60 protein-coding genes, 1 pseudogene and 1 riboswitch (1 of these 62 only partly in view) are annotated in these 54,259 nt (G+C 72.1%); of the genes and pseudogenes, 22 read left to right on the top strand and 39 right to left on the bottom strand.

Annotated elements, in window-relative coordinates:
- Positions 1-380: the 5' portion of an aldo/keto reductase gene (locus tag ACZ63E_RS31045; protein WP_465339693.1), read on the bottom strand. Its footprint begins 397 nt before the window's first position; 380 of the gene's 777 nt are visible here — the first part of the coding sequence; the start codon lies at positions 378-380; the stop codon falls past the left edge of the window.
- Positions 381-432: 52 nt separating this feature from the next.
- The gene (locus ACZ63E_RS31050; protein WP_465339695.1) at positions 433-1,242 is read right to left on the bottom strand and encodes a helix-turn-helix domain-containing protein; all 810 of its coding nucleotides are present in this window, start codon (positions 1,240-1,242) and stop codon (positions 433-435) included.
- 172 nt (positions 1,243-1,414) lie between these two features.
- Between ACZ63E_RS31050 and ACZ63E_RS31055 the strand changes: the two genes are divergently transcribed.
- On the top strand, positions 1,415-1,774 hold the full coding sequence (locus tag ACZ63E_RS31055; RefSeq protein WP_465339696.1) for a nuclear transport factor 2 family protein: 360 nt from the start codon (positions 1,415-1,417) through the stop codon (positions 1,772-1,774).
- A gap of 53 nt (positions 1,775-1,827) precedes the next feature.
- Here the strand turns inward: ACZ63E_RS31055 and ACZ63E_RS31060 are convergent, their stop codons facing one another.
- Positions 1,828-2,982 carry an NAD-dependent epimerase/dehydratase family protein gene (locus tag ACZ63E_RS31060; protein WP_465339697.1) on the bottom strand — a complete coding sequence of 385 codons (1,155 nt, stop codon included), beginning with the start codon at positions 2,980-2,982 and terminating at the stop codon, positions 1,828-1,830.
- Between the two features lie 138 nt (positions 2,983-3,120).
- Between ACZ63E_RS31060 and ACZ63E_RS31065 the strand changes: the two genes are divergently transcribed.
- Positions 3,121-3,618 (top strand): GtrA family protein, encoded by a 498-nt coding sequence (locus tag ACZ63E_RS31065; protein ID WP_465339698.1) that lies wholly within the window; start codon positions 3,121-3,123, stop codon positions 3,616-3,618.
- Here ACZ63E_RS31065 and ACZ63E_RS31070 read toward each other — a convergent pair.
- A complete protein-coding gene (locus ACZ63E_RS31070; protein ID WP_465339699.1) occupies positions 3,548-5,722 on the bottom strand; it encodes a glycosyltransferase in 2,175 nt (724 codons plus the stop codon). The two genes, ACZ63E_RS31065 and ACZ63E_RS31070, sit on opposite strands and share 71 nt — an antisense overlap.
- Positions 5,719-6,666 (bottom strand): NAD-dependent epimerase/dehydratase family protein, encoded by a 948-nt coding sequence (locus ACZ63E_RS31075; protein WP_465339700.1) that lies wholly within the window; start codon positions 6,664-6,666, stop codon positions 5,719-5,721. The genes ACZ63E_RS31070 and ACZ63E_RS31075 overlap by 4 nt, the downstream gene beginning before the upstream one ends.
- Before the next feature lie 92 nt (positions 6,667-6,758).
- Between ACZ63E_RS31075 and ACZ63E_RS31080 the strand changes: the two genes are divergently transcribed.
- Complete coding sequence (locus tag ACZ63E_RS31080) at positions 6,759-7,034, top strand: hypothetical protein (protein WP_465339701.1); 276 nt, start codon at positions 6,759-6,761, stop codon at positions 7,032-7,034.
- Between the two features lie 229 nt (positions 7,035-7,263).
- Entirely contained in the window at positions 7,264-7,566 is a 303-nt protein-coding gene (locus ACZ63E_RS31085) for a hypothetical protein (protein ID WP_465339702.1), read from the top strand.
- A gap of 50 nt (positions 7,567-7,616) precedes the next feature.
- Here the strand turns inward: ACZ63E_RS31085 and gcvP are convergent, their stop codons facing one another.
- Positions 7,617-10,496, bottom strand: a complete 2,880-nt coding sequence (gene gcvP / locus ACZ63E_RS31090; protein WP_465339830.1) for an aminomethyl-transferring glycine dehydrogenase — start codon at positions 10,494-10,496, stop codon at positions 7,617-7,619.
- A gap of 321 nt (positions 10,497-10,817) precedes the next feature.
- Positions 10,818-10,916, bottom strand: a riboswitch (glycine riboswitch).
- Positions 10,917-10,958: 42 nt separating this feature from the next.
- A complete protein-coding gene (locus ACZ63E_RS31095) occupies positions 10,959-11,537 on the bottom strand; it encodes a MerR family transcriptional regulator (RefSeq protein ID WP_465305274.1) in 579 nt (192 codons plus the stop codon).
- Between the two features lie 278 nt (positions 11,538-11,815).
- On the opposite strand from ACZ63E_RS31095, the gene ACZ63E_RS31100 reads away from it, so the two are divergent.
- The gene (locus tag ACZ63E_RS31100) at positions 11,816-12,448 is read left to right on the top strand and encodes a TetR/AcrR family transcriptional regulator (RefSeq protein WP_465339703.1); all 633 of its coding nucleotides are present in this window, start codon (positions 11,816-11,818) and stop codon (positions 12,446-12,448) included.
- Here ACZ63E_RS31100 and trxA read toward each other — a convergent pair.
- The 8 genes from trxA to ACZ63E_RS31140 all read right to left on the bottom strand — a co-directional run bounded on the left by trxA (position 12,429) and on the right by ACZ63E_RS31140 (position 16,602).
- Positions 12,429-12,764 (bottom strand): thioredoxin, encoded by a 336-nt coding sequence (gene trxA / locus ACZ63E_RS31105; RefSeq protein WP_465305278.1) that lies wholly within the window; start codon positions 12,762-12,764, stop codon positions 12,429-12,431. The genes ACZ63E_RS31100 and trxA overlap by 20 nt on opposite strands.
- A gap of 11 nt (positions 12,765-12,775) precedes the next feature.
- The gene (locus ACZ63E_RS31110) at positions 12,776-13,171 is read right to left on the bottom strand and encodes a MerR family transcriptional regulator (protein WP_465305280.1); all 396 of its coding nucleotides are present in this window, start codon (positions 13,169-13,171) and stop codon (positions 12,776-12,778) included.
- A 41-nt stretch (positions 13,172-13,212) separates the two neighbouring features.
- Entirely contained in the window at positions 13,213-13,686 is a 474-nt protein-coding gene (locus tag ACZ63E_RS31115; RefSeq protein WP_009078856.1) for a bifunctional nuclease family protein, read from the bottom strand.
- Between the two features lie 215 nt (positions 13,687-13,901).
- Complete coding sequence (gene ftsR / locus ACZ63E_RS31120) at positions 13,902-14,648, bottom strand: transcriptional regulator FtsR (RefSeq protein WP_465305282.1); 747 nt, start codon at positions 14,646-14,648, stop codon at positions 13,902-13,904.
- The gene (gene garA, locus ACZ63E_RS31125; RefSeq protein WP_284750621.1) at positions 14,645-15,115 is read right to left on the bottom strand and encodes a glycogen accumulation regulator GarA; all 471 of its coding nucleotides are present in this window, start codon (positions 15,113-15,115) and stop codon (positions 14,645-14,647) included. The genes ftsR and garA overlap by 4 nt, the downstream gene beginning before the upstream one ends.
- A 137-nt stretch (positions 15,116-15,252) precedes the next feature.
- Positions 15,253-15,639 carry a glycine cleavage system protein GcvH gene (gene gcvH, locus ACZ63E_RS31130; protein ID WP_465305284.1) on the bottom strand — a complete coding sequence of 129 codons (387 nt, stop codon included), beginning with the start codon at positions 15,637-15,639 and terminating at the stop codon, positions 15,253-15,255.
- A 99-nt stretch (positions 15,640-15,738) separates the two neighbouring features.
- The gene (locus ACZ63E_RS31135; RefSeq protein ID WP_465339704.1) at positions 15,739-16,359 is read right to left on the bottom strand and encodes a CDP-alcohol phosphatidyltransferase family protein; all 621 of its coding nucleotides are present in this window, start codon (positions 16,357-16,359) and stop codon (positions 15,739-15,741) included.
- A gap of 21 nt (positions 16,360-16,380) precedes the next feature.
- Complete coding sequence (locus ACZ63E_RS31140; protein WP_465305288.1) at positions 16,381-16,602, bottom strand: hypothetical protein; 222 nt, start codon at positions 16,600-16,602, stop codon at positions 16,381-16,383.
- Positions 16,603-16,882: 280 nt separating this feature from the next.
- On the opposite strand from ACZ63E_RS31140, the gene ACZ63E_RS31145 reads away from it, so the two are divergent.
- Positions 16,883-17,431 carry a hypothetical protein gene (locus ACZ63E_RS31145; protein ID WP_465339705.1) on the top strand — a complete coding sequence of 183 codons (549 nt, stop codon included), beginning with the start codon at positions 16,883-16,885 and terminating at the stop codon, positions 17,429-17,431.
- Between the two features lie 31 nt (positions 17,432-17,462).
- On the top strand, positions 17,463-17,855 hold the full coding sequence (locus ACZ63E_RS31150) for a hypothetical protein (protein ID WP_465339706.1): 393 nt from the start codon (positions 17,463-17,465) through the stop codon (positions 17,853-17,855).
- A 56-nt stretch (positions 17,856-17,911) separates the two neighbouring features.
- On the opposite strand, the pseudogene ACZ63E_RS31155 reads toward ACZ63E_RS31150, so the two are convergent.
- Positions 17,912-18,884 (bottom strand): annotated as a pseudogene (locus ACZ63E_RS31155) (helix-turn-helix transcriptional regulator).
- Between the two features lie 88 nt (positions 18,885-18,972).
- On the opposite strand from ACZ63E_RS31155, the gene ACZ63E_RS31160 reads away from it, so the two are divergent.
- Positions 18,973-19,368 (top strand): RidA family protein, encoded by a 396-nt coding sequence (locus tag ACZ63E_RS31160; protein WP_465339831.1) that lies wholly within the window; start codon positions 18,973-18,975, stop codon positions 19,366-19,368.
- 16 nt (positions 19,369-19,384) lie between these two features.
- On the opposite strand, the gene ACZ63E_RS31165 is transcribed toward ACZ63E_RS31160, so the two are convergent.
- The gene (locus ACZ63E_RS31165) at positions 19,385-21,088 is read right to left on the bottom strand and encodes an AMP-binding protein (RefSeq protein ID WP_465339707.1); all 1,704 of its coding nucleotides are present in this window, start codon (positions 21,086-21,088) and stop codon (positions 19,385-19,387) included.
- A gap of 12 nt (positions 21,089-21,100) precedes the next feature.
- Positions 21,101-21,943 (bottom strand): crotonase/enoyl-CoA hydratase family protein, encoded by an 843-nt coding sequence (locus ACZ63E_RS31170; RefSeq protein WP_465339708.1) that lies wholly within the window; start codon positions 21,941-21,943, stop codon positions 21,101-21,103.
- A 136-nt stretch (positions 21,944-22,079) separates the two neighbouring features.
- On the opposite strand from ACZ63E_RS31170, the gene ACZ63E_RS31175 reads away from it, so the two are divergent.
- A complete protein-coding gene (locus ACZ63E_RS31175) occupies positions 22,080-22,958 on the top strand; it encodes an alpha/beta fold hydrolase (RefSeq protein WP_465339709.1) in 879 nt (292 codons plus the stop codon).
- Positions 22,959-23,049: 91 nt separating this feature from the next.
- On the opposite strand, the gene cobA is transcribed toward ACZ63E_RS31175, so the two are convergent.
- The 7 genes from cobA to rpmB form a co-directional block, all read right to left on the bottom strand.
- Entirely contained in the window at positions 23,050-24,282 is a 1,233-nt protein-coding gene (gene cobA, locus ACZ63E_RS31180) for a uroporphyrinogen-III C-methyltransferase (RefSeq protein WP_465339710.1), read from the bottom strand.
- Between the two features lie 47 nt (positions 24,283-24,329).
- Positions 24,330-26,171, bottom strand: a complete 1,842-nt coding sequence (locus ACZ63E_RS31185; protein ID WP_465339711.1) for a vWA domain-containing protein — start codon at positions 26,169-26,171, stop codon at positions 24,330-24,332.
- Complete coding sequence (locus ACZ63E_RS31190) at positions 26,168-27,220, bottom strand: ATP-binding protein (RefSeq protein ID WP_465339713.1); 1,053 nt, start codon at positions 27,218-27,220, stop codon at positions 26,168-26,170. Before ACZ63E_RS31190 ends, ACZ63E_RS31185 begins: the two co-directional genes overlap by 4 nt.
- A gap of 88 nt (positions 27,221-27,308) precedes the next feature.
- Positions 27,309-27,563 (bottom strand): 30S ribosomal protein S18, encoded by a 255-nt coding sequence (gene rpsR / locus ACZ63E_RS31195; protein ID WP_465339714.1) that lies wholly within the window; start codon positions 27,561-27,563, stop codon positions 27,309-27,311.
- Complete coding sequence (gene rpsN, locus ACZ63E_RS31200; protein ID WP_465339715.1) at positions 27,560-27,865, bottom strand: 30S ribosomal protein S14; 306 nt, start codon at positions 27,863-27,865, stop codon at positions 27,560-27,562. The genes rpsR and rpsN overlap by 4 nt, the downstream gene beginning before the upstream one ends.
- Positions 27,865-28,032 (bottom strand): 50S ribosomal protein L33, encoded by a 168-nt coding sequence (gene rpmG / locus ACZ63E_RS31205; protein ID WP_344864371.1) that lies wholly within the window; start codon positions 28,030-28,032, stop codon positions 27,865-27,867. Before rpmG ends, rpsN begins: the two co-directional genes overlap by 1 nt.
- A complete protein-coding gene (gene rpmB, locus ACZ63E_RS31210; RefSeq protein WP_465305309.1) occupies positions 28,032-28,268 on the bottom strand; it encodes a 50S ribosomal protein L28 in 237 nt (78 codons plus the stop codon). The genes rpmG and rpmB overlap by 1 nt, the downstream gene beginning before the upstream one ends.
- Before the next feature lie 78 nt (positions 28,269-28,346).
- Here rpmB and mrf point away from each other — a divergent pair, with 78 nt between their 5' ends.
- From mrf to ACZ63E_RS31230, 4 genes are read left to right on the top strand one after another with little or no spacing between them, the layout of a single operon-like run.
- Positions 28,347-29,597: a ribosome hibernation factor-recruiting GTPase MRF gene (gene mrf / locus ACZ63E_RS31215; RefSeq protein ID WP_465339717.1), complete on the top strand. Its 1,251-nt coding sequence runs from the start codon at positions 28,347-28,349 to the stop codon at positions 29,595-29,597.
- On the top strand, positions 29,594-29,848 hold the full coding sequence (locus ACZ63E_RS31220; RefSeq protein WP_465339718.1) for a type B 50S ribosomal protein L31: 255 nt from the start codon (positions 29,594-29,596) through the stop codon (positions 29,846-29,848). The genes mrf and ACZ63E_RS31220 overlap by 4 nt, the downstream gene beginning before the upstream one ends.
- A complete protein-coding gene (gene rpmF, locus ACZ63E_RS31225) occupies positions 29,848-29,997 on the top strand; it encodes a 50S ribosomal protein L32 (protein ID WP_465339719.1) in 150 nt (49 codons plus the stop codon). Before ACZ63E_RS31220 ends, rpmF begins: the two co-directional genes overlap by 1 nt.
- Positions 29,994-31,043, top strand: a complete 1,050-nt coding sequence (locus ACZ63E_RS31230; protein ID WP_465339720.1) for a GTP-binding protein — start codon at positions 29,994-29,996, stop codon at positions 31,041-31,043. The genes rpmF and ACZ63E_RS31230 overlap by 4 nt, the downstream gene beginning before the upstream one ends.
- Here the strand turns inward: ACZ63E_RS31230 and ACZ63E_RS31235 are convergent.
- Positions 31,040-31,336 carry a hypothetical protein gene (locus tag ACZ63E_RS31235; protein ID WP_465305318.1) on the bottom strand — a complete coding sequence of 99 codons (297 nt, stop codon included), beginning with the start codon at positions 31,334-31,336 and terminating at the stop codon, positions 31,040-31,042. The two genes, ACZ63E_RS31230 and ACZ63E_RS31235, sit on opposite strands and share 4 nt — an antisense overlap.
- 142 nt (positions 31,337-31,478) lie before the next feature.
- Between ACZ63E_RS31235 and ACZ63E_RS31240 the strand changes: the two genes are divergently transcribed.
- Genes ACZ63E_RS31240 through ACZ63E_RS31255 form a run of 4 tightly spaced genes read left to right on the top strand, consistent with a single transcriptional unit; the run spans position 31,479 to position 34,622 of the window.
- Positions 31,479-31,913 (top strand): MarR family winged helix-turn-helix transcriptional regulator, encoded by a 435-nt coding sequence (locus ACZ63E_RS31240; RefSeq protein ID WP_465339721.1) that lies wholly within the window; start codon positions 31,479-31,481, stop codon positions 31,911-31,913.
- A 2-nt stretch (positions 31,914-31,915) separates the two neighbouring features.
- A complete protein-coding gene (locus ACZ63E_RS31245; protein ID WP_465339722.1) occupies positions 31,916-33,598 on the top strand; it encodes an MFS transporter in 1,683 nt (560 codons plus the stop codon).
- The gene (locus ACZ63E_RS31250; protein WP_465339723.1) at positions 33,598-34,338 is read left to right on the top strand and encodes a dienelactone hydrolase family protein; all 741 of its coding nucleotides are present in this window, start codon (positions 33,598-33,600) and stop codon (positions 34,336-34,338) included. The genes ACZ63E_RS31245 and ACZ63E_RS31250 overlap by 1 nt, the downstream gene beginning before the upstream one ends.
- Positions 34,339-34,349: 11 nt before the next feature.
- Positions 34,350-34,622 (top strand): DUF6295 family protein, encoded by a 273-nt coding sequence (locus tag ACZ63E_RS31255; protein WP_465339724.1) that lies wholly within the window; start codon positions 34,350-34,352, stop codon positions 34,620-34,622.
- A gap of 1 nt (position 34,623) precedes the next feature.
- On the opposite strand, the gene ACZ63E_RS31260 is transcribed toward ACZ63E_RS31255, so the two are convergent.
- The 6 genes from ACZ63E_RS31260 to ACZ63E_RS31285 all read right to left on the bottom strand — a co-directional run bounded on the left by ACZ63E_RS31260 (position 34,624) and on the right by ACZ63E_RS31285 (position 42,399).
- The gene (locus tag ACZ63E_RS31260) at positions 34,624-36,039 is read right to left on the bottom strand and encodes a pyridoxal phosphate-dependent decarboxylase family protein (protein WP_465339725.1); all 1,416 of its coding nucleotides are present in this window, start codon (positions 36,037-36,039) and stop codon (positions 34,624-34,626) included.
- Entirely contained in the window at positions 36,026-37,339 is a 1,314-nt protein-coding gene (locus ACZ63E_RS31265) for an MFS transporter (protein WP_465339726.1), read from the bottom strand. The genes ACZ63E_RS31260 and ACZ63E_RS31265 overlap by 14 nt, the downstream gene beginning before the upstream one ends.
- A gap of 34 nt (positions 37,340-37,373) precedes the next feature.
- Positions 37,374-38,321: a sphingomyelin phosphodiesterase gene (locus ACZ63E_RS31270; RefSeq protein ID WP_465339727.1), complete on the bottom strand. Its 948-nt coding sequence runs from the start codon at positions 38,319-38,321 to the stop codon at positions 37,374-37,376.
- Positions 38,322-38,331: 10 nt separating this feature from the next.
- The gene (locus tag ACZ63E_RS31275; protein WP_465339728.1) at positions 38,332-40,332 is read right to left on the bottom strand and encodes a neutral/alkaline ceramidase; all 2,001 of its coding nucleotides are present in this window, start codon (positions 40,330-40,332) and stop codon (positions 38,332-38,334) included.
- A 90-nt stretch (positions 40,333-40,422) separates the two neighbouring features.
- Positions 40,423-41,448: an LLM class F420-dependent oxidoreductase gene (locus ACZ63E_RS31280; protein ID WP_465339729.1), complete on the bottom strand. Its 1,026-nt coding sequence runs from the start codon at positions 41,446-41,448 to the stop codon at positions 40,423-40,425.
- 21 nt (positions 41,449-41,469) lie between these two features.
- Positions 41,470-42,399, bottom strand: coding sequence for an oxygenase MpaB family protein (locus ACZ63E_RS31285; protein ID WP_465339730.1), 930 nt, complete (start codon positions 42,397-42,399; stop codon positions 41,470-41,472).
- A gap of 87 nt (positions 42,400-42,486) precedes the next feature.
- Between ACZ63E_RS31285 and ACZ63E_RS31290 the strand changes: the two genes are divergently transcribed.
- From ACZ63E_RS31290 to ACZ63E_RS31310, 5 genes are all read left to right on the top strand, one after another.
- Positions 42,487-43,077 carry a TetR/AcrR family transcriptional regulator gene (locus ACZ63E_RS31290; RefSeq protein WP_465339731.1) on the top strand — a complete coding sequence of 197 codons (591 nt, stop codon included), beginning with the start codon at positions 42,487-42,489 and terminating at the stop codon, positions 43,075-43,077.
- Between the two features lie 51 nt (positions 43,078-43,128).
- Complete coding sequence (locus ACZ63E_RS31295; protein ID WP_465339732.1) at positions 43,129-43,914, top strand: IclR family transcriptional regulator; 786 nt, start codon at positions 43,129-43,131, stop codon at positions 43,912-43,914.
- A 107-nt stretch (positions 43,915-44,021) separates the two neighbouring features.
- Positions 44,022-45,845 carry a glycosyl transferase gene (locus ACZ63E_RS31300; RefSeq protein ID WP_465339733.1) on the top strand — a complete coding sequence of 608 codons (1,824 nt, stop codon included), beginning with the start codon at positions 44,022-44,024 and terminating at the stop codon, positions 45,843-45,845.
- A gap of 18 nt (positions 45,846-45,863) precedes the next feature.
- Entirely contained in the window at positions 45,864-46,712 is an 849-nt protein-coding gene (locus ACZ63E_RS31305; protein ID WP_465339734.1) for a DUF4397 domain-containing protein, read from the top strand.
- Positions 46,702-47,304 (top strand): class F sortase, encoded by a 603-nt coding sequence (locus tag ACZ63E_RS31310; RefSeq protein WP_465339735.1) that lies wholly within the window; start codon positions 46,702-46,704, stop codon positions 47,302-47,304. The genes ACZ63E_RS31305 and ACZ63E_RS31310 overlap by 11 nt, the downstream gene beginning before the upstream one ends.
- Here the strand turns inward: ACZ63E_RS31310 and ACZ63E_RS31315 are convergent.
- From ACZ63E_RS31315 to ACZ63E_RS31345, 7 genes are all read right to left on the bottom strand, one after another.
- Positions 47,301-48,404, bottom strand: a complete 1,104-nt coding sequence (locus ACZ63E_RS31315) for an LLM class flavin-dependent oxidoreductase (protein ID WP_465339736.1) — start codon at positions 48,402-48,404, stop codon at positions 47,301-47,303. The two genes, ACZ63E_RS31310 and ACZ63E_RS31315, sit on opposite strands and share 4 nt — an antisense overlap.
- Entirely contained in the window at positions 48,401-49,405 is a 1,005-nt protein-coding gene (locus ACZ63E_RS31320) for an ABC transporter substrate-binding protein (protein ID WP_465339737.1), read from the bottom strand. Before ACZ63E_RS31320 ends, ACZ63E_RS31315 begins: the two co-directional genes overlap by 4 nt.
- On the bottom strand, positions 49,398-50,102 hold the full coding sequence (locus ACZ63E_RS31325; protein WP_465339738.1) for an ABC transporter ATP-binding protein: 705 nt from the start codon (positions 50,100-50,102) through the stop codon (positions 49,398-49,400). Before ACZ63E_RS31325 ends, ACZ63E_RS31320 begins: the two co-directional genes overlap by 8 nt.
- Positions 50,087-50,905 (bottom strand): ABC transporter permease, encoded by an 819-nt coding sequence (locus ACZ63E_RS31330; protein ID WP_465339739.1) that lies wholly within the window; start codon positions 50,903-50,905, stop codon positions 50,087-50,089. The genes ACZ63E_RS31325 and ACZ63E_RS31330 overlap by 16 nt, the downstream gene beginning before the upstream one ends.
- A gap of 113 nt (positions 50,906-51,018) precedes the next feature.
- Positions 51,019-53,055, bottom strand: a complete 2,037-nt coding sequence (locus tag ACZ63E_RS31335; protein WP_465339740.1) for an acetate--CoA ligase family protein — start codon at positions 53,053-53,055, stop codon at positions 51,019-51,021.
- Positions 53,052-53,864 carry an acyl-CoA dehydrogenase family protein gene (locus ACZ63E_RS31340; RefSeq protein ID WP_465339741.1) on the bottom strand — a complete coding sequence of 271 codons (813 nt, stop codon included), beginning with the start codon at positions 53,862-53,864 and terminating at the stop codon, positions 53,052-53,054. Before ACZ63E_RS31340 ends, ACZ63E_RS31335 begins: the two co-directional genes overlap by 4 nt.
- Positions 53,865-53,966: 102 nt before the next feature.
- The gene (locus ACZ63E_RS31345; RefSeq protein ID WP_465339742.1) at positions 53,967-54,203 is read right to left on the bottom strand and encodes an acyl-CoA dehydrogenase family protein; all 237 of its coding nucleotides are present in this window, start codon (positions 54,201-54,203) and stop codon (positions 53,967-53,969) included.
- Positions 54,204-54,259 lie beyond the last annotated feature (56 nt).

Below are 54,259 nucleotides of genomic sequence, written 5' to 3' on the forward strand. Positions count from 1 at the left end.
CGGACGCGGCCGTCGGCGCGCAGCCGGCTCAACGCGCGCCACGTGTCGGTGAACGAGCCCTGCGTGCCGTCCAGCAGGCACAGGTCGGCCTGGTCGACCTGGAGCGCGGCCAGCGCCTCGTCGGCGGCTCGGCGCGCGGTGTCGTAACCCCGGGCGGGCACCTTGACGCTGAGGAAGAGCTCCTCGCGCGGCACGTCGGCCGCGGCGAGGGCCGTGCCCACCGCCGGCGCGGTCTCGGGTGAGGTGTCGATGCCGCGGTAGCCGGTGTCGAGGGCGATGCGGACGGCCCGGCCGGTTTCGGCCGGCGTCAGCCCCGCGACGCCGAACAGCAGCTGCGGGATGCGGACTCCGTCGGACAGGGCGAGCGAAGGAACGGCCATCTACCGCTGAACCTCACTTCGGGTGCTGCTGCGCGGGGCTTCCGGAACCCCATCATTCCACCCGGGCGGCCCGCTCGCGCAGATAACCGGCCGTCGCCGGGTCGGCCGGGAAGAACGACTCGATCACCAGCTCCGCGACGGTGATGTCCAGCGGGGTGCCGAAGGTGGACACCGTGCTGAAGAACGTCAGGTCGACGCCCTCGTGACGGAACTTCAGCGGCACGAAGATGTCACCCGGTCCAGGGACCTCTACCTCGGGCACCGGCTGGTCGCACGGGTAGCCGCGCAGCTCCTCCAAGAGGTCGGCGAGCCCGGGGTCGGCGGTCTGGTCCACCTGGCGCCGCAGCCGGCCGAGGAGGTGGGCCCGCCACTCCCCCAGGTTCACCACGTGCGGGGCCATGCCGTCCGGGTGCAGGGTCGCGCGCAGCACGTTGGTGGTCAGCTCGGGCGGGATCCCGGCGACGAACAGGCCGGTGGCGGCGTTCGCGTCGACCAGGTTCCAGTTCCGGTCGACGACGGCGGCCGGGTACGGCTCGTGGCCGGCGAGCAGCAGCCGCACGGCTTGCCGGACTGAGCTCATCTCGGGGTCCCCCAAGGCGTTCTCGGTGTAGGCCGGCGCGTACCCGGCGGCCAGCAGCAGCCGGTTGCGCTCCCGCAGCGGCACGTCGAGGTGCTCGCCGAGCCGCAGCACCATGTCCCGGCTCGGCTGGGAGCGACCGGTTTCCACGAAGCTGAGGTGGCGGGTGGAGATGTCCGCCGAGATCGAGAGGTCGAGCTGGCTGATCCGCCGGCGGTCGCGCCATTCCCGCAGCAGCTCCCCGACCGGCCGCTGCCGCGCGGCCGCCTGCACCGTAGTCGTCACCCGGGCGACGCTACGGCGATCACCGGGCCGCTGCCATTACTTCCGGGGTAATGCCCGCGGCGGCCCGCGCGCATTACCTCCCGCGTAATCGACGGGCGGCCGCGGCCGCGCCACAGTCGTGCTCAGCACCGGGACGACAGAAGCCGTTGTCCCCCAACCGAAGGAGCACCCCATGACCGACGTCCGCACCGTCGTGGAGCAGTACATCGCCGTGTGGAACGAGACCGACGACGCCAAGCGCCGGGAACTCATCGCCGGCCTCTTCACCGAGGGCGCCGGGTACACCGACCCGCTCGGGGCCGTCACCGGGCACGACGGCATCGACCAGTTCGTCGCCGGCGCGCAGCAGCAGTTCGCCGGGCTCACCTTCAGCCTGCCCGCCGACCCGGACGCCCACCACGACCTCGCGCGGTTCCACTGGCACCTCGGCACGCCGGGCGCCGAGCCGGTCGCCATCGGGTTCGACGTCGTCGAGCTCGAGGACGGCCGGATCACGAAGGTGCACGGCTTCCTCGACAAGCTGCCGGGCTGAAAGAACGGCGTGCGGGCTCCCGGGCAGGGGAACCCGCACGCCTCCCCGCGGTGTCAGCTCTTGAGCGCGCCCCGCCAGCGCACGGTCGGGCGCAGCTTGTCCGGGTTCACCCGGTGCTTGTTGGCGCCCACGATGTCGAACATCGACTCGATCAGCGTGTCCGACAGCAGGTGCGGCTCCAGCCCCAGCCCGACCAGCCCGGTGTGCTTCACGTTGTAGTAGTGCTCCGGCGCCTCGGTGCGCGGGTTCTCCAGCTGCTCGATCTGCACCGGGCCGGGGAACCGTTCGGCGACGAGGTCCGCGATCGCGGCCACCGACATGCTCTCGGTCATCTGGTTGAAGACGCGGAACTCCCCCGCCTCGGCCGGGTTCTCCACGGCGAGCCGGATGCACTCCACGGTGTCGCGGATGTCGATCAGGCCGCGGGTCTGGGCGCCCTTGCCGTACACGGTCAGCGGCTGGCCCAGCACCGCCTGGATGACGAACCGGTTCAGCACCGTGCCGAACACCGCGTCGTAGTCGAAGCGGGTCGCCAGGCGCGGGTCGAGCGCCGTCTGCGGGGTCTGCTGGCCGTACACGACACCCTGGTTGAGGTCCGTCGCCCGCAGCCCCCAGGCGCGGCAGGTGAATTCGATGTTGTGCGAATCGTGGACCTTGGTCAGGTGGTAGAACGACCCGGGCCGCTTCGGGAACAGCACCCGGTCCGCGCGCCCGTTGTGCTCGAGGTCCAGCCAGCCTTCTTCGATGTCGACGTTCGGCGTGCCGTATTCGCCCATCGTGCCCAGCTTGACCAGGTGGATCGCCGGGTTGATCTCCGCGATCGCGTACAGCAGGTTCAGGTTCCCGATCACGTTGTTGTGCTGGGTGTACACCGCGTGCTCGCGGTCGATCATGGAGTACGGCGCCGACCGCTGCTCCGCGTAGTGGACGACGGTGTCGGGCGCGAAGTCGCGCACCGCGCCGAACAGGAACTCCGCGTCCAGCAGGTCGCCCTCGTAGCTGGTGATCTCCCGGCCGGAAACCTCTTGCCAGGCCGCGATCCGGTCGGCCAGGGACTCGATCGGGACGAGGCTTTCGACGCCCAGCTCGACGTCGTACCCACGGCGGGCGAAATTGTCGAGAACGGCTACCTCGTGGCCTTTGTCCGATAAGTGCAGCGCGGTCGGCCAGCCCAGATATCCGTCACCGCCGAGAACCAGCACACGCATTGTGCCGCCTTTCCTGCTCGTTTACGCCCCCCGACGCTATCGATCACCTGCTGATGAAGACCTGGCAATAGGCTGTGAATCTCCTATGCGTAGGGGACCCGGACGGCGGCACGCCGAGCCCGCGGGGAGGATGGGGGCATGACGACCGTAACCAACGGCGTGCGGCCTCGCACAACGGAGAAGACCCGCCGCCGTGGCTGGGCCCGGCTGGCGCGCGCCGCGGCGACGTCGGTCGCAGCGACGGTCCTCAGCCAGGTCGTGCTGCTCGCGGTCCTCGCCACCGGCGGCGCGGCGGCCCTGGCGAGCACGCTGGCCTGGGCGGCCGGCGCGGTGCTGAACTTCGTGGTCACCCGCCGCTGGGTGTGGGGCCGCACCGGACGCCCGCGCGTCCGCCGCGAACTGCTGCCCTACCTGGTCGTGATCGGCCTCGGCGGGCTGGCGTCCATCGGCCTGACGACGCTGGCGGGCTCGCTGCTGACGCCGCTGGACCTGCCGCACTTCTGGTGGGTCGTGCTCGTCGACGGCGCGTACGTGGCGAGCTACGCGCTGGTGTTCGTCGTCAAGTTCACCCTGCTCGACCGGCTCGTGTTCGGCCGCGGCGCAGCACGTACCCCCGCCACCACGTCCCCGTCATGACCCGGGCGTAGTTCGCGCCGTAGACGAGGCTGCCGCCCTTCTTGCTCTTGCCCGCCTTGCGCAGGCGCATGCTCATCGGCAGCTCGACGACGCGGGAGCCGCGCGCGGTCACCCCGAGCATCAGCTCCGACGACTGGTACTGCGGCTCGTTGAGCGGCACCGCGCAGGCCAGCTCGGCCCGCATCGCGCGGAAACCGAACGACGTGTCGGTGATCCGCCGCGCCGTCAGCACCGACGCCAGGACCGCGAACACGCGCACGCCGAGCCACCGGACGCGGCTGTCGGCCTCTTCGTGCCCGAGCCTCCGCGACCCGGTGACGAAGTCCGCGGTGCCGTCGACGACCGGGCTGACCAGGGCTTCGAGCTCGCTGTTGTCGTACTGGCCGTCGGCGTCGGTCGTCACGACGTACTCGGCGCCGGCCTCGGCCGCGAGGTGGTAACCGAGCCGCAGTGCCGCGCCCTGGCCGCGGTTGCGGGGCGCGACGCAGACGTACGCGCCGTGTTCCTCGGCGATCTCGGCGGTGTTGTCGGTGCCGCCGTCGACCACCACGAGGACGTCCACACGCATGCCGAGACACTGGTCCGGCATCTTCTCCAGGACCTCGCCGATCCCGCCGGCCTCGTTGTAGGCCGCGATGACGACGGTCAGCGGGGCCGCCTTCAGGTCCGGGTGCCGGCCGCGGAAGTCGTCGAGCGCGCCGGTGTCGACGTCGTCGGGGAACGCGGCGAGGCGTTTCCGGCTGGCCGAGGTCAGCGTGGTGAAGCCGAGCGCGCCGGCCAGCGGGAGCAGGACCAGCGCGGGGATCTGGTAGCGCCAGGAGAACTGGAAGACCGCCGAGGCGAAGAGCAGGACCAGCCCGCTCGACGCCGCGAGCAGCGCGCCCGCCCGCGCCTTGTCCAGGGGCTTCTTGCGGCGGAACACCGTCAGCAGCCCCAGCAGCGCGCCGATGCCGAGCACCGCGCCCGGGACGTACCCGCCGCCGAGCTGGTAGTCGCGAAGGACCTTGGCCAGCGGCTGGTCGACGCTCGCCGTGACCCCGTCGTTCTGCTGCGTGACGAGGTCGATCAGCGACTGGTCGGCCCACTGCGGGTAGCTCAGCTGGAACTGCCACCGGTCGAGCGGGACGTCGGTCGGGTCCTGCTCACGCGTCCAAGCGAAGCTCTTGGAGAAGTCGTTCAAGATCGCCGCGGCGACGTCGCCGGGCTGTTCCTTGAGCACGTCGATCGCGAACTCGTGCGCCAGCGCGGCCTTGTCCGCGCCGGGCGGCAGCGGGCCCGGCCAGTTGGGGTCGAGGTCGGCGTGGGTGTAGTTGTCCACCAGCCTCGTCTCGCGCGGTTCGGCCGGGCAGAACACCCGCAGCGTCGGGTCGAGGTGGAGGTTCGCGCAGTCGGCGACGGCGGCGGTGCGGCCGTAGAGCATGTTCCCCGACGGCCCGGTCAAGCCCCACTTGCCGGTCTCCGAGTGCACGCGCGCCGCGTAGGGCGCCAGCACGACCAAGAGCCCGAACACACCCACGCCGGCCCGGCGCCAGCCCGCCCAGTGCCGCCACGCTCCCCCGGCGACGACCAGGTAGACCAGCAGCGGCAGGGCCAGCGAGATGCCGATCAGCCGTGTCAGCACGGCGAACCCGACGAGCAGGCCCGCCAGCCCGGCCCGCTTCCAGCCCGGGGCGCCCTTGCCGAGCAGCAGCCACAGCAGCCCGAGCAGGACCGCCTCGAAGACGACCTCGGACATGATGTTCTGCTCGATCTGCAGCTGGTAGGCGTCCAGCAGCACCGGCGCCGCGGCGAGCGCGCCGACCCAGGGGCGGCCGCCGAGGCGCAGCACCAGCGCGTAGACGCCGATCGCGATCAGCACACCTCCGACGTGCTGCACCGCCGCGACCCAGGCGAGTCCGCCCACCGCCAGCAGCGGACGCAGCACGAGGTCGTAGCCGATCGGGTCGAGCTGGTCGGCGCGCAGCGCGTGCAGGTTGTCGATGTAGCGGAACGAGTCGATGAACAGCAGCGCGGGCCGGTAGGCGAGCCAGGTCAGCACCCGGAGCGCGATCGCCGGGACGAGGAACAGGAGCAGCAGCCAGTGCCGCCGGAGGAACGCTCTCACGGGGTCGCGTTTGGACGGTCGAGGTTCGAGAAGTACTTCCACGCCGTGGCCAACCCGTCGACGAGCGAGACCGACGGCTCGTAGCCGATCGTCTCCGCGCTGGCCGAGACGTCCACGACCACGGCGGGCATCTCCCCCGCCGGGGCCTCGACGTGCTCGACCGGCAGCTCGGCGCCGGTCACCTCGCGCACGGCCTCGACCATCTCCAGCACCGACACCGACCGCCCGGCGCCGACGATCGCGCGGCCCGAGTGGCCGCTGTCGAGGGCCAGCAGGATCGCGCGGACGACGTCGTCGACGTGCACGAGGTCGCGGCGCTGGCGGCCGTCACCGTAGATCTTGACCCCGGCGCCGGTCAGCGCGGCCCGCATCATCCGCGGCACGAAACTGTCCTTGTGGGACATTCCCGGGCCGTAGACGTTGGTGAACCGCAACGCACACGTGGTCATCCCGTACGCGCCGGCGTAGCCCGAGAGCAGCATCTCGCACGCCGCCTTGGTCGCGCCGTAGGGCGTCAGCGGCCACAGCGGCAGGTCCGGCGTGATGGTCGCGGTGCCGACGTTCCCGATCACGGCGTTGGTCGAGGCGAGCAGGAACTTCGGCACCTCCCGGCGCCGGGCGAGCTCCAGCAGCTCCTGGGTGACCAGGACGTTGTCCGCGAAGGTGTCTTCGGGCAGCTCGACCGACTTCAGCACCGACGTCAGCGCGGCGAGGTGCACGATGCCGGCGGTCTCCCGCGTCACGGCTTCCTCGCGGACGGCCGCGTCGCGCAGGTCGCCGGTCACGACGCGGACGCCGTCGAGGTCCTCGGGGAACGGGACCCGGTCGACGACGGTGACCGGGACGCTCCGGTCGCGAAGGGCGCGCACGACGGCCCGGCCGATGAAGCCGCTGCCGCCGGTCACGACCACGGACGTCCGATCAGGACCGTGCGCACTCGCCATGGGCGTCAACCTACCCGCCGTCCCTGTGCGGACGCCGTGGGCCCGCGTACGCAGAAGTGCGTATGGCCGGCGGCCCCGCCGGGTTGGTGTCCGTGAGCGGTCAGACCGTCCAAGGGGAGATGTTCTTCTGCCGAGTCAACGGCACCGCGTTCCGCGGGGTCACGCAGTCCGGCTCGTTCCGGCCCTACACGGTGCTCAAGCTGGGCGCGAACTGCCCGAACGGCTCCCAGGAGTTCTCGCGCCGGTTCGACAACGAAGACGACGGCAGCACGAACTTCTCCAGCGCACCGGCCGGGATCAGCAGCATCGCGCAGTCGATGGTGAGCGCCGGCGCGAACACCACACTGAACGTCCGGATCGCCCGGTAACGTCGGAGTTCGTATCTCCCTCGGCCCGCCCGGGTCTTTCTCCACCGGGCGAGCCGAGGGGGATCGGGAGTGAGCAGTGAACTGACGGCGCGGCACCTGCACCGCGCCCTCGAGGTGGCACGGGAGTTCAGGGCCGGCGGCCGGGCTGACCGGGCTCGCCCGGCTCGTCGGCTGCGACTTCGCGTCGTGCACCAGCGCGGAGCACACGACCCGGCGGCTGACCGGCGCCGTGACCGACCGGCCGGAGCACAACCTGCTGCGCCACGCCGGGTTCCGGGCCCAGGTGCACCAGCACCCGGCGTTCGCGGCCCACCGCGACGGGCGGCTGCCGCTGGGGACGTCAGCGGCGTTGAGCGACCTGGCGGACCTGCGGACGCTGCGCGCGTTGCCGCTGTACACCGACTACTCCCGCCCGCGGGGCACGGTCGACCAGCTGCTGCGCATCGTCCAGGTCGACGACCGGCACGGCCGCATCCTGACCTTGAGCCGTTCCCGGCCGGGGTTCTCGGCGCGGGACCGGGCCTGGGGTTGACCAGCCGGACGGAGCTGATGGTACGCCTGGCGGCTCCGGCGTGACCGCGCTCAGGCGAAGGCTTCCGGGGGCGGACAGGAGCAGACCAGGTTCCGGTCCCCCGCCGCGCCGTCGATGCGGCGGACCGGCGGCCAGATCTTGGCCGCCGCGGCGCCCGCCGGGAACACCGCCGTCTCCCGGCTGTACGGCCGTTCCCACTCGCCCGCCACGCAGCGCGCGGTGTGCGGCGCGTGCCGCAGCGGCGAGCAGGCCAGCGGCCACTCCCCCGAGGCGACGCGGTCGATCTCGCCGCGGATGGCGATCATCGCCGCGCAGAACCGGTCCAGCTCGGCGAGGTCCTCGCTCTCCGTCGGCTCCACCATCAGCGTGCCGGCGACCGGGAACGACATCGTCGGCGCGTGCAGCCCGTAGTCCGCCAGGCGCTTCGCGACGTCGTCCACCGTCACGCCGGTGGCCTTCGTCAGCGGCCGCAGGTCGAGGATGCATTCGTGCGCGACCAGGCCCGAGTGGCCCGCGTACAGGACCGGGTAGTGCTCACCGAGGCGCTTCGCGACGTAGTTGGCGTTCGCCACCGCGACCAGCGTCGCCCGGCGCAGGCCTTCCGCGCCCATCATCCGGACGTAGGCCCACGAGATCGGCAGGATCGACGCGCTGCCCCAGGGCGCCGCGCTGACCGGGCCGACCCCGGTCGCCGGGCCGGCGGCCGGCTGCAGCGGGTGGTTCGGCAGGAACGGCGCCAGGTGCGCGCGGACCCCGATCGGGCCGACCCCGGGGCCGCCACCGCCGTGCGGAACGCAGAAAGTCTTGTGCAGGTTGAGGTGCGAGACGTCGGCGCCGAACCGGCCGTACTGGGCGACGCCGATCAGGGCGTTGAGGTTGGCGCCGTCGACGTACACCTGCCCGCCCGCGTCGTGCACCGCCGCGCAGACCTCGCCGACGGTGTCCTCGTAGACCCCGTGCGTCGACGGGTAGGTGAGCATGATCGCGGCCAGGTCGCCGCGGTGGGCGTCCACAGTGGACTTCAGGTGCGCGAGGTCGATGTTGCCCTCGTCGTCGCAGCGGACGACGACCACCCGCATGCCCGCCATCACGGCGCTCGCCGCGTTCGTGCCGTGCGCGCTGGCCGGGATCAGGCAGACGTCGCGGGTGCGCTCACCGCGGGAGCGGTGGTACGCCCGGATCGCCAGCAGGCCCGCGAACTCGCCCTGGCTGCCGGCGTTGGGCTGCAGGGAAACCGTGTCGTAGCCGGTGATCCGCGCCAGCCAGGCGCCGAGGTCGGCGACGACGGTCAGCAGCCCGGCCGCGTCCTCGGCCGGCGCGAACGGGTGCAGCCCGGCGAACTCGGGCCAGGTGACCGGCTCCATCTCCGCGGTGGCGTTGAGCTTCATCGTGCACGAGCCGAGCGGGATCATGCTCCGGTCGAGCGCGATGTCCTTGTCGGACAGCTCCCGCAGGTAGCGCAGCAGCGCGGTTTCCGAGCGGTGCGCGTGGAACACCGGGTGGGTCAGGAACGCGCTGGTGCGCCGCAGCGGCGCCGGGAGCGCGTCCGCGGTGTCCGCGTCGAGGCCGTCCACATCGGACACCGAGACGCCGAACACCTTCCACACGCAGGAAAGCCGCTCACGTGTCGTGGTCTCGTCGCAGGCGACGCCGACGTGGTCGTCGTCGGCCCGCCGCAGGTTCACCCCGAGGTCGCGGGCCGCCGCGACCACCGCGTCCGCCCGGCCGGGCACCGCCGCGAGGACCGTGTCGAAGAACTCGCCGTGCACCACCTCGACGCCGCCCTCGCACAGCCCGGCCGCGAGCACGGTCGCCATCCGGTGCGCCCGCAGCGCGATCCCGCGCAGCCCGTCGGGTCCGTGGTGCACCGCGTACATCGACGCCATGACCGCGAGCAGGACCTGCGCGGTGCAGATGTTCGACGTCGCCTTCTCCCGGCGGATGTGCTGCTCGCGCGTCTGGAGGGCGAGCCGGTACGCGGGTGCGCCGTCCGCGTCCTTCGAGACGCCGACCAGCCGGCCGGGCAGCTGTCGCTCGAGGCCCTGGCGCACCGCCAGGTACGCGGCGTGCGGGCCGCCGAAGCCCATCGGGACGCCGAAGCGTTGCGTCGAGCCGACCGCGACGTCGGCGCCGAGCTCACCCGGCGGACGCAGCAGGGTCAGCGCGAGCGGATCCGCGGCGACGACCACCGCGGCGCCGTGCTTCTTCGCGTCGGCGATCGTCAGGTCGAGCTCGCGCACCGCGCCGGACGCCCCGGGGTAGGACAGCAGCACCCCGAAGAAGTCACCGCCGAGCCCCAAGCCGGTGAGCCCCCGCGAGAGATCTTCGACGACCAGCTCGATGCCCAGCGGCTCCGCGCGGGTCCGGAGCACGGCGAGCGTCTGCGGCAGGGTGTCCTCGTCGACGACGAAGCGGTTCGACGCGGACTTGCCCGCCCGGCGCACGAGCGTCATCGCCTCGGCGGCCGCGGTGGCTTCGTCGAGCAGGGACGCGTTCGCGACCGGCAGCCCGGTCAGGTCGGCGACCATGGTCTGGAAGTTGAGCAGTGCTTCGAGCCGTCCCTGCGAGATTTCCGGCTGGTAAGGCGTGTAGGCGGTGTACCAGGCGGGGTTCTCGAGCACGTTCCGCCGGATGACGGGCGGGGTGACGGTGTCGTGGTAACCGAGGCCGATCATCTGGGCCATCGGCCGGTTCCGGGAGGCCAGCTCCCGGAGCTCGGCAAGCGCCTGGGCTTCGGTGGCCGCCGGCGGAAGGACGAGCGGCTCGGCGGACTCCCGCAGCGACGACGGCACGGCCCGCTCGGCGAGCTCGTCCAGCGAGGCGACGCCGATGACGTCGAGGATGTGGCGCAGCTCGTCCGGCCCGGGCCCGATGTGCCGGTCGGCGAAGGGAACCCCTTGTTCGAGGGAGGCGAGCGACAAGTCCACGATGGCCTCCTCCGAACGGCAGCGTCCACCCAACCCGACTCTAAACGCGAAGGTGACCACGGCGGGGGTCCGGGGGCGGAGCCCGCCGGGCGGGGTGTGGGGGTTGCACCCCCACAAGACACCGCGGAGGGTTGAGGCGAGCGCCCTCCGCGAGCACGGTTCACCCAAACCCGCAGCACGGCTCATCCGAACCCCGAGGAAACCCTCCCCACTCTGTCCGTACCCGTGTCGGGCGCCTGAGAGTTTCGCCCGCAGGTTGAGCCGGGCTTGCACCGTCGGCGGGGCCATCAGGCTGTGTCCTGACGACCCGCTTTCCAGAGGCGTCTCGTCCGCGCGGTCCAGGGTGCCTGAGAGGTTCCGGGGAGGACTTGCTCCTTCGGCGCCGAGCTCAAGGTGTGGCTCGGACTCTCCCGCGCGGATTCGTCGACCGCAGGGGGAACCTTACTCGCCTCCCCGCGGCGATGATCACCCGGTCTTGCGTGCGTTGCGGCGCTGGGTGAGCTCGTCCGGTTCGTGCGTCTCGACCACACCGCCGTCGGCGCGCTCGGCCGGGAACTCGTGGATCGTGCCGCTGATCTCCTGCATCGCCCCGCTGACCGCGATGCCGAACACACCCTGGCCGCCCTGGAGCAGATCGACGATCTCCTCCGGCGAGGTGCACTCGTAGACCGTGGTGCCGTCGGAGAACAGCGTCACCTTGGCGAGGTCGCGGACCCCGCGGACCCGCAGGTGGTCGACCGCCACCCGGATGTTCTGCAGGGAGACCCCGGTGTCCAGCAGCCGCTTGACGACCTTGAGCACCAGGATGTCCTTGAACGAGTACAGCCGCTGCGAGCCGGAGCCGTGCGCCGTGCGGATGCTCGGCGCCACCAGCTTCGTGCGCGCCCAGTAGTCCAGCTGGCGGTAGGTGATGCCGGCGATCTGGCACGCCGCCGGACCCCGGTAGCCCACCAGCTCGTCGGGCAGCGAGTCGTCGGGGAACAGCTCACCCTGCTCACCAGTCGCGACCTCGACAGGCTGCTTCTCGGAACCAGCCTCGACCACGCAAGCCTCCCCTCGCCCGACCGGACGGCCGGCGAATGACAGCCGGGGAGTCCCAGGAGCGGGACCCACCGGAGATCAACCGCCACGGTCCGGCCCCAGACCGTGAATCACACCGTGGCGATTTACCTCCTCCGACGGTAAGCGCCAGGAGAACACCGGTCAACGCGACGCGCGGCAAGCCTCAACGACCGGATGAGCCTTTGAGCCGTTCGCCGTACCCCCGGCGCGGTGGTTCAAACCTCTTGCGCCGATTTACTCAGCCAAGTACATTTTTACTCATGCAAGTAAACACCGACCTCATGGCCGAAATGGGCCTCAGCGTCACGGAGGCGGCGCGCCGCGCGCAGATCATCGGCGCGACCATCGGCGTCATCGCCGACCTCGGGTACCGGAAGGCGACGTTCGCCAAGATCAAGGAGCGCGCCGGGCTCAGCAGCACCCGGATGATCTCCTACCACTTCACGAACAAGGCCGGCCTGATGCAGGCCGTGCTGAGCACCGTCGTCGAGACGAAGAACGAGTTCCTCGAGGAGCGCACCGGCGGCGGGGTCGACCCGGCCGACCGGCCCGGCTACCTGCGGGCGCACATCGAGACGTCGATCGCGTTCCTGCGCGCGTACCCGGAGTGCGTCCGGGTGCTGGCGGAGATGTCCGCCAACGCCGACGACGCCGAAGGCTGGGTGATGACGAAGGTCCTGGTCGACGACATGCGGGTGCACGGCCTGGCCCGCCAGCTCAAGCAGGGCCAGGCGGAAGGCGCTTTCGGCGTCTTCACGCCCGAGGTGATGGCGATGTCGGTCGCGCAGGCCGTCGACGGGGTCGCCGCGGCCTACGCGGCGGACCCGTCGCTGGACCTGGAGCAGTACGGCCGCGAGGTGGCGGACACCTTCGTCAAAGCGACGGCGCCTTGAGCGCCCGGTCGAGCCGCTCTTCGATGCGGGCCTTCGGGAACGCGCCGACGATCGTCTCGACCGGCTCGCCGCCCGAGAACAGGATCATCGTCGGCAGGGACATGACCTGGTAGGACCGGGTCGTTTCCGGGTTCTCGTCGGCGTTGATCTTGCGGACGGCGAGCTCCCCGGCCCGCTCAGTGGCCAGCTGCGCCAGCACCGGGCCGACCATCCGGCACGGGCCGCACCAGGTGGCCCAGAACTCGACCAGCACGGGGACGTCGCTGCCGAGGACCTCGGGGAACGTGGTGTCGGTGACTTCGGCGACTTCGGACATGACAGGCTCCTTCACGGGCGCGGGGATTCGGGCACGACGCACGGATCGGGCGCTTGGCGGGCCAAGGCGCCGGCGAGCTTGGTGGCCAGTTCGGCGCGGATCCCGCCGAGCCGGGCCAGCAGGGCGTCGGCTTCTTCGAGCTTGCGGCGGTAGACCTCGATCGAGCTCGCGCAGGCGTCGCCGGTCTCGTGGCCGCTGCGCAGGCAGTCGACGAACGGGCGGGTCTCGTCGAGGGTCAGGCCGACCGTCTGCAGGGTCTGGATCTCCCGGACCAGCTGCAGGTCGTCCTCGGTGTACTCGCGATAGCCGTTCGCCGAGCGGCGGGCCGCGATGAGGCCCTGGTCCTCGTAAAAGCGCAGCGCACGGGTGGTGACACCCGTGCGCTGCGCAAGCTCTCCGATCCGCATGCCCCTGACGCTAAACGTTGACGTCCGCGTCAAGGCAAGGTTCAGGTGTCCGCACCCCGGAAGTCCTCAGGGGACACGGAGTCGAGGAACTCGCGGAACTTCTCGACCTCGTCCTCCTGCTCGTCCGGGATGATCAGGCCGGCCTCCTCCAGCACCGCGTCCACGGCGTGGATGGGGACGCCGATCCGCAGGGCCAGCGCGACCGAGTCGCTCGGCCGGGCCGACACCCGGATGTCACCGTCGAAGACGAGCTCGGCGAAGAACGTGCCTTCCTTGAGGTCGGTGATGACGACCTGCTCCAGCTCCCGGCCGAGCGCTCCGATGACCTCTTTCAACAGGTCATGCGTGAGCGGGCGGGCGGGGCGGACGCCCTGCTGCTCCAAGGCGATGGCGGTGGCTTCGACCGAGCCGATCCAGATCGGCAGGTACCGTTCGCCCTCGGTCTCCCGCAGCAACAAGATCGGCTGATTCGCGGGCAGCTCGACCCGCACACCGACGACGCGCATTTCGCTCATCGGGCTTCGCCTCCCTCTCGTGCACACGGGCTTCAGCGTGGGAACGGCTTGCGCCGCCACTGCCGACGCTACCCGTCATCCGTGCGCTGTGCTCGCTGTCCGGACTCTCTCGGTTCGCCTGCCGCAAACCCTGGGTCTCACGGTACGGCATGAAGGTCCGAACATTCAGTCATTGACATGGGACCGCAAAGAGGATCTCACCGCCCCGTTACGGATCAACACCCGGAGACGCCACGGATTCCGGCCTTGACGAGGAGCGTGTGCAGGGTCACGGACAGTGCCGCGAGCTCCCGGACGACTTCGTCGGCCCGTTGTTTGGCCTCCGGGTCACGGTGCCGATACACCGGTGTCACGATCTGCTCCAGCAACCCGACCTCGCGGTCGGCCGCGGCGCGGAAGGCACGCAGGTGTCTCGGCTCGATACCGAATTCGGTCATCGCCTTCACCGTCCGCGCGACCAGGACCGCGTCGGGGTCGAAGAACCCCGCGGGACCTGGCCGGACCAGGCCGTACTGCCGCAGCTCCGCCAGCGCGGCCGCGTCGATGCCGGCCTGCTCCAGGAGGTCCTCCTCGGTGAGGCGGAGCTCCCGGCCCGCGGCGAAGTCGGCCGCCTCGGGCAGGCCGACGTTCTCCGCCGGCGCGTCGATCGGGACCAGCCGGCGCGGCGGGCGGGGCAGGGCCGCGACGGGCCCGGCTCCCGAGTCCGCCGCGTCCAGCTGCTCCTTGATGACCTTCAACGGGAGGTAGTGGTCCCGCTGGGCGGCCAGGACGAACCGGAGGCGCTCCACGTCCGCCGCGGCGAACTGCCGGTACCCCGAAGGCGTCCGGCCCGGCTGGACCAGGCCTTCCGCTTCGAGGAACCGGATCTTGGAGATGGTGACATCGGGGAAGTCACCGCGCAGCTGCGCCAGTACGGCCCCGATGCTCAGCCCGGAGCTCTGTGGCCGCCCGGCCGCCGTCACTGTGCCCCCTGGCCCCCGTGCCCCGGGCCGGTCAGGAAGACCAGGCGGAACTTCCCGATCTGGACCTCGTCGCCGCCCGCGAGGACGGCCTGGTCGACCGGCTCCCGGTTGACGTAGGTGCCGTTGAGGCTGCCGACGTCGATGACGACGAACTCGCCGCCCTCACGCCGGAACTCGGCGTGCCGGCGGGAGACCGTGACGTCGTCCAGGAAGATGTCGCTGTCCGGGTGCCGTCCGGCGCTGGTGGTGTCGCGGTCGAGCAGGAACCGCGAACCCGCGTTGGGCCCGCGCTTCACGACCAGCAGCGCCGAACCCGCCGGCAGGGCGTCGACCCCCTGGACCGGCGCCTCCGCGGCGGGGGCGGACTCGTGGCCTTCGGCTTCGGCCAGGAAGTCGGCCCGGAAGACAGAGGTCCGCTCCGGAGACTGCTCCGGGGGAACGCCGCCGGGCCCGTCGTTCGTGCTCACCTGAGCTCTCCTCCACACATGCTGTGTTGCCTAGTACTCAAGAACGTGTAGCTGCCAACGTACCGTGCCTGATCGATTCTCCGAGCCCCGGCTCCCCGAACCGGCGCAGTGCCGGTCCGGCGGCTCGTCGACGGCGTTCAGCCCTTGGTCAGGGCGTCGTACGCCTCGGCTTCGAGCAGGGCTTCGAGCCCCGCCGGGTCGTCGAGCCGGATCTCGATCAGCCAGCCCTCGCCGTAGGGGTCGCTGTTGATCAGCTCGGGCGAGTCGGCGACACCGTCGTTGACCGCGACGACTTCGCCGTCGACCGGCGCGAACAGCTCGGAAACGCTCTTGGTCGACTCGACCTCGCCGAAGACGTCCCCGGCGCTCACCTGACGCCCGACCTCGGGCAGGTCGACGAAGACGACGTCGCCGAGCTGGTCCTGCGCGTACTCGGTGATGCCGATCCTGACGAGGGTGTCCTCGCCGCGGGTGGCGACCCACTCGTGTTCCTCGGTGTAACGAAGCTCTTCAGGAGCGGACACCGCCGGTCCCCTTTCATGCCCTCACTGGCGAAACGTGCTGGGCGAAGTCTTACACCCACACGGCCCAGCCGCCGGGCACGACCCGGGAAAGCGGCGCGCTCAGTCTTCGCGCGCGCCGCGCAGCGCGTTGCGCACCTGCACGACGTAGAGCACGCCGGACCAGACGTAGAGGACGCCGCCCCAGATGGTGAAGGCGTAGCCGATCGGCCGGGCGATCGCGGCGACGTCCGAGCCACCCTGCGCGAGCAGCAGGAACGGGAAGGCGTACATCAGCACGAAGGTCGCGCCCTTGCCGATGTAGGTGACCTCCGGCGGGGCGAAGCCGCGGCGGCGCAGCGTCAGGACGCAGAGGCCGAGCACGGCTTCGCGGACCACCAGCGGGACCACGACCCACCAGGGGATGATGTCGCGGACCAGGAACGCGATGAGCGTCGCGAGGATGTAGAGCCGGTCGGCCGCCGGGTCGAGCAGCTGGCCCAGCCGCGACATCTGGTTGAGCCAGCGGGCCAGCTTGCCGTCGAGCCAGTCGGTGAGGGCGCTGAACACCAGCAGCGCCAGCGCCCAGCCGTCCTCCTCCGGGCCGAGCAGCAGCCAGAGGAACACCGGCACGCCGGCCAGCCGCAGGAGCGACAGCATGTTGGGGACGTTGAACGCCTGCCTCAGCAGGGACGGCTCGGGGACGTCCGCCGGAGCGGCTGGTTCGGGGGCGGCTGTGCTCACCTGGTCAGCCTAGAGCTTGCTTCAGCACGCGCGGCGGTGGCTCCAGCCGCGCCGGCGCAGTTCGGCGCTGCTCAGCGCCTCGGGGCGGCCGCGGTAGTCGGTGCCCATCCAGCGGGCGCGGCCGGGGCGCGCCTCGAGGACGTACGGGCGGCCGCAGCACCAGACGACGGTGCTGGGGACGGTCGGCGGGTTGGCGGGGTCGTCGGTGCTGGTTTCGGGGCTGGTCACAGCGTCGGCGTTCATCGCTCTCACGGGCTCGGGACGGAAGGTCGGGGACGGGGAAGCTCTTCGGCCTCCACCAAGACCTTCGGCACGCGAGGCCGGATCGTTAACGGGAACGGCCGGAATTACACCGATCGATTCCGGATGGCAGTGTGAGGTTTCGGAGCGTGAACGGAATGTTAACTGTCCATTGTGGACATCGATTCGACGGCCACCGGACCGGGCCGCCACCCGGCTGGAGTAATCTCCGGCACACCCGTGGGCGAGTCGGTCCACGGCGCTGGAACCCGGAGGGGCCAGAATGTCCGGACCAGCACAGGCGCGGGGAGGAACGATCGCGGTGCCCCACCCGACCACCACGAGGACGTGGCGGCCGTTGCTCGCGGCGTGCCTCGCCGTCCCGGCCCTCGCGGCGTGTTCGGCCGAGCAGGCCGCCCAGGCGCCGGCGTCGTCCACGCCTCCGGTGACCTCGGCTTCCGCGCCGACGTCCACCGGCACGCCTCCCCCGCCGCCCGCCGAGGGCAGCTCGTCCGCGCCCGCGCCGGTGTCGAAGCCGTCCGGCGCGCCGCCGTCGGTGCCCGGGTCGTGCGGCACCGTGACCGCGGCCAGCGGGTTGACGCTCTACGTGTTCGACAGCGGCTCCGCCGGCGTCAGCTGCGTCGCGGCGACGAAGCTGGTCGGCGACTTCCACCGCAAGATCGCCGGGCGCCAGGGCGCCGGTTCGAACGACGCGGTGAACGAGACCGTCGACGGCTGGCTGTGCACCTCCGGGCCGCCCGCCGCACAGGGCGGCACCACCTGCACCAAGGGCGAGCAGACGGTGTTCGCCGCCGTCGTGCCGTCCGAGTGAACCCCGTCCCGTTTTAGTTCCTGAAGGGCCCATGAAGACTCTCGCGTACCCCTTGCTGCTCGTCGCCGCGTCCGCCGCACTGGCCGCTTGCGCCGGCGCGGACCCGGCGCCCACGGCGCCCCAGTCCGCCGTACCCGCCGCAGCCGCGGCGGCGGGGTCCACGGCCCCGGGCGTCCCGTGCGGCGACGTCCCGGGCGCGGGCGGCGCGAAGACGGCGGTGACCGCTCACGGCCAGGTCGACTGCGCCGCGGCGACGAAGCTGCTGAAGGACTACTTCGCGAAGTTGACTCCGGCGGAGGCGAGCTCACCGGACGGGCCGGGGCCGGTGGTCCTGGACGAGTGGACGTGCGGGAGTGGCGCGAACGACCCGGTGACGGCGTGCTCGACCGAGGACGGCCGTCAGGTCGAGGGAACTCGCGCCTGACCGCACCCAAGGCGGCCTTCGGTGCGTTGAGCGCACCCAAGGCCGCCTTGGGGCGCTCAGCGCGAGTCTTCATAACGCGCCGCGATCGCGGCCGCGCGGTCGCGCAGAGCCGCGCGTAGCGAGGCTGGAGTCAGAGCTTCCGCGTCCGCGCCGAGCTGCCACAGCGCCCACTCGGCGTGCCGCAGGTCCTGAAACGTCGCCTCGAGCCGCACCCACCCCTCCGCGTCCGGTTCCGCCGCGCGGACAGCCACCGCCATACCCAGCAGCTCCTCCCGACGCCCCGGCCGCACCCGCACGAGCACCGGGAGATGGTCGGTGGACAGGAACCGTGCGCACCGATCACGCCAAATCCGGTCCAGATCGACCCGGTCCGCGCGCTCGGCGGGCTCCGACAGCTCCGACGCCGCCGACACACGAGAGAGCCGGTAAGTGCGGTCGGCACCCCGATCTCGTGGCGAGCAGGTACCCGCGGTCGCGGACCGTGACCAGGCCGATCGGGTCCACCGTGCGCCACTGCGGCTCCTGGTTCGCCGCCGCGTACCGGATGCGCAGCTTGTGCCCGGCGAACACCGCGCGCCGGATCTCGGCGACCACCCCGCCGGGCAGTTCCTCGGCGGCCGGGCGGCGGGAGAGCAGGTCGGTCTCCGGCTCGACGAGGATGCGCCGGGCCGCGTCGCTCGCCGTCGCGCGGTGGCCGTCCGGGAGCGCGTCGACCACCTTGCGCATCGCCGACGCGAGCGCCGAGCCGAGGCCGAACACCTGCTCGCCGCGCCCCGATCCGGCGGTCAGCAGCGCCAGGGCCTCCTCGTGGTTGAGCCCGGTGAGCTCGGTCCGGAACCCGGGCAGCAGCGCGAACCCGCCGTGCCGCCCGCGCTCGGCGTAGACCGGGACACCCGCCGCGGACAGCGCTTCGATGTCGCGGAGCACGGTCCGGGTGGACACCTCCAGCTCGCGGGCGAGCGTCTCCGCGCTCAGCCGGCCGCGCTGCCGCAGCAGCAGCACCAGCGAGACCAGCCGGTCGGCGCGCATGCCGGAACCTTAGCGAATACACGACAGAGGATGTCGTGATTCACCGCGAAGCTCGGGCTCTCGACAACAAGAAGGAGCCGAAGTGGCAGTGGAACGAACGGCGGTCAACCCGTGGCCGTGGTCGGTGGAGCTGGGGTTCAACCAGGGCGAGGTCGTCTCCGGGCACACCCGGACGCTGTACTGCTCCGGGCAGACGGCGATGAACGCCGACGGGAAGCCGGAGCACGACGGTGACATCGCCGGGCAGCTGGCACTGAGCCTGGACAACCTGGAGGCCGTCCTCGCCGAGGCGGGGATGGCGCTGGCGAACCTCGTGCGGCTGACCGTCTACACCACCGACGTCGACCTGCTGTTCCCGCACTACGGAGTGCTGGCGGCGCGCCTGGGCGCCGCCGGGGTCGCCCCGCCGACCACCATGCTCGGCGTGACGCGGCTGGCGATCCCCGGCCGGCTCGTCGAGCTGGAGGGGACCGCCGTCGCCTGAGCGGAGCGCCGCGAGGTCAGGACTTCAGGTCCGGGAAGTCCTCCTCGCGGAACTCCGTGCCCTCCCCGCGCGCCGGGTCGTTCTCACGGCCGCGCAGCTCGACGCGGCGGATCTTGCCCGAGATCGTCTTCGGCAGCTCCGCGAACTCCAGCCGCCGGATCCGCTTGTACGGCGCCAGGTGCTCGCGGCAGTACGCGAGGATCGCCTTCGCCGTCTCGGGTGTCGGCTCGTGGCCGGCCGCCAGCACGACGTACGCCTTGGGCACCGCGAGCCGGATCGGGTCCGGCGCCGGGACGACCGCCGCCTCCGCGACCGCCTCGTGCTCGATCAGCACGCTCTCCAGCTCGAACGGCGAGATCCGGTAGTCCGACGCCTTGAAGACGTCGTCCGTGCGCCCGACGTAGGTGATGTAGCCGCGTTCGTCGATCGAACCGACGTCCCCGGTGTGGTAGAAGCCGTTGGCGAACGCCGCCGAAGTGCGCTCGTCGTCGTCCGCGTAGCCGGTCATCAGGCCGACCGGGCGGTGGTCGAGGTCGAGGCAGATCTCGCCCTCCGCCGCCCGCTCGCCGCTGACCGGGTCGACCAGCGCCACGACGAACCCGGGCAGCGGCCGGCCCATCGAGCCGGGCAGGACGTCCTGGCCGGGTGTGTTGGCGATCTGGACGCTGCTTTCGGTCTGGCCGAAGCCGTCGCGGATGGTGACGCCCCACGACTGCCGGACCTGCTCGATCACCTCGGGGTTGAGCGGCTCCCCCGCGCCGACGACCTTCTTCGGCGGGGTCTTCAACGCCGTCAGGTCGGCCTGGATCAGCATCCGCCACACCGTCGGCGGCGCGCAGAAGCTGGTGATCCCGCACCGGTCCATCTGGGCCATCAGCGCGTTCGCGTCGAAGCGGTTGTAGTTGAAGAGGAACACCGTCGCCTCGGCGTTCCACGGCGCGAAGACGTTGCTCCACGCGTGTTTCGCCCAGCCGGGCGAGGAGATGTTCAGGTGGACGTCACCCGGTTCCAGCCCGATCCAGTACATCGTGGACAGATGGCCCACCGGGTAGGAGACCTGCGTGTGCTGCACCAGTTTCGGCTTCGCCGTCGTGCCCGAGGTGAAGTACAGCAGCATCGGGTCGGCCGCCCGGGTCGGGCCGTCCGGGGCGAACTCCGGCGACTGCGCGAACGCGGCCGAGTACTGCTGCCAGCCCTCGACCGGCTCCCCGACCGCGATCCGCGTGTAGTCACCCTCGACGCCGTCGAACTTCGGCGCGTCGACCGACCGGACGACGACGTGCTTCGCCGCGCCGCGCTCGACGCGGTCGGTGAGGTCGGCCGGGCCGAGCAGGGTGGACGCCGGGATGATCACGGCGCCGAGCTTGATCGCGGCGAGGATCGTCTCCCACAGCTCACCCTGGTTGCCCAGCATGAGGATCAGCCGGTCGCCGCGGCGGACACCGAGGCCGCGCAGCCAGTTCGCCACCTGGTTGGACCGGCCGGACATCTCCGGGTAGGTCCAGCGGTTCTCGGCGCCGTCCTCCTCGACGATCCACAGCGCGTACCGCTCGGCGTTGTCCGGGTCGTGCGCGACGACGTCGAACCAGTCGATCGCCCAGTTGAACTCGTCGAACTCCGGCCAGGCGAAGTCCCGGTACGCCGTGTCGTAGTCCTCGCGGTGGGTCTGCAGGTAGTCCCGCGCGACGCGGAACGCGTGGTGGACTTCCGAAGCGGTCACGCTGCCTCCTTGCTATTCGCCCGTGAACTCCGGCGCGCGCCGCTCCATGAAAGCCTGGACCGCCTCGCCGAGGTCCTTGCTGGGCAGGAACGCCGAGTTCCACGCCGCGACGTACCGGAGGCCGTCGGCGACCTGGCGCTCGGTGTTCGTCGCCAGTACCTGCTTCGTACCCTGCACCACGAGCGGCGGGTTCGCAGCGATCTCGCCGGCGAGTTCCCGCGCGGCGGCCAGCAGCGCGTCCTGGTCGGCGTAGACGTCGTTGACGAGCCCGATCTTCTCCGCGCGGGCCGCGGTGATGTCCTTGCCGGTCAGCGCGAGCTCGCGCAGGTGCCCTTCGCCGACGATGCTCGCGAGCCGCTGGAGGCTACCCAGGTCGGCCACAATGGCGACGCGCACCTCGCGGACGCTGAACTTGGCGTCGGCGCTGGCCAGGCGGATGTCCGCGGCGGCGACCACGTCGACCCCGCCGCCGATGCACCAGCCGGAAACGGCCGCGACGACCGGTTTGCGGCATTCCGCGATCGAGCTGACGGCCGCCTGCAGCGTCTTGACCTGGTCGAGGAAGGCCGTGCGCGGCCCGGCGAGGCTGTCACCGCCGAGCATCGGGGCCCAGTCGCCCATCATCGCCGGCAGGTCGAGGCCGTAGGAGAAGTGCGACCCGCTGCCGGTCAGCACGACGGCCCTGACCTGCGGGTCGGCGTCGAGCGCGCGGAACACCAGCGGCAGCTCGCGCCAGAAGTCCGGGCCCATCGCGTTGCCCTTGGACGGGCCGAGCAGGGTCACTTCGGCCACGTGGCCGTCGACGTCGACCTTCAGGGAGACGAGGTCGGGCAGACTGTCAGCAGTAGCGGTCATGGGGTCATCTTGACCCATGCCCGCGGCGAGCCGCCATTGGCACGTTGTCAACTGACGCGCGAGTCACTGTGCCAACGTGGTCACGGGATGTTTTCCTGGACGTAAGGTGACCACGACGCGGGGAGGACGGTGGGACATGAGCCCGGCCAGCAGCGCGACCCTGATCGAACCGGAGCCCCCGGCCCCGGCCGCCCGGCGCGAGTCCCGCCCGATCGAGCTGACCGGGTCGTTCGACCACGACGGCCACCGGCTCTGGTACACCGAGTTCGGCAGCGGCGAGAAGGTCGTCGTGCTCACCCACGGCATCATGCTGACCCGCCGGATGCACGCGCCGCTCGCGCGCCGGCTGGCCCGCGCGGGGTTCCGGGTGGTTACGCTCGACCTGCTCGGCCACGGCGACTCGGACCGCCCGACCGAGTCGTGGCTGTACTCGATGCCGTCCTTCGCCGAGCAGACCCTGGCGTTGCTGGACCACCTCGAGGTGGAGTCGGCGGTGATCGGCGGGACGTCCCTCGGGGCGAACGTCTCGCTGGAAGTCGCTGTGTCGGCGCCGTCGCGCGCTCGCGGCCTGATCGTCGAGATGCCGGTGCTGGACAACGCGATCGTCGCGGGTCTGTTCACGTTCGCCCCGCTGCTGATGGCGGCCCGCTTCCTGCCGGTGACGGTGCAGGCGGTGGCGCTGGCGGCTTCCCTGGTGCCGCACGGGAACCAGTGGGTCGACGTCGTCACGGACACGCTCTCCCAGCGCCCGGCCCCGATGGCGGCGTTGCTGCACGGGGTGCTGTTCGGCCGCATCGCGCCGCCGAAGTCGGTGCGCCGCAAGATCTCGACGCGCGCACTGGTGATCGGCCACCAGGGTGACCCGATCCACCCGTTCGGCGACGCGGACACCCTGGCGGTGGACATGCCGGCGGCGGAGTTCGTCCAAGCCCGCAGCCCGGTGGAGCTCAGGCTGGACCCGACCCGGCTGTCCGACGCGATCCGGGACTTCGCCGCGAGCTGCTACGAAGACTGAACGGGCATCACGCGTGATTGAAGGGGCATCACGCGTGACTGGCGGGGCATCGGGTGTGATGCCCCGCTGATCACGCGTGATGCCCGCCGGATCACGCGTGATTCCCCTGAACGGGGGCCAGACCGGCCACCGGGCCGATCACGATGATCGCCGGGGGGCGGACGCCGGAAGCCGCCGCGTCGGTGACCACCGTGTCCAAAGTGGACCGGAGGACCCGCTGGGTGCGCATCGTGCCGTCCTCGACGATCGCGACCGGGGTGTCGGACGGGCGGCCGCCGTCCAGGAGGGCCTTCGCGAACTGCGGGAGCCGCTCCACCCCCATCATCAGCACGATCGTGCCGCGCAGGCGTGCCAGGAGCTCCCAGTCGACCAGTGAGCGGTCGTCGCCGGGCGCCACGTGACCCGAAACCACCACCACCTCGTGCGCGACGCCGCGGTGGGTCACCGGGACGTCCGCCACCGCCGGGACCGCGAACGCGCTCGTGATGCCCGGGACCATCGTCACCGGGACCCCCGCCTCGGCGCAGGCGAGCACCTCTTCGAAGCCGCGGCCGAACAGGTACGGGTCGCCGCCCTTGAGGCGGACGACGAACTTGCCCTCCTTGGCGCGCTCGATCAGCGTCTGGTTGATGACGTCCTGGCTGGCCGCGCGGCCGTACGGGATCTTGGCCGCGTCGACGACCTCGACCTCCGGCGCGAGCTCGTCCAGCAGCTCGCGGGGCGCCAACCGGTCGACGACCACGACGTCCGCGCGCGAGAGCAGGCGGCGGCCGCGGACCGTGATCAGCTCCGGGTCGCCGGGGCCGCCGCCGACCAGCGCGACGCCGGGCAGGCTGCCCTCGGGGTGCGGCCGGCGGCCGTCCTCGATCGTGCCGTTGTGCAGGCCGTCGAGCATCGAGTCACGCACCGCCGCCGAGCGCAGCGGCTCGCCGCCGGACAGGACGCCGAACAGCAGGCCGCCGTGGCGGCCGGACGCCGGGGTCACCGCGGACCCCGACTCGCCCTCGTCGGCGCGGACGCAGAACACCCGCTCGCGCTCGGCCTCGGCGCAGATTTCCGCGTTCACCGCGGGATCGTTCGTGCAGGCCAGCGCGTACCAAGCGGCGCGAAGGTCACCGGCGGTGTAGCGACGCTCGTGCCAGACCAGCTCCCCCGCGTCCACCATCCCCTGCACCGACGGCGTCGTGTGCGGCGACACCAGTTCGACGCGGGCGCCGGCGCTGATCAGCCGGGGCAGCCGTCGCTGGGCGACCGAGCCGCCGCCGAACATCACGACACGGCGGCCGGACAGCTGGAGGCCGGAGAGGTAGTGCGGGTCGTCCATGGCCGGGAGTTTATTGACGGTTCACCCGCGCGCCAGCCCAGCGTGGGTCACGCCACGCGGAAGACCGGCCCGCGCGCCACGAACGGCAGCCGCGCGCCCCGCGGCACCAGGTACGCGTGTTCCCGACGCGGCCGGACGTGGTCGCACTGCGCGTCGGTGATGATCAGGATCGGGCCGTCGGCCGGGAAGTCCGGGGCGCGCTGCAGCAGGTCGACGCCGGGCTGCAGGATCGTGCCGCCCCGGCCGCGGACCTTGACGCGGCCCGCGATGTCCTCCACCGCCAGGTACCCGGCGTCGTAGGCGACCGCGTCGCAGAACACCACCCGCGCCGCCGGGACGTCGCGGGCCAGCGCATACGACGCGATCGCGCCCAGCGCCTTGCCCAGCAGCTCGGCGTTCATGGAGCCGGACGTGTCGAGCACGACGCCGAACGTCGCGCGCCGGTCGAGGCGCTCCGGGCGCACTCGGCCCGGGCGCGGGATGTCCGGCGTCGCCGACTGGCGGCGTGATGCCCGCGCGTAGCTGCGCACCGGCAGCTCCACCCGGACGTGCTCGTCGAACCAGCGCGCCAGCCGCGCGTCCCAGGGCAGCGGCGGGTGGTCCAGCGCGCGGATCTCCTGCTCAAGCCCGAGCGGCAGCAGCCCACGGCCCTGCGCGTGGTGGTACTCCAGGCCCTGGGTGAGCGCCCGGCGGTAGAACTCGTCGAGGTCGACCCCGCCGACGCGGTCACCTTCGCGCCACGGCACCGGCCGCGCGTCCCGACGCGACGACCGGCGCTGGGCCGCGTCGGGCTCGGACAGCCAGTCGCCGAGGACGTCACCCGCGTCCCGGGAGCCGAGGGTGAGGAGCTTGCGGGCGCGGCGGATGTCCGTGGTCAGCGTGTCGTACACCGACTCCGCGGACATCCCGGTGAGCTGCTGGTCGTGCAGGCTGCCGTCGGGCAGCTCGCCGACGCCCATCGCGACCAGCCAGCCGTTGATGACGTAGTCGCAGGCGACGTTCCACAGGTACGGGTCGCGGCCGAGCGCCCGCCGGTCGTGCCGCAACGCGGCATGCAGCATCTCGTGCGCCAGCACGAACCGCCACTCCTCGGCGGTCAGCGCCGCGCCCGGGTTGACGTAGATCTCGCCGTGCCCGGCGTCGACCGCGGCCAGGGAGATGTCCCAGGCGCGGACGACCTCGGCGTCGGCGACCAGGGTGAACCCGGCGGCCATCCCGCCGAGCAGCGGGAACGACGAGACGAACCACGACAGCGCGCGGTCCCATTCCCCCACGGCCCGGCGGTGCCGCGTCTGCCCGCGCGCGTCGGCGGCGCGTTCCATCGCTTCGGTGGCCGACGCGATCAGCCCGCGGGCGAACCGCTCGGTCCACGGTTCCGGCTTCCCGCGGTAGGCCAGCTCCCAGCGCGACAGCGGCGGACCGAGCACCAGGCACGGCCGGCCGGCGCCCAGGCCGGTGAACCGCTCCGGCACCCCCGTCTCCCGCCACGCCCTGGTCAGCGCCTCTTCGTCGGTGCCGGGCAGGTCCGGCGGCTCCAGGATCGGGCTGCCGACCCGGACGGCCTCGGCGAACCGGTGCACGGCCACGCAGCACGCGGCGCCGTAGGCCTCGTCGATGACCGGCTCGTCGTCGAGGTGGCCGAGGCCCAGATGCAGCAGCAGGTGCGCGAACACCCACGCCCACTCGGCGGGTTCGGCGTCGCGCGCCCGGTTGACCGTGAGCACACCGCGGTCGTTGACCACGCCCCAGCCGCCGACGCTCTCCGCGCTCAGGCTCGCGCCGCGGGCGAGGTGCCCGAGGACCGTGTGCGAGCGAGCCTCGGCCCAGCCGTCCTCGATCGCCTTGGTCCGGCGTTCCCGGCGCTTCGCTTCGGCGCGAGCGGTGCTCATGCGCGGGCCGCGACCAGCCGCGGCAGGTCACGGGCGGCTTCGACCAGGAACCACGACGGCAGCCGCGCGTTGCCCGCCTCGTCGTCGGCGATGACCAGCTGCGCCATCTCCAGCGAGAGCTCGGCCAGCTCGACGAGCAGGCTCTTCGCGCGGAAGGCGAACTGGCGGACGGCCGCCGACGCGTGCCGCTTGTCCGCCGGCAGGTCCTTGACCAGCCGCGCGCGGAACGTCTCGGCGAGGAAGTAGAGCAGGTCGCGGTCGGTCGGCCAGCGGGCGTCGCCCTTGAGGATCGCCTCCAGGCCGAACGCGTGCCGCGCCACCTTGAGGTACGCGCGGAACGCGCCCGCGTGCGCCGGCGTGAGTGTGGCGTACGCGAGCAGCGCGATCGTCTCGTCGCCGGCCGGGTCGCCGTAGGAGTGCAGGAGGTCCGAGAGCATGTGCCAGGACCGCGGCGTCGAGAACGGCTCTTCGGTCTTCGGCGGCGGGCTCCACAGGTGGTCCGGCCGCTGGGTCAGGTACTCGACCACCCACGGGTGGATCCCGTGGCCGGCGGCCCACCCGAGCCAGTCGTCCGCCGCCGCCCGCAGGTGGACGTGGACCAGGCGGTTCACCAGCGCGGACGCCATCGGGCGGGCCAGCGCCTGGTCGGTGGCGCGGTTGCCGGCGCCGATCACGACCGACCCGGCCGGCAGCTCGTACGAGCCGATGCGGCGGTCGAGGATGAGCGAGTAGAACGCCTTCTGGACGTCGGGCGCGGCGGCGTTCAGCTCGTCGAGGAACAGGCAGTACGGCTCGTCGCGCGCGATCTGCTCGGGCGGGCAGAACCGGCTGCGGCCGTCGACGATCTGGGGGACGCCGATCAGGTCCTCCGGTGCGAGCTGCGTGCCGAGCAGCGAGACGCATTCGAGCCCGAGCGACGCCGCGAAATCCCTTACCAGGGAAGACTTCCCGATGCCGGGCGCGCCCCAGAGGAACACTGGCCGGACGACGGCGGTGTTCAGCAGGACGTCGGGCAGCTGGGCGGGCGTGACCGTGAGCTGGGCGTGCAAGCGTGGACCTCCTGAGTCAGGACATCCCGGTGCGACGCCCCCTTTCGTGCGCCCATGATCGCGCGCCCGCCCAGCGAGCGCACCCGATTTAGCCGGCGCGCCCCGAGGCCGGGTACGGCAGGAGCGCCATCTCACGCGCGTTCTTGATCGCCGTGGCGACCTGTTTCTGTTGCTGCGGCGTCAATCCCGTCACGCGCCGGGCGCGGATCTTGCCGCGGTCGGAGATGAACTTCCGCAGCAGGTCGACGTCCTTCCAGTCGACGTGCGTGATCTTGTTGGCGCGCAGCAGGTTCACCCGGCGCTTGCCGGGCCGGTCGCGGTTCGGCTTCGGCATCCGGCTCACCAGCTCGACTTCGTGACGCCGGGCAGTTCGCCGTTGTGCGCGGCCTGGCGCATCTTCACCCGCGACAGCCCGAACTTCCGCAGGTACCCGCGCGGGCGTCCGTCGGCAGCGTCCCGGTTGCGGATCCGGGTCGGGCTCGCGTCACGCGGCAGCTTCTGCAGCGCGACGACCGCCTCGCCCTTCTCCGCCGGCGAAGCCGAGGGCGAGGCGATGACGGCCTTGAGCGCACGACGGCGTTCGACGTACCGCGCGGCGACCACCTTCCGCTGCTCGTTCTTCGCGATCTTGGACTTCTTCGCCATCAGCGCTCTTCCTTGAACTCGACGTGCTTGCGCGCGACCGGGTCGTACTTGCGCAGGACCATCCGGTCGGGGTCGTTCCGCCGGTTCTTCTTCGTGACGTACGTGTAGCCCGTGCCCGCGGTGGACCGCAGCTTGATGACCGGGCGGATGTCGGTGCTCTTCGCCATTACAGCTTCACTCCCCTTGCCTTCAGTTCGGCGACCACGGATTCGATACCGCGTTTGTCGATCGTCTTCATGCCCTTGGCGGAGACGCGCAGCCGCACCCAGCGGCCCTCGCTCGGCACGAAGTAACGGCGGTTCTGCAAGTTCGGCTCCCAGCGCCGCGAGGTGCGGCGGTGCGAGTGCGAGACCTGCTTGCCGTAGCCCGGCTTGCGGCCGGTGACCTGGCAGACAGCGGACACGAACCCTCCCGAGTTGATATCGGTTTTCGTTTTCATCTACTCTACGCACCGTACCCCGCCCGTATTCCTGGAGCACCCGTGACCCCTGAACCCCGCGTCCCGCTCGTCCTCGTGAGCGGGCTCTCCCCCGGCGCGAACGCCGAGCTCGCCGAGCTGCTGCGGGTCGCCGAGCCCGGCACCGCCGTCGTCCACCACGACCTGCGCGACATCCACTCCGGCGTCGTCCGCCGCCGGCTGCGGCTCGACCAGCGTGATCAGCTGACCGTCCTCGAGCTGGCGCACGGCTGCGTGTCCTGCACGCTGCGCGAGGACCTCCTCCCGCTGCTGCGCCACCTCGCGCGGATGCCGCAGGTGCGCCGGATCGTCGTCCGGCTCGACGAGGCCATGGAGCCCGAGCCGGTCAGCTGGGCGATCCGCAACGTCCTGGTCGGCGACCACCCGGTGCACGACGACGTCGACCTGCGGGCCGTGCTCACCGTCGTGGACTGCGCGACTTTCCTCGCCGACGCGACCGGCGACGACGTCCTGGCCGAGCGGAACCTGCAGGCCAGCCCGGAGGACGAGCGCACGGTCGCCCAGGTGGCGCTCTCACAGGCCGAGTTCGCCGACGTCCTGGTCCTGGCCGGCGCGGCCGTCGACGCGTGGAGCGCCGCGAAGGCGTCCGCGGTCCTCGACCGGGTCGCGCCGTCCGTCCCACGGGTCGAGCTGGGCCGGATCGACGGGCACAGCGTGCTCGACGCCGTCCCGTCCGGCGCCCGCCGCGGTGAGATCACCGACATGCACGGCGCGCTGCTGCGCGGCCAGCCGCCGCTGCACGTCGACTGCGGCATCGGCCTCGTCACCTTCACCGCCGAGCGGCCGTTCCACCCCGAACGGCTGCACGACGCCCTCGACGTGCTGCTCGACGGCGTCGTCCGCACCCGCGGGCGGGCGTGGGTGGCCAGCCAGCCCGACGTCGCGTTCTGGATCGAGTCGGCCGGCGGCGGGCTCGGCATCGGGCACGCCGGGCCGTGGCTCGCCGCTCCCGACGGTCCGGCGTGGGCGGACGTCTCCCCCGAGCGCCGCACCCTGGCGTCCCTGCGCTGGCACCCGGTGCACGGCGACCGCGCGCAGGAGCTCGTCGTGGTGACGGACCAGACAACGCCCGACGAGATCGACGCGGCCCTGCGCGGCGCTCTACTGAGTGACGACGAACTGGCCGCCGGCCCGGCGGAGTGGCACCGCTACCCCGACCCGTTCGGCGACTGGCACGAAGAGCCGTGCGAGGACACCGAACCCGACCCGGCGCGGCACGACGCGACCGCGGCGAACCGAAAGGAAGACCGATGAAGAACGGCATCCACCCCGACTACCACCCCGTCGTGTTCAAGGACTCGTCCACCGGCGACGCGTTCCTGACGCGCTCCACCATCACGTCCGAGAAGACCGTCGAGTGGTCCGACGGGCGGACCTACCCGCTGGTCATGGTCGACATCAGTTCCTGGTCGCACCCGTTCTGGACCGGCACCCAGCGCATCATGGACAGCGCCGGCCAGGTCGAGAAGTTCCACCGCCGCTACGGGAAGCGGGGGACGCGCTGATGGCCGTCCCGAAGCGCAGGAAGTCGCGCAGCAACACCCGGTCCCGGCGGTCGCAGTGGAAGGCCGCGGTGCCGGACCTGGTCCCGATCAAGGTCGACGGCGAGGTCCGGTTGGTGCCCCGCCGGCTGATGCGCCACTTCCACTCGTGACGGTTCCGGTCACCGTCCTGTCCGGCTTCCTCGGCGCGGGCAAGACGACGCTGCTCAACCACATCCTCGCGAACCGCGAGGGGACGCGGGTGGCGGTGATCGTCAACGACATGAGCGAGGTCAACATCGACGCGGGCCTCGTGCGCTCACAGGAGCGCCTGGTCGAGCTGACCAACGGGTGCATCTGCTGCACCCTGCGGGAAGACCTGCTCGAGGAGGTGTCGCGGCTGTGCGCCGAGGGGCGGTTCGACCACGTGCTGATCGAGTCGAGCGGCATCTCCGAGCCGATGCCGGTGGCGGCGACGTTCTCCTTCCTGGAGTCCGTCGCCCGCCTCGACACGATGGTGACGGTGGTCGACGCGGCGAGCTTCTCGCGTGAGCTGGCGGCCGGCGACTCCCTCGTGGAGCGCCGGCTCGACCAGTACGCCGGCGACGAGCGGACCGTCAGCGACCTGCTGATGGACCAGGTCGAGTTCGCCGACGTCCTGCTGCTGAACAAGACGGACCTGGTCCCGGACACCGACCGCCTGGTGGCGACGCTGCGGCGGCTCAACCCGGCCGCGGACGTCGTCACCGGCAGCTTCGGGAAGGTCCCGCTGGAGCGCGTGTTCGGCACCGGCCGCTACGACCCGGTGCGGGCGCAGGAGGCGCCGGGCTGGGTGGCCGAGCTGAACGGCGACCACGTGCCGGAGACCGAGGAGTACGGCATCTCCAGCGTGGTCTTCCGCGCCTCGAGCGCGTTCGACCCGGTGGCGCTGTGGGACCTCGTCGCGCGGCGCCTGGATTCGGGCGAGTTCGGGACCGTGCTGCGGTCCAAGGGGTTCTTCGCGCTGGCGTCGCGCCCGGGTGTGACCGGGCTGTGGTCGCAGGCGGGCGCCGTGGCGCGCTTCGAGCCCCAGGGGGTGGCGGACGAGCCGCGGCAGGAGCTGGTGTTCATCGGCGTCGAGCTGGCGGGCGACGCCCTGCTCGGCGCGCTGCGGGAGTGCCTCGGCGAGGCCACCGGGCCGGACCCCTTCCCGGAATGGGGCCCGGTCCACACCCACTAGTGGTCGTCGTAGTGGTCCTCGTGGGCCGCGTGGCGGTGGCCGTCGTGCAGGTAGTCGACGTGCTCGCCGTGGGGCACCGCCACGTGGCCGCACCCGTCGCCGTGGGTGTGGTCGTGCCCGGTGTGCGGCACGTGGCCGGTCATCTCGCACTCGTCGAAGTGGTCGTCGTGCGCCCGGTGCAGGTGCCCGTCGTGGGCGTAGTCGACGTGGTCGCCGTGCGGGACCGCGGCGTGGCCGCAGCCTTCGCGGTGGACGTGGTCGTGGCCGGCGTGCACGGCGTGCGGCATGGTCATCGGATCGCCTCCCGGAGTCTGTCCACTTCGGACGCTAACACCGGGTGTCCGGGACCGGCCGGGCGAAAGCTCCCGCCTCACCCGTTAGCGGCCGTTCCGTCCGAGTTGATCAACTCAGGTTTATCAGTCTAGGTTGACGATCGTGACGGATGAGGAGCTGCTCCAGGTGAGCACCGACCTGCGCGTCGCTCTCGGCCGGCTGGTCCGGCGGCTGCGCCAGGGGTACGTCGTCGGCGAGCTGACCCTGCCCGAGCGCTCGGTGCTGTCCCGGCTCGACCGGGAGGGACCGGCCACGCCGGGCTGCCTGGCCGACCTCGAACGGGTGAAACCGCAGGCCATGGGAGTCACCCTGGCCGGGCTGGTCGACCGCGGCCTGGTCGAGCGGCACAAGGACGACTCCGACGGGCGCAAGGTGCTGATGTCGGTCACCGACGCGGGGGTCCGGCTGCTGACCGACCGGCGCTCGCGGACCACCGAGAAGATGGCGACCGCGCTGGCGGAGAAGTTCACCCCGGCCGAACAGCGCAGGCTGGCCGCGGCCGTCCCGCTGATCGAGCGGCTGGCGGACGAGCTGTGACCGTGACCGAAACCCCCGGCCGGTACAAGTGGGTCGCGCTGTCGAACACCACGCTCGGTGTCCTGATGTCGGCGCTCGACGGCTCCATCGTCATCATCTCGCTGCCGGCGATCTTCCGCGGCATCGGGCTCGACCCGCTGGCCCCGGGCAACATCGGCTACCTGCTCTGGATGATCCTCGGTTACCTGCTGGTGCAGGCCGTGCTGGTGGTGACGCTCGGGCGGCTCGGCGACATGTTCGGCCGGGTCAAGATGTACAACCTCGGCTTCGTCGTCTTCAGCGTCGCTTCGGTGGCCTTGTCGTTCGACCCGTTCCACGCCGGCGGCGGCGCGTTGTGGCTGATCGGCTGGCGGGTCGTGCAGGCCGTCGGCGGGTCGATGCTCACGGCGAACTCGGCCGCGATCCTGACCGACGCCTTCCCCACCGAACAACGCGGGATGGCGCTGGGGGTCAACCAGATCACCGCGCTGGCCGGGCAGTTCCTCGGCCTGGTCGTCGGCGGGCTGCTGGCCGAGATCGACTGGCGCGCGGTGTTCTGGGTGAGCGTCCCGTTCGGGCTGCTCGGCACGATCTGGTCGATCCGCAGCCTGCGCGAGGTCGGCACGCCGAAGCGGGCGAAGGTCGACTGGGGCGGCAACATCACCTTCGCGGCCGGAACCGCCGTGCTGCTCGCCGCGATCACGTACGGCATCCAGCCCTACGGCGGCGCCGCGACCGGCTGGGGCAGCCCGTGGGTGCTCGGCGGCATCGGCGCCGGGGTGCTGCTGCTCCTGCTGTTCGGCGTCATCGAAACCCGTGTCGCCGCGCCGATGTTCCAGCTTTCCCTGTTCAAGATCCGCGCGTTCGCCGCGGGCAACATCGCCGCGTTGCTGACCTCGGTCGCCCGGGGTGGCATGCAGTTCATGCTCATCATCTGGCTGCAGGGGATCTGGCTGCCCCTGCACGGCTACGACTACGAGCGGACGCCGCTCTGGGCCGGCGTCTACATGCTGCCGCTGACGGTGGGCTTCCTCATCGCCGGGCCGATCTCCGGGTACCTCTCCGACCGCTTCGGCGCGCGGCTGTTCTCCACCGGCGGGCTGCTGCTGGTCGCGGCGGCGTTCCTCGGCCTGCTCGCGCTGCCGGTGGACTTCCCGTACCCGCTGTTCGCCGCCCTGCTCGTGGTCAGCGGGATCGGCCAGGGCATGTTCTCCGCGCCCAACACGTCGGCCATCATGAGCAGCGTGCCGACCGAACAGCGCGGGGTCGCCTCCGGCATGCGGGCGACGTTCCAGAACTCCGGGACGTCGTTGTCGATCGGCGTGTTCTTCTCGCTGATGATCGCCGGGCTGGCGTCCTCGCTGCCGCAGACGCTCACCAGCGGCCTGCAGGCCCACGGCGTCCCGGCCGGGGTCGCCGACGGCGTCGCCCAGCTGCCGCCGGTGAGCACGCTGTTCGCGGCGTTCCTCGGCAGCAACCCGGTCGGGCACCTGCTCGGCCCGGGTGTCCTTTCCGGACTCTCCCCCGCCGACCGGGCCACGCTGACCGGGGGCGAGTTCTTCCCGCAGCTGGTCTCCGGACCGTTCCACCACGGCCTGGTGGTCGTGTTCACCGCGGCCGCGGTGATGGCCGTGGTCGCCGCGGTGGCATCCGCCTCCCGCGGCGCGCGTTACTTCCACACTCCCGAGGGATCGAAGGAGAATTGATGATGGACGAGATCGTCGCCGGGACCGTCACCATCACCGGCCACGGCGGTGACGAGCTCGAGGCCTATCGGGCCAAGCCGACCGGCCCGGGCCCGCGCGGCAGCGTGGTGGTGATCCACCACATGCCCGGCTACGACGCCTCGACCAAGGAGATGGTGCGCCGCTTCGCCGTCGAGGGGTACAACGCGCTCTGCCCGAACCTCTACACCCGCGAAGCCCCGGGCGCGGACCCGGACGACGCGGCCGCGACGGTCCGCGCGGCCGGCGGTGTCCCGGACGACCGGCTCGTCGGCGACGTCAAGGGTGCGGTCGAGTACCTTCGCGGGCTCGAAGACGCGAACGGCCGGGTCGGGGTCATCGGGCACTGCTCGGGCGGGCGTCAGGCGTTCCTCTCCGGCTGTTCGCTCGACATCGACGCGGCGGTGGACTGCTACGGCGCGTTTGTCGTCGCCGACCCGCCCGAGGCCATGAAGCAGATGAAGCCGTTGCTGGGCCTGGCGCCGCAGCTGTCGTGCCCGCTGCTGGGCATCTTCGGCGCGGACGACCAGTTCCCGAGCCCGGACGAGGTCGCGGTGCTCGCGGCGGAGCTGGAGAAGCTGGGCAAGGAGCACGAGTTCCACACCTACGCCGGGGCGGGCCACGCGTTCTTCGCCGTCGACCGCCCGAGCTACCGCCCCGAAGCCGCGAAGGACGGCTGGGAACGCATCCTCGACTTCTACTCCCGCACGCTCAGCGCCTGAGAGGACTCGCCATGTGCACCTACCTGACCGAGAAGTTCGAGCTCGAAGGCAGCGGCAAGGGCGCCCGCGGCTGGTTCCGCCTCAACGAGGGCACCGTGTACGTCGATCACCCGGTCCACGCGCCGTACGCGCACACGGTGAACATCGACTTCCGCAACCCGGGAATGGGCGCTTCGGCGCGCGTCGCGCTGGAGCTGACGGAGGAGGACGCGCTCGCGCTGGCGGACGCGATCCACGCCGCCGTCAAGTCGGCGCCGGACGGGCTGGCTTCGCGGAACCAGTGATTCAGGGCGTGTAGAGCGCGCCCAGGAACTCCAGCAACAGCCGCTCCCGCAACGGCCCTGACGCCGTTGCGAGGAGCGCGTTGATCGGCGCCATCCGCTCCGGCAAGCCCGACGCGCCCCCCAGACCCGCCGCCGCCAGCAAGCCCGCGAACTGCTCCGACGTCAGCGTCGCCGGGTCCAGCGCCGCGACGAACTCCGCCACCGCCGGGTCGATCACCACCGGACCAGCCCTGCTGGCCGCGTCGACCGAAGCGGCCAAGTCGGCGAGGAACTCCTTCTCGCTGCCGTGGTTGGCCGCGGTCACGGTGAGGTGCAGGTTCACCGGCGACGACAGATGAGCGAACTGCGGCTGGACGTACCAGCCCCGCGCTTTCATCTCGTCCGCCACCGTGAACAGGTCGAAGCCGTCGTCGCCGGTGAACGCGATCAGCGTCGACACCGGGTCGCCGAGGATCCGCAGGCCCGGCAGCTCCGTGATGCCCGCGCGGATCCGGGAAACCGCTTCCCGCGTCGACGCGGCCAACGCCAGGTAACCCTCCGACCCGAGGTGCCGCACCACCGCCCACGCGGCCGCCAGCGGACCACCCGAGCGGGTGCTCTGGATCGTCGTGTTCAGCATCGTGTACCCCGGCCACGCCGCGCTCGCGAAGTGGTGCGAGCGCCGCAGCTCCGCCGACGCGTGCAGCAGCACCGACGTCCCCTTCGGGCAGTACGCGTACTTGTGCAGGTCCACGGAGATGCTCGTGACCCCCGGAACCCGGAAGTCGAACGGCGCGACGTCGGCCCCGAGCCGCGCGAAGTACGGCAGCACCCAGCCGCCGATGCACGCGTCGACGTGCATCCGGACGCCGCGGTCGAGAGCCGCCGCCGCGATCTCGGGGATCGGGTCGAGGACGCCGTGCGCGTACGACGGCGCGCTCGCCACCACCAGGACCGTCGAATCGTCGATCGCCGCCGCCATCGCCGCCGGGTCCGCGCGGAAGGTCACCGGGTCGACCGGGACGTCGATCCGCCGCAGCCCGAACAGGTGCGCCGCCTTGTGGAACGCCGCGTGCGCGGTGGTCGGCAGCACGATCGACGGCGCCGCGACCGAAGGGTTCGCGTCCCGGGCGGCCAAGACCGCCAGCAGGCACGACTCGGTGCCGCCCGAGGTCACCGAGCCGACCACGCCGGGCACGTCACCGAGCAACGCGGCGGCTTCGGCGACGAGGTCGTTCTCGAGCTTCAGCAGGCTCGGGAACGCCGTCGGGTCGAGGCCGTTCGCCGACGACGCCAGCGCGTGCGCCGCCGCGCCGAGGGAGTCCACTTCGGACAGTCCGCTGTCGTAGACGTACGCCAAAGTCCGGCCGCCGTGCGTCGGCAGGTCACCGGCGCGCAGCTCCCGCAGCGCCGCGAGGACGACCTCAGGCGGGTTCATGGCGCGGCTCCAGGACCTTCCGCCGCAGCAGCGGCAGGGCCAGCGCGATGAGCACCCCCGGGACGATCGAAGCCCCGACGAGGATCGCCACGATCGCGCTGTGCGGCTGGGCCGCCGTCGCGTCGGTGCTGGACACGTACCCGCCGAACGCGAGGATGAGCGCCCACAGCCCGCCGCCGAAGGCCAGGCCGAGCGTCTCCCCCGCGGTCCACACGCCGGCCGCGATCCCGGCGCGCGTCTCGCCGGTGCGTTCCTCCTCGGCCGTGATCAGGTCGGGCAGGATCGCCAGCGGGAACACCGAGATCCCCGCGTACCCGACGCCGCACAGCGCCACGAAGAGGAACGTGAGGGCCAGCGGGATCTCCTGGGCGAACACCAGCCCGAGCAGGCCGACCGCGAACGCCGCGGTCGCCAGGCGGAAGCCGTTCAGCTTGCCGACCCGGTCGCCCAGCCGCGGCCACAGCGGCATGGTGACCAGCGCCGGGCCGACGAAGATGACGAACAGGATCGTGCCGTAGCTGTCGCTGCCGAGGATGCGCTGGGCGAAGAACGGGATCGCGGCGAGCACGGTGCCGATGCCCAGCGCCTGGATGAAGTAGGACCCGAGCAGCCAGCGGAACGGCCGCCAGCCGGCGAGCGTGCTGACGAGCTCCTTCAGGCTCACGGTGTTCGGCCGCAGCGAGCCGACCGGCGCGTCCTTGAGGCCGAAGTACACCAGCAGGGTCGCGGCCAGCACGATCAACCCGATCACCACGGCCATGATCCGGTAGCCGGCGACGCCTTCGATCGCGGCGGTGATCGCCGGGGCGCCGCCGCCGCAGATCAGGATCGTCACGGCCAGCACGCCGATGCGGACGCTGGTGAGCTTCGTGCGCTCGGTCGCGTCTTCGGTCAGTTCGGCGGGCAGTGCGTTGAACGGCACCTGGAACAGCGCGTACGCCGTGGCGCAGGCGGCGAACATGACCGCCACGTACAGCGCGTCCGGCAGCGGGCCGCCCAGCCCGGGGTGGGCGAACATCGCCGCGAACAGGATCGCGACGCCGACGCCGCCGATCAGCAGGAATCGCCGCCTGCTGCCGGTCTTGATCAGGTTCGCGTCGGAGAGCCGCCCCGCGATCGGGTTGAAGAAGAAGTCCCAGGCCTTGGGCACGAACACGATCGCCGCGGCCCAGCCGGCGGGCACGGCCATCGTGTCGGTCAGGTACTTCACCAGCACCAGGCCGGGGACCGTGCCGAAGGACCCGGTGACGAACGAGCCGAGCGAATAGCGGAACCTCGTCCGGCCGGACAGCGTCGTCATGGTCCTCCTCGCAGAGCGGATGCCGATGCTGCGATCAGTAGTGGATCTCGGCCCGCACCGGGTAGTGGTCGGAGGGAATCGTGCCACCGTCGTAATGCACCAGCCGTACCGGGCCGACCTCGGCGCGTCGCACCGAGCCGACGTAGTCCAGCGTGTCGCGGTAGTCCGCCGGGACGGACTTCGCCGCGGCCGGGTTGGTCACCGCGTCGAAGGTGTACTCCCCCGGCTCGGTCGTGCGCAGGGTGCCGCCGAGCGCCGCCGCGCCCTGCTCGGCCTGGGTGCGGCCCGCGGCGTCACGGCGGTTCCGCCCGGCCCAGTACTCGATGTTGAGGTCGCCGGCGACGGCCACCGCGTCGCCCGCCGGGACGCGGGCGGCGGTGAGGGCGCGCAGCTCGCCGAGCTGGGCCATGCGGGTCTCGTGCGCCTTCGGGAGCGTCTCGGGTCCTTCGTCGGCCTGCAGGTGCGTGCCGGCCAGCCAGAGCGCCTTGCCGTGGGCGAAGATCCGCACCAGCGCGGCGCCCTTGTTGGCCAGGTAGTCGGCCGTGCCGGAGTAGGAGGCGCGGTAGACGAGCTGGTGTTTCTCCGTGATCGGGTACTTGCTCAGCACGGTGACACCGCCGTTGACGACGATCGGCGAGTTCGAGCAGTTGCCGCTCACCGACGTCCAGCCCGGCGACGTCGAGCAGGACTGCCCGACCAGCGGCGTCTGGAACGGGTAGGCGTCGACGAGCCGGTCGCGCAGGTCCTCGGCCTGGGCGCTGAAGGCCTCTTCGAGGACGACCACGTCGGTGTCCTGGGTCCGGATCACGCTCTCCGCCGCGCGGGCCCGGGCTTCCTTGTCGGAGGTGTTCGGGTTGGCGATCCACGGCAGCTGCCAGAGGTTGAAGCTGAGCACGCTCACCGAGGCGTCCGCGGCCTGAGCCGGGGCCGCGAAGGTGGTCAGGGCGGTGACGAGAGCGGCGAGAATGGCGGTCCTGCGCACGCGGGTCCTTTCAGGAGACGACGAAGGCGCGGGAGGTCCCGCTGAGCTGGGCGATGGCGCCGGTGAGGCCGTGCTTCCACGCTCCGAAGTGGACAACGCGGTACTTCCCGACCGGGGTGTTGTCCGGGATGTCCCAGGTGACCTCGGCGCGGGACTCGCTCACGAACGTCCGGGTCCAGCGGAACTTGGTGGCCCAGTCACCGTCGTCGGCGTACCGCACCCAACGGCCGTCGACGTACTGCTGGACCTCCAGGAACGTGCCGTCGCGGCGCAGGTCGTTCTTCGGGTGGCCGGTTACGAACGCGACCGACACCTGCTCACCCCGCCGGTAGCTGCTCTTCGCGTCGGTGACGACGTCGCCGAAGCTCTTCAGCAGCGGCGCGCTGTCGAACACGACGCCGGGCTGGAAGTTGACGAGCTTGCCGCGGAGGTCGCGCGGGACTGGCCCGTGCGGCATCGAAGTCCCCGCCTTCATCGCGGCGGCGAGCTTCCCGAACTCCTGCTGGTACGCGGGCAGGGTGTAGCGGCCGAAGAGCGTCGACGCGCCTTCGTACTGCTGTGAGTCGTACTCCTCCGGTGTCGTGACGTACTGGCTGTAGGCGTTGGAGTAGCCCTGCATCAGGACGTTCTCGAGCGGCACGCCCAGCGCCTCGGCGACGGTCTTCCGGATCCGCAGCCCGGCGACGATCGTGTACTCCGCCGGCCCGGCGACCAGGTGCAGCTGCCCGATCCGGACGATCTGCAGCGGCAGCACCTCCGGCGCCCACGGGTACGGCTTCATGGCGCCGAACGGCACCGCGACGACCTTCGGCGCCTGCGCGTCCGCGAGAGCCTGCGGGATCGGCGCGTCGATGCCGCCGAGCCAGTCGATGAACGGGTTCTTGACGCCTTCGGGCAGCGGCAGGCCCGGGCCGTCCTCGGTGCTGCCGGCCAGCATCGAGACGCCGATCGCGGCGGTGCACGTCCGGTGGGCGCGGCCGTCCGGGGTGTACTTCGGGTCGACGTCGACGCCCGCCATGTCCACGTACGTCAGCCGGTGGTCGACCCCGCCGGTGATCGTTTCGGTCGCCGCGTCGAACGCGCGTTTCGCCGCCTGGAACTGCAGTTCGCCGATGCGCCGGGTGTTCTGGAACTCCGTCTCGGGCGTGCCGGGCTCGAGGTTCAGGTTCGGCGTCATGTCGCCGGAGTTGGTCTGGGCGAACGCGGCGACGAACCCGGGCGGACCGTCGAGGTAGCGGACGCCGGCGTGGTCGTGCTCCCACGCGTAGGCGGCGTAACCCTTGTTGTCGCTGCTGATCAGGTGGTTGCCGTTGCTCATGGACGTGCCGTGGGTGGCGAACCAGGTGATCGCGCCGACGTCCTGCCCGCCTTGGCGGAACCGCAGCACGGTGACCGCGGGGTCGATCGAGAGCGGGAAGTGGTCCTTGTCGGGGTTCAGCTCGAAGGCGACCCGGGACCGGTTGGCGCTGGCCTCGGTCAGCTCGGTGCGGCCGAGGGCGAGCTCGCCGGGCTTGAGGTTGGCGTGGGCCCGGCTGATGGCGTCGACGATCCCGGCGACCACGGCGTCGTAGGTCTGCTGCTGGAAGCCGAGGATCGAGAGGTCGTAGGCGGCGTAGTGCGAGTCGCCGCCGCAGGCCGAGTGCGTGTGGGTGGCGTTGAGCAGGACATTCTGCTCGGTGTAGCGGTCGCCGTACTTCCGGACCAGCTCGCGCAGGACGCCCTGGTGCACGGACTGGAACAGCGCACCCAGCTCGGCGGTCACGAAGACGATCCGCTTCGCGCCGTCGTCGACGATGTAGGCGCGGGCCCGCGTGCGCAGGTGGATGCCGGCGGTCTGCTGCTGCGGCATGGAGTAGCCCATCATGCCGTTCTCGGCGGCGGGCCCGGTGACGTCGCCGATCCCGACGCCCACCCGGAGCGGCGTGGCCGCTTCGGCGGTTCTCCCGCCGAGCGCGGCGGCGAACGGGAGCGCGGTGGCTCCGGCCAGGACGGTACGACGACTCACCCGCATACGGTCTCCCGACTAACGTGAACGACTTTCGCGTTAGTCGGGGACCGTACGGGAGTCCCGCCGGCCGGGCAACCCGGCAAAAATGCCGGGTCAGCCCAGCGCGTCGGCGATCTTCGTGAGCGTCGCCGCGTCTCCGCGCAGGAGCAGCTGCGTGACGACGGTTTCTTCCCAGGCCTGCAACTCTTCCCGGATCTTCGCCGCCGGGCCGATCAGCGACGTGTCCTCCACCAGCGACGTCGGGATCGCCGCGGTCGCCTCGTCCTTGCGGCCCGCCAGGTACAGCTCCTGCACCTTGTCCGCCACGTCCTCGTACCCCAGCCGGGCGAAGACGTCGTGGTGGAAGTTGACGCTCTTCGCGCCCATCCCGCCGATGTAGAGCGCCAGCGACGGCTTGATCCACGAAGCCGCCTCCTCGACGTCGTCGTGGACGAGCACCGGAACCGAGCACGGCACCTCGAACGTCTCCAGCGTGTGCCGCGCCCCCGAGCGCGCGAAGCCTTCTTCCAGCGCCGCCTTGTAGAAGGCGTTGCTCTTGGGCGAGAAGAACAGCGGCAGCCAGCCGTCGCCGATCTCGGCGGCGAGCGCGACGTTCTTCGGGCCCTCCGCGGCCAGGTGGATCGGGATGTCCTTGCGCAGCGGGTGGACCGTCGGCTTCAACGGCTTCCCGAGACCCGCGCCGCCCTTGAACGGCAGCTGGAAGTGCTGGCCGTCCAGGGTCACCGGCGCTTCGCGGGCGATCACCTGCCGGACGATGTCCACGTACTCCCGGGTCCGCGCCAGGGGCTTCGGGTACGGCTGGCCGTACCAGCCCTCGACGACCTGCGGGCCGGACGCGCCGAGCCCGAGCACCATCCGGCCGCCGGAGAGGTGGTCGAGGGTCATCGCGCTCATCGCCGTCGCGGTCGGGGTGCGCGCGGCCATCTGGACGATGTTGGTGCCGAGCCGGATCCGGCTGGTCGACGCGCCGTACCAGGCCAGGGGCGTGAACGCGTCCGAGCCGTACGCCTCCGCCGTCCACACCGAGTCGAAGCCGAGCTCCTCGGCCCTGACCACGGCCTCCAGCGCGCCCGGGGTCGGGCCACTGCCCCAGTACCCGACGTGGAATCCCAGCTTCACGAATGCCTCCTGTGTCTGCTTCTACTCGACGTTCGGCGCGTAGTGCTCGGGTTTGCCGCGCTCGGACAGCGGCGGCAGGTTCCTGCGTGGAGTCTCGACCAAGGCGGCGTCCGGAGCCACCTCGCCGCGCACGCGCCGCCAGCCGGCGCGGGCCCGCGGGTGGTAGCGGCGGTCGTGCGGGACGAGCTTGAAGACGGCGTTGACCAGCTTGCCGACGCGCCGGTGGCGCCGCGCGTCGCGGTCGGACCAGCGCAGGCCGAGCAGGTCGCGGACCTCGCGGTCGTAGAGCCCGGTGGTCAGCCAGACGAAGTTGCGGGCGATCAGCGCGCTCACCGGCCGCCAGAGCGGGTCCGGCAGCCACGGCAGGAACGGCGGTTTGGCGATCCCGCGCAGGTCCAGGACGTCGCGGGTGGCCTTGTTGTCCTCGAGGACCTCGGCGCACATGTGCTTCCAGTAGCGCTGGAAGTCCTCCCAGCTCTCCGGGACCGGCCGCATGGTCAGGTCGTACATCCGCCACCACGTGACGTGCTCGTCGAACAGCCGCCGCTTCTCGGCCTCGCCGATGCCGCCCATGAAGTGGTCGGCGATGAGGATCGTGCTGACGAAGAACGTCGAATGCGCCCAGTAGTAGGTGTCCGGGTCCAGCGCGTGGTACCGCCGTCCCTTCGCGTCGACACCCTTGATGCGGTCGTGGTAGCCGCGGACTTCGAGGGCCGTCTCGTGCGCCCGCGGGCCGTCGTAGACGACTCCCCCGATCGGGTAGAGCGAGCGGAACAGCCGCTGCCAGCGTTCCTCGAAGAACCGCGAGTGCTGCTCGACGCCGGCGCCGAGGCCGGGGTGCATGTTCTGCATCGACCCGGCCCACAGCGCGATCAGCAGGCCGCGCCAGTCGCCGAAGTACTTCCAGGTCAGCGAGTCGGGCCCGAGCGGTTCGGGGGCTTCCCTGCCCATACGTGGCTCTCCTCGTCGAGTCGGAACTGACTACGGCTGTTGTCAGGCTAGGATCTGACAACACATGTAGTCAACCGAGGAGCCGCCATGCCGGGCCGCACGTGGGCGGGCACGACGCTGGACGATCGCAAGGCGCTGCGCCGCGAGCAGCTCGTCGCCGCCGGCCTCGAGCTGCTGGGCACCGAGGGCTCGGCCGGGACGAGCGTCCGCGCGGTCTGCCGGCACGCGAAGCTCACCGAGCGCTACTTCTACGAGAGCTTCACCGACCGCGAGGAGCTCGTCGCCGCCGTCTACGAACACGTCGCCGAGCAGGCCCGGCAGGCGCTCGTCGACGCCGTGCGCGACGCGCCGAACCCCACGCTGCGGGCCGGGCACGCGGTGCGCGCGTTTGTCGAGCTGATCGTCGACGACCCGCGCCGGGGCCGGATCCTGCTGCTCGCGCCGCTGACCGACCCCGCGCTGACCCGGCGTGGCCTGCACCTGATGCCGGTGTTCGCCGCGCTCGTCGGCGAGCAGCTGTCCCACGGTGACGAGACCGAACGCCGGCTGGTCGCCATCGGGCTGGTGGGCGCGCTGAGCAACGTCTTCATCGCCTACCTCGACGGCTCGCTGAAGGTCTCGCGCGAGCGGCTCGTGGCGCACTGCGTCAAGCTCGTGCTCGGCGCCGACGACCACTGACCTCACCTCCACCTGCTGACAGTCGCGTGGTGGATCGGGCACACTCAACCCATGCGTACCGCTGGCCGGAACGACGGCGTGAGCGGCGACGGCCTCGTCGCCGCCCGGCTCACCGCGTTGCTCGAGGCGTTCCGGCCGGGTGACGAGGTGCTCGGCGTCTCCGAGCTGGCGCGCCGGACCGGGCTGGCGAAGACGACCGTGCACCGGCTGACGGGACACCTCGTCGAGACCGGCTTGTTCGAGCGTGAGGACGGCGCGGTGCGGCTCGGGCTGCGCCTGTTCGAAATCGGCCAACTGGCCTCCCCCCGCCGTGGTCTGGTCGAGGCCGCCCGGCCGTACCTCGCCGATCTGCGCGAAGCGACGCGCAACACCGTGCACCTCGCGATCCTCGAAGGCACCGAAGTCGTCTACCTCGACGTGCTGCGCGGGCCGGACGCGCCGACGCTGCCGTCGCGCATCGGCGGCCGGTTCCCCGCGCACGCCACCGGCGTCGGCAAGGCGATCCTCGCGTTTTCCGCGGAATCCGTGGTGAACCAGGTGGTCGACGCCGGATTACCCCGGATGAGCCCGAAGACGATCACCGCGCCCGGGCTCCTTCGGCGTCAGCTGACCCGGATCCGGGAAGACGGGATCGCGTTGGAACGTGAGGAATCCGGCGTCGGCGTCGTGTGCGCGGCCAGCCCGCTGCTCGACGCGCGGGGTGTCGCGGTCGCCGCCGTCTCGATTTCGGGCTGGGCCAACCGGATGCGCACCGAACGGGTCGCCCCCGCCGTCCGGACGGTCGCACTCGCGCTGACCCGGACACTCTCCGGATCCACTCCGGACAGTCGGAAATAATCATGCGGGACAAGGGTTTTGGATCACCGAGGAGGATCTCTAGGCCGTCCGGATGACGTAATCGTCCCGAGCTGGACGGGTGATCGGGAGCGGCTACGATCCCTCCAATGGCCCAGCACAGCTGGGGGACGTCGTTCTCGGGCCGCTCCCCCGCGACGATTCCCGAACCGGCCGGCGCGCGTCCTTCCGCCGCGCACCGCCTGCTGTCGCTCGACATCGTGCTCGCGCTGCTGGCGCTGGCGGGTGGCCTGCGCGTCCTCTACCTCGCCGCCGCGTCCCCGGCCCTGCCCACGGAAGCCGCGAACGTCGCCCACGCCTACGCCCTCGGCCACCTGACGCCGTTCACCGACGCCGGCGGCGCCGGGGTGAGCCGGTTCGGCTGGTGGCAGCTCTCGGCGTACACGATGGTCACGGACGCCTTCGGCCGCTCGGCCACCGCGCTCGACGCGGTCCGCGAAACGATGCTCGTCGCGGCGGTGACCGGCACCGTGCTGCTGTGGTTCCTCGCGCGCCGGCTGGGCCTGACGCGCTGGGCGTCGTCGGCCGCGGTGCTGCTCGTCGCGGCGTCACCGCTGGCGCTCGGCCTGCAGCGGCTCGTCGTCGTCGAACACCTCGCGGTGGTGTGGGCGCTGGGGGCGCTGGTGCTGATCACCACGCCCGGCGCCCGGATCCGGCACGACGTGCTGGCCGCGGTCTGCCTGCTCGCCGCCGTCCTCACCTCGCCCCTGGCGCTGCTCTTCCTGCCCGCCGCCGGCTGGCTGCTGGTGCGGCGCGCGCCGGTCCGGGCGGCGCTGGTGGCGGTGCTGCTGAACCTCGGCCTCGGCATCGCGTTCGGCCCGGCGGCCGCCGCGCTCCGGCCGCACCTCGCGGCCGCGGGCCGTCCGTCGGTCGCCGACTGGGTCGCGCTCGACCCGGCGTGGGCCGTGCTGTCGGTGGTCGCGCTCGTGGCCGCGCTCGCCGTCACGGCGTTGCGGCCGTTCGCGGTGTCCGGCCTGCTGCTCGCCGCGACCCTGGCGGTGCCCGGGGTGCCCGACACCGCCGTGCTCGCCCTGCTGCTGCCGGTGACCCCGCTGCTGCTGGCCGGGGTCGCGCAAGCCCTGACCCGCCAGCGCGGCGCCGCGCACCGGCCGGAGACCGGCCGGGCGCGGGGGATCGTGCCCGGCGCGGTGGTCGTCGTGCTGGTCGTCGCGGCCGGCTGGGCCTACGGTTATCCGTCGCTGCGCCCCGCCGCCGACCGGGGCGGCGCGCTCGGCGCCGCGCAGGACTGGTTGCGGGCCAACGCATCCGGGTCGCGGCTGCTGGTCGACGACGGCGCCTGGGCCGAGCTCGCCAAGGCCGGCTGGCCGACCGGCATGCTCGCCGCGCCCGCCGCGTGCGCGGCCACCTGCCCGCCCGCCGAGTGGGCCGTCTTCACCGGTGACGGCGCCGATCTGCGGCAGCGCTTCCCCGCCCTCGACGACACCCTCCGCACCGCGGACGCGGCCGCGGTCTTCGGCGCCGGCGAGCGCCGGGTCACCATCTCACGACTGGGCGTGTCCCCGGCCGACCCGGGCGCGTCGTCGGAAGCTTCGGCCCGCGCCCACGCGGGTGACGCGCTGGCGGCGTCGGCCCGGATCACCCTCGCCCCGGACGCCGCCGCGGTGCTGCGCGCCGGGCGTGTCGACCCCCGGCTCATCGCGACGATCGCCGCGCTCGCGGCACTGCAGCCGGTGCGCGTCACGGCGTTCCCGGAGGTGCCCGGCGAAGACCTCGCCGGGCAGCCCCGCCGCCGGCTGCTGCTGACCGGCGGTGAAGACGGCGCGACGGAGTTCTACTCCGGCCAGCGCGACCTGTTCCGCCCGTCCTCGGTCGTCCGGACCGCCGGCGGCGTGCTCGTCACCTATCCGCTGTTCGCCCCCACGGGGCTGCTCGTCCCGTTCTCCTCCCCCTGACCGGTGAAAGGCCGTCCGATGCGCACACTTCCGAAGCTCCTGCTCAGACCGGGCGGGCTGGCCGCCGCCGCGCTCCTGCTCGTCGCGCTGACGCCGGTGACGGCCGAAGCGGCGACCGCGCCCGGCCCCGGGGTCGGTTGGATCCGGGTCGGGCACCTCTCGCCGAAGGTGCCGCCGGTGGACATCTACTTCGCGCCGTTCGGGCAGGCCGAAAAGGTCGTCATCCGCAAGTCCGGATACGGTTCGGTCACCCCGTACTCCTCGCTCGCCCCCGGCAAGTACACGCTGTCGATGCGGCCCGCCGACGCCGCGTCCAGCACGCCGCCCGCGCTGTCGGCGACGATCGACGTCGCCGAGCGCAGCGCCTACTCGCTGCTGGTGTTCGCGAACGGCCCGGACGGCACGCTCAAGGGCGACCTGATCACCGACGACCTCACCCCGCCCGCCGCGGGCAAGGGCCGGGTCCGGGTCGTCGAAGGGTCGGCGGCGATCACCCCGGTCACCGTGGACGGGCCGCAGGGCGTCTCGCTCGCCAAGGAAGCCCCGTACGGCCAGACGTCGAACTACGTCGACGTTCCCGAGGGCCGCTGGCCGCTGCAGCTGAGCGGCGGCGCGGTGAAGTCCGCCGCCGACGTCGACGTCAAGGCGGGCACCTCGACGACACTGCTGGTCACCGAGAACTCCGGGGCGCTGAAGGCGAACCCGATCTCCGACGGCGCGTCGCTGCCCGAACCGCCGCGGCTCGGCGTCGAGACCGGGGGCGGCGGCACCGCGCCGTCATCCGGGCCGCCGCTGTGGCCGGCGTTCGCCGCGGTCGCGCTGCTGGCCGCGCTCGTGGTGGGACGCCGGGCGGCTCGTGCGCGCTGACCTCGGCGCCCTGCTCGTCGTCGCTGCCCTCGCCGCGGGCTGCTCGGCGGCCCCGGCCACGACGCCACCGCCGGCCACGCCGACGCCGTCCACGGGTTCGGCGCCGACGGCGACCGGGCCCCAGCCGTTGCCCGCCGCGGCCGACGTCCGGCCGGTGCGGCTGCGGATCCCCGCGATCGGCGTCGACGCCGCCGCGCTCGTCCCGCTCGGGCTGGGCGCCGACCACGAGCTCGAAGCGCCGGCGAAGTTCGAAGACGTCGGCTGGTACGCCGCCGGCCCGGTGCCGGGTGACCCGGGCCCGGCGGTGATCGCCGCACACGTGGACTCCCGGGCCGGGCCGGCGCCCTTCTTCCGGCTGCGCGAGCTGCGCGACGGCGACCAAGTGTTCGTCGCGCGCTCGGACGGCCAGGAAACCCGCTTCGTCGTGGACAGTGTCCAGCACTACCCGAAGGACGCGTTCCCGACCGACGCGGTGTACGGGCCCGCGCCGGGCAGCGCGCTGCGGCTCATCACCTGCGGCGGCAGCTTCGACGCGGCCAAACGGTCCTATCGGGACAACGTCGTCGTCTACGCCTCGACCCGCTGGGGTTAGTACTCCTTGAGCAGGCCACGCCGGGCCAGCTCCGGCCGGACGCCGTCGCCGAACCAGTACGCCTCCTCCAGGTGCGGGTAGCCGGACAGCACGAACTCGCTGACACCGACGCTGTGGTACTCCTCGATCAGGTCGGCGACCTCGTCGTGGCTGCCGACCAGCGCCGTGCCCGCGCCGCCGCGGACGAGACCGACGCCGGCCCACAGGTTCGGGTGGATCTCCAGCCCGCGGACCCCGCCGTCGGTGCGGCCGCCGTGCAGCGCGACCATCCGCTGCTGCCCGACCGACTCGCTCGCGGCCAGCTGCGCCTGCGCCTTCGCGACCTGCTCCGGGCTCAGGGCGTCCAGCAGCTTCTGGGCCTCCGCCCATGCCTCGGCCGAGGTGTCGCGCGAGATCGTGTGCAGCCGGACGCCGAACCGGACCGGCCGGTCGCCGGCCAGCGCACGCACCTTGCCGATCTTCTCCGCCACCTGCGCGGGCGGCTCACCCCAGGTCAGGTAGACGTCGGCGTGGCGGGCCGCGACCGGCAGCGCGGCCGGGGACGAGCCGCCGAAGTAGATCGGCGGCACCGGGTCCGGCGCGGCCAGCGTCGTCGCGCCTTCGACTTTCAGGTGCTCGCCCTCGAAGCTGAACGGCTGCCCGGACCAGACCCCGCGCACGATGGTCAGGAACTCGTCGGTGCGCGCGTACCGGGCGTCGTGGTCGTGCCAGTCGCCGAACCGCCGCTGCTCCACCGCGTCGCCGCCGGTGACGATGTTGAGCAGCACCCGGCCCTGCGACAGCCGCTGGAAGGTGCCGGCCATCTGCGCGGCGAGCGTCGGGGAGATGACGCCGGGACGGAACGCGACCAGGAACTTCAGCCGGGTCGTCTCGCGGATCAGCGCGGCCGTGGTCAGCCACGCGTCCTCGCACCACGTTCCGGTCGGCGTCAGGACGCCTTCGAAGCCCTGCCGCTCGGCCGCGCGGGCCACCTGCGCCAGGTAGTCCAGGTCCGGTTCGCGCTGCGCCGACGGACCCTGGGACCGGTTGGCGTGGAAGCGTTCCACGATCGTGCGGCCGTCGCCGCTGGTGGGCAGGAACCAGTGCAGTCCGATGGTCATCCGTTGCTCCTCGCCTGATCCAGCTCGGGGGCGAACCGCCGGTCGACGTACGCCGCGAAGTCCACCTTGCCCGGCAAAGTCTTCTCGGTGGTGAAGGCGTCCGCGAGCTGCTGCTCGGACTGCACGACCGAGTCGTCCAGCGCGATCGGCTGGTCGCGGCCCGCGTCGACGGCCTTCCGGGCCACCTCGGGCTTCAGCCCGGTCTCCTCGGCCCACGCCGCCGCCCACTCCGGCCGGTGCGTGTCGGCCCACTTCTGGGCCTTCACCACCCGCACCACGAAGTCGCGGATCGCCGAGTTCTTGCCCGCGTCGGCCAGTGCCGTGGTGCTCGCGGTCTCGAAGGCGAGGCCGTTCGACGCGCCCCGCCCGTCGGCGAGCACCCGCGCCTTGGCCTCGATCTGGGCCTGCGCGGTGTAGGGGTCCCAGATCGCCCACGCGTCGATCGTGTGCTGGGTGAACGCGGCGTAGGCCTCGGCGGGCTGCAGGAAGCTCACCTTGACGTCCTTGGTGGACAACCCGTTGTTGTGCAACGTGTTCAGCAGCTGGCCGTGCGCGGAGCTGCCCTTCGCGACCCCGACCGTCTTGCCCTTGAGCGAAGCGACGTCGTTCAGCGGCGAACCGGGCGGGACGAGGATGGCTTCGCGCTCGACGTTGCTGCGCGCGACGCTGACCACCGCGACCTTCGCCTTCGCGGCGGCGGCGAAGATCGGCGGGGTGTTGCCGACCCGGCCGAGGTCGATCGCGCCGGCCGAAGCCGCTTCGAGCAGGGGCGGGCCCGAGGTGAACGTGGACCATTCGATCTTGTACGGCGTGCCGTCGAGCAGGCCCGCGGCGGTGAGCAGCGACTTCACGCCGCCCTTCTGGTCACCGACCTTCAGCGTCACCTTCGCCAGGTCCGCCGCGGCGACCGGTGACGGCACGGCGGCCGGGCCGGACGACGCCGCCGAGCCGCAGCCGGCCAGCACGAACACCGCGGCGATCGCGGGCAGAACCTTACGCATGCGCATCTTCGGTCACTCCCAGGTCCGCCAGCACACGGCGGCGGAGGTCGTCGTGGTCGGCGGTTTCGCGCGGCCGGTGTTCGGCGACGATCCGGCCGCCGTCGAGGACGAGAACGCGGCCGGCGAGCAGCAGGGCCTCGTCGACGTCGTGGGTCACCAGCAGGACGCCGGGTCCGTGGCGCCGCCACAGGTCCTGGACCAGCCCGTGCATCGCGATCCGGGTGAGCGCGTCGAGGGCGCCGAACGGCTCGTCGAGCAGGAGCAGGCCGGGTTCGCGCACCAGCGCGCGGGCCAGCGACACCCGCTGGGCCTCCCCTCCGGAGAGGGTCAGCGGCCAGTCGTCGGCGTGCTCGGCCAGGTGGACCTCGGCCAGCGCCTTCTCCGCCAGCGCCCGGTTCCGCGCCTTCGAGACGCCGTCCTGGCGCAGGCCGAGGACGACGTTGCGCCAGACCTTCCGCCAGGGCAGCAACCGCGGCTGCTGGAAGGCGACCGAGACGGTCCCGGGCACGTCGACCCGGCCGTGCACCTGGTCGTCGAGCCCGGCGAGCACCCGCAGGAGCGTCGACTTGCCGGAGCCGCTGCGGCCCAGCAGCGCGACGAACTCGCCGCGCCCCACCGTCAGGTCGAGTCCGTCGAGGACGGTCCGGTCGCCGAACCGCTTGGTCAGGTCCCGGACCCGGGCTACCGCGTCCGCCATCGGAGCACCTTCCGTTCGAGCAGCCGGACCAGCGCGTCGGTGACCAGGCCGAGCAGGGCGTACAGGACGAGGCCGACCACCACGACGTCGGTGCGCAGGAACTCCCGCGCGTTGTTGATGAGATACCCGACTCCGGCGTCGGCGTTCACCGTCTCCCCCACGATCAGCGCGAGCCAGGCGAGGCCGAGCGACTGCCGCAGCCCGACGAGCGACTGCGGCAGCGCGCCGGGGAGCACGACGTGCCAAAGCCGTTCCGCGCGGCTGAACCCGAGCGCCCGCGACGCTTCGACGAGGTCCGGGTCGGCGCCGCGGATTCCCGAGTGGACGTTCAGGTACAGCGGGAAGGCCACGCCGAGCGCGACCAGCACGATCTTGGTCTCCTCGCCGATGCCGAACCACAGGATGAACAGCGGGATCAGGCCGAGGAAGGGCAGGGTACGCAGCATCTGCACGGGCGGGTCGACGAGCGCCTCGCCCCACCGCGAGAGCCCCGAGACGATGCCCAGCAGGACGCCGGCCACGGCGCCGATCGCGAACCCCGCGCCGACCCGGCCGAGCGACACCGCGAACGCGCCACCGAGCTCGCCGCTGCGCGCGACTTCGACGCCGGCCTGCACGACCGTCCACGGTGAACTGAGCTTGTCCGACGGCAGCACGCCGGTGGTGCCGGCGACCTGCCAGGCGGCGACGAGCACCACCGGGCTGATCCAGCGCCGCAGGTCGAGCCGCCGGGCCGGTTTCGCCGGTGGCTCGTCGGCGCGTTTCCGGGCGCGCGTCAGCACGCCCGTGGTGGAAATCGACACGGATTTCTCCCGGGGACGGGGATGTTCGGGCTTGCGTGGTCCCGAGCTTCGAGCCCCGCGGAGGGGAAGTCAATCCGTGGACGGTCACTCCCAGTCCGTGAACAACCGGTGTTTCAGCCCGTGGAACGGCGGACCACGGCGTCCGCGGCCCGGATACCCTGCCGCAGCACGAGCAGCGGGTTGACGTCCAGTTCGACCAGCCACTCCGCCGCCGAAAGGGCGTATGCGGCAACGGCTTCCACGGCGTCGAGCACGGCTTCGAAGTCACCCGGCGGGCCGCCGCGGTGCCCCGCGATCAGCCGGAACGCTCTCAGCCCGCGGACGGCGGCCGCGAAGTCGTCCCGCGTCGCGGGCAGCAGCACAGTCGTGGTGTCGGCGCCCAGCTCGACGAGCGTGCCGCCGCTGCCGACGGTGAGCGCGAGCCCGAACCGCGGGTCGGCGCGCACCCCGACGAGCAGCTCGGCGACCACGCCGGTGACCATCCGCTCCACGAGCAACCGGGTCGAGATCGTCGTCAGCTCCTTCGCCGCGAGCCGGACGGCTTCGGCGTCACGCAGGTCGAGCCGGACCGCACCGGCTTCGGTCTTGTGCGCCAGTGCGGGCGAAACCGCCTTGAGCACCACCGGGAAGCCCACCGCTTCGGCCGCGTCGACGGCTCCGTTAGCGTCGGTGAGCACGACTTCCGGCACCGGCAGGCCCCAGGCCCGTAAGTCCTTTTTGGACTGCCACTCGTCGAGCTGGACCACCGGCCCTCGTGCGCTCGAAACGGCCAGGGGGCCGGGCTCCGGCCGGGCGCGGGCCCGCCCGATCCCGGCCGCCGCCGCGACCGCGTCGAGGCAGTCCCCGAGGCCCTGCATCGGAGTGATCCCCGCGGCGAGCAACCGCTGCGCCAGGGGTTCCGGCAGGTTTTCCGGCAGGGTGCTGACGATGCTCGCCGCGGCGCCCGTCGTCCGGTGCGCGACGACGAATGCGTCCACTGTGGACGTGAACTCGGCCGTGCGGCAGCGGTCCTCGCGCGGGACGTCGAGCACCAGCAGGTGGTGGTCCGCGCCGGCGGTCAGGAGTGCGGTGAAGCAGGCTTCCTGCGCGGGCGTGTCACCCCAGATGTAGGTGTGGTAGTCGAGCGGGTTGGCCACGGCCACGCGGTCACCGAGCACTCCGGCCAGGCGCTCGCGGGTGGCGGCCGGGAAGTCCGGCAGGGTGAGCCCGCGCCCGGCCGCGGCGTCGGCGACCAGCGCCGCTTCCCCGCCCGAACAGCTCGCCGACACGATCGACGTGCCTGCGAGCGGGCCGTGGACGTGGAGGAACTTGAGCGTCTCGACGAGGGACGGCAGGCTGCGCACACGAGCGATCCCGGCGCGCGCGAACAACGCAGAGTCGAGGACATCGGACGTCGCGAGCGCGCTGGTGTGGCTCGCCGTCGCGCGGGCGCCGAGCTTCGACGTCCCCGCCTTCAGGGCGACCACCGGCACTCCCCGCGTGAGGGCTCGTCTTGCGGCCGCGCACAGCGCCGCCGGGTCGTCGATCCCTTCCAGGTACAGGCCGATCGCGGTCACGCGGGGATCGGCGGCGAGGGTGTCGAGCAGCTCCGGAACCCCGGTCACGGCGGCGTTCCCGACGGTCGCCAGGCAGGCCAGCGGGAGCGACCGCCGGTGCATGGACAGGTTGTGCGCGACGTTCCCGCTCTGGCTCAGCACGGCGACCCCGCGGCCGACCCGCGTCCCGCCGTGCTGCTCCGGCCACAGCGCGACGCCGTCCAGGTAGTTCACGTAACCGAGGCAGTTGGGCCCCAGCACCGGCAGGTTCCCGGCCGCTTCGCGCAGTTCGGCCTGGAGGCCGGCGTCGCCGGCTTCGGCGAACCCGGACGCGTGGCAGACGGCGCCCCCGGCCCCGCGCGCGGCCAGCGCGGCGACGAGGTCCACTGTGGACCGGGCGGGCACGGAGAGGAACGCCGCGTCGGGCGCCGCGGGCAGGTCCGCCACCGACCGGAAGCACGGCAGTCCGGCGAGCTCGGCGCGGCGCGGGTGCACCGGCCAGATCTCGCCGGGGTAGCCGAGCGCCCGCGAGCGCGTCACGACCTCGGCCGCCGCCGCGCCCCCGGCGACCACCACGTGCCGCGGCGCGAGCAGGCGGCGCAGCCCGGCGCTCACGCGCCCAGCGGGCGCAGCAGCGACCGCGCGATGATGTGCCGCTGGATCTCGCTGGTGCCGTCCCAGATCCGCTCGAGCCGCGCGTCGCGCCAGAACCGCTCGACGCGCGTCTCGGCCATCAGGCCCAGCCCGCCGAAGACCTGGATAGCCTGGTCGGTGATCCGGCCGAGCGTCTCGGAGGCGAACAGCTTGGCCATCGCGACGTCGCGGTCGCTCAGCCGCCCCTGGTCGAAGTTCCAGGCCGCGCGCAGGGTGAGCAGCTCCGCCGCTTCCAGCTCGGTGGTGAGGTCGGCCAGCGGGAAGGCGATGCCCTGGAAGCGCCCGATCGGCTGCCCGAACTGCTCGCGCCGGGCGGCCCACTCGGTGGTCATGTCCAGCACGCGCCGGCCGCGTCCGACGCAGGTGGCGGCGACGGACAGCCGGGTCGAGCCGAGCCACTCGTTCATCAGGTCGAAGCCGCGGCCCTCCTCGCCCAGCCGCTTCCCGGCGGGCACGCGGACGTCGTCGAAGAGCAGCTCGCACGTGTGGTACCCGCGGTTGGACACGCAGCACGCGGCCTTACGGACGGTCACGCCGGGCGTGTCGAGGTCGACGAGGAACCCGGTGATCCGCTTCTTCCCGGTGTCTTCGACGCCGGTGGCCGCGAAGAGGATGACGAAGTCGGCGACGTCGGCGTGGCTGATGAAGTGCTTGCCGCCGGTGATGACGTAGTCGCCCCCGGCGCGGACGGCGCGGGTGGTCATCGACCGGACGTCGGAGCCGGCGCCGGGTTCGGTCATCGCGAGGCAGTCGGTGCGGTCGCCGCGCACGGTCGGCAGCAGGTACTCCTCGCGCTGCGCGCCTTCGCAGGCGAGCAGGATGTTGCTCGGCCGCGCGACCAGCGAATGGAGGGCGTACGACGCCTTCCCGAGCTAGCGTTCGGCGAGCGCGACCCCGACCCCGTCGAGGCCGCCCCCGCCGACGTCGGCGGGCATGTTCGGCGCGTACAGCCCGGCTTCGAGCGCGCGTTTCCGGATCTGCGCGGCGAGCTCCGCGGGGACCTCGTCCAGCCGTTCGACCTCGTCTTCGTGCGGGTAGAGCTCGGTCCGCACGAAGGCGGCGACCGTGTCGGCGACCATCCGCTGCTCGTCGGTGAGGGCGAAGTGCATGCCAAGACCTCCGTCGCATAATGTGCGATGCTCGTTCGTAATGCGCGACGGTACGG

Source organism: Amycolatopsis sp. NPDC104819 (assembly GCF_055583145.1).

Bases quoted from the DNA above. Each gene is read 5' to 3' on its own strand.
- ACZ63E_RS31055 (WP_465339696.1), top strand. From the start codon at position 1,415: ATGACCGACGTCCGCACCGTCGTGGAGCAGTACATCGCCGTGTGGAAC.
- ACZ63E_RS31060 (WP_465339697.1), bottom strand. From the start codon at position 2,982: ATGCGTGTGCTGGTTCTCGGCGGTGACGGATATCTGGGCTGGCCGACC.
- ACZ63E_RS31065 (WP_465339698.1), top strand. From the start codon at position 3,121: ATGACGACCGTAACCAACGGCGTGCGGCCTCGCACAACGGAGAAGACC.
- ACZ63E_RS31075 (WP_465339700.1), bottom strand. From the start codon at position 6,666: ATGGCGAGTGCGCACGGTCCTGATCGGACGTCCGTGGTCGTGACCGGC.
- ACZ63E_RS31100 (WP_465339703.1), top strand. From the start codon at position 11,816: ATGCAAGTAAACACCGACCTCATGGCCGAAATGGGCCTCAGCGTCACG.
- trxA (WP_465305278.1), bottom strand. From the start codon at position 12,764: ATGTCCGAAGTCGCCGAAGTCACCGACACCACGTTCCCCGAGGTCCTC.
- ACZ63E_RS31110 (WP_465305280.1), bottom strand. From the start codon at position 13,171: ATGCGGATCGGAGAGCTTGCGCAGCGCACGGGTGTCACCACCCGTGCG.
- ACZ63E_RS31115 (WP_009078856.1), bottom strand. From the start codon at position 13,686: ATGAGCGAAATGCGCGTCGTCGGTGTGCGGGTCGAGCTGCCCGCGAAT.
- ACZ63E_RS31140 (WP_465305288.1), bottom strand. From the start codon at position 16,602: ATGAACGCCGACGCTGTGACCAGCCCCGAAACCAGCACCGACGACCCC.
- ACZ63E_RS31145 (WP_465339705.1), top strand. From the start codon at position 16,883: ATGTCCGGACCAGCACAGGCGCGGGGAGGAACGATCGCGGTGCCCCAC.
- ACZ63E_RS31150 (WP_465339706.1), top strand. From the start codon at position 17,463: ATGAAGACTCTCGCGTACCCCTTGCTGCTCGTCGCCGCGTCCGCCGCA.
- ACZ63E_RS31170 (WP_465339708.1), bottom strand. From the start codon at position 21,943: ATGACCGCTACTGCTGACAGTCTGCCCGACCTCGTCTCCCTGAAGGTC.
- ACZ63E_RS31175 (WP_465339709.1), top strand. From the start codon at position 22,080: ATGAGCCCGGCCAGCAGCGCGACCCTGATCGAACCGGAGCCCCCGGCC.
- cobA (WP_465339710.1), bottom strand. From the start codon at position 24,282: ATGGACGACCCGCACTACCTCTCCGGCCTCCAGCTGTCCGGCCGCCGT.
- ACZ63E_RS31185 (WP_465339711.1), bottom strand. From the start codon at position 26,171: ATGAGCACCGCTCGCGCCGAAGCGAAGCGCCGGGAACGCCGGACCAAG.
- rpsN (WP_465339715.1), bottom strand. From the start codon at position 27,865: ATGGCGAAGAAGTCCAAGATCGCGAAGAACGAGCAGCGGAAGGTGGTC.
- rpmG (WP_344864371.1), bottom strand. From the start codon at position 28,032: ATGGCGAAGAGCACCGACATCCGCCCGGTCATCAAGCTGCGGTCCACC.
- ACZ63E_RS31220 (WP_465339718.1), top strand. From the start codon at position 29,594: ATGAAGAACGGCATCCACCCCGACTACCACCCCGTCGTGTTCAAGGAC.
- rpmF (WP_465339719.1), top strand. From the start codon at position 29,848: ATGGCCGTCCCGAAGCGCAGGAAGTCGCGCAGCAACACCCGGTCCCGG.
- ACZ63E_RS31235 (WP_465305318.1), bottom strand. From the start codon at position 31,336: ATGACCATGCCGCACGCCGTGCACGCCGGCCACGACCACGTCCACCGC.
- ACZ63E_RS31250 (WP_465339723.1), top strand. From the start codon at position 33,598: ATGATGGACGAGATCGTCGCCGGGACCGTCACCATCACCGGCCACGGC.
- ACZ63E_RS31255 (WP_465339724.1), top strand. From the start codon at position 34,350: ATGTGCACCTACCTGACCGAGAAGTTCGAGCTCGAAGGCAGCGGCAAG.
- ACZ63E_RS31260 (WP_465339725.1), bottom strand. From the start codon at position 36,039: ATGAACCCGCCTGAGGTCGTCCTCGCGGCGCTGCGGGAGCTGCGCGCC.
- ACZ63E_RS31265 (WP_465339726.1), bottom strand. From the start codon at position 37,339: ATGACGACGCTGTCCGGCCGGACGAGGTTCCGCTATTCGCTCGGCTCG.
- ACZ63E_RS31275 (WP_465339728.1), bottom strand. From the start codon at position 40,332: ATGCGGGTGAGTCGTCGTACCGTCCTGGCCGGAGCCACCGCGCTCCCG.
- ACZ63E_RS31285 (WP_465339730.1), bottom strand. From the start codon at position 42,399: ATGGGCAGGGAAGCCCCCGAACCGCTCGGGCCCGACTCGCTGACCTGG.
- ACZ63E_RS31290 (WP_465339731.1), top strand. From the start codon at position 42,487: ATGCCGGGCCGCACGTGGGCGGGCACGACGCTGGACGATCGCAAGGCG.
- ACZ63E_RS31295 (WP_465339732.1), top strand. From the start codon at position 43,129: ATGCGTACCGCTGGCCGGAACGACGGCGTGAGCGGCGACGGCCTCGTC.
- ACZ63E_RS31300 (WP_465339733.1), top strand. From the start codon at position 44,022: ATGGCCCAGCACAGCTGGGGGACGTCGTTCTCGGGCCGCTCCCCCGCG.
- ACZ63E_RS31305 (WP_465339734.1), top strand. From the start codon at position 45,864: ATGCGCACACTTCCGAAGCTCCTGCTCAGACCGGGCGGGCTGGCCGCC.
- ACZ63E_RS31315 (WP_465339736.1), bottom strand. From the start codon at position 48,404: ATGACCATCGGACTGCACTGGTTCCTGCCCACCAGCGGCGACGGCCGC.
- ACZ63E_RS31320 (WP_465339737.1), bottom strand. From the start codon at position 49,405: ATGCGTAAGGTTCTGCCCGCGATCGCCGCGGTGTTCGTGCTGGCCGGC.
- ACZ63E_RS31325 (WP_465339738.1), bottom strand. From the start codon at position 50,102: ATGGCGGACGCGGTAGCCCGGGTCCGGGACCTGACCAAGCGGTTCGGC.
- ACZ63E_RS31345 (WP_465339742.1), bottom strand. From the start codon at position 54,203: ATGCACTTCGCCCTCACCGACGAGCAGCGGATGGTCGCCGACACGGTC.